Source organism: Gluconobacter sphaericus NBRC 12467 (genome assembly GCF_006539125.1).
Lineage (GTDB): Bacteria > Pseudomonadota > Alphaproteobacteria > Acetobacterales > Acetobacteraceae > Gluconobacter > Gluconobacter sphaericus.
On record NZ_BJMK01000001.1, the window covers coordinates 1 to 55,707 of the forward strand.

A 55,707-nucleotide genomic window follows, 5' to 3' on the forward strand; every position below is an offset into this window, starting at 1 on the left:
TTTTTTTAGCTTTGACGCCCGATAAAACGCTAATATCATTTCCAAAAAAATGGTGTCCCGTACGGGATTCGAACCCGTGTTGCCGCCGTGAAAGGGCGGTGTCCTAGGCCTCTAGACGAACGGGACTGGAGGCGTGAGCGGGTATATAGGGGGGGCTGCTGCGTCCGTCAAGCGGGGGTAGCGTCAGAAATGAAAAAAGATAGATTTTTTCTCTCCTGCCATGTCTCGGCCCGCAATGTGCCTGCGACATGCACCAGAGGCATGGAGCGGTCTTCCAGCAGGGCGGCAAAGGGTTTGTCCGCTGCACGGAAGATGAGGCCGCGCAGGCGTGTGCCTCCGTCTTCGCCTTGCAGGATGACGCGCAGGGTGTTGCCGTCCTTGCCGATACGCTCGCTTTTGACACAACGGACATTGCTGATGGCGAGGAGCGGTTCCTCATTGCCAGGGCCAAAGGGTTCCAGTCGGGCGAGCTGCTCCGCGATTGCGATGGAGGCGCCAGCCAGCGTCATGATGCCGTCGAGCTTCAGGGCGTCCTGCTTCGGAAGGGTGAGGGCGCTGGAGAGCTGTGTGTCGAGCCAGCTGTGGAACTCGTCAGCACGATCAGCCGTGAGGGAGAAACCGGCGGCCATGGCGTGTCCGCCGCCGCTGAGCAGCAAATTATTTTGGCGGGCGGCGATGATGGCGCTTCCAAGATCGAGTCCAGGGACGGAGCGGGCCGAGCCTTTGATGATGCCGTCCGCGAGCGCCGCGACGAGAGCAGGACGGTTGTAGCGCTCTTTCAGGCGGCCAGCGACAATGCCGACGACGCCCGGATGCCAGTTTTCGCCATGCAGGAAGATGACGGCGTGGCCTGCATCGAGCTGCTGCTGGGCCTGTTCCATGGCGGAGTCGAGGATTGTGGATTCGACGGTCTGGCGCTGGCGGTTGACGCGATCGAGTTGTTCCGCGAGGGCGCGGGCTTCGACGACGTCTTCGGAGAGTAGAAGTTTCAGGCCAAGATCGGCCTGTGCGATGCGGCCGCCGGCATTGATACGGGGGCCGAGGGCAAAGCCGCAGGCCATGGCGCTGGCTTCTTCCTTTACGCCTGCGACGGAAGACAACGTGGCCAGTCCAAGGCGCTCCCCGCGAGACATGACGCGCAGGCCCTGCATGACCAGAGCGCGGTTCAGGCCGGTCAGCGGCATGACGTCGCAGATGGTGGCAAGGGCTGTGAGGTCGAGGCGCTGGAGCAGGTCGGGGATGGCCTGCTCGCCGTCGAACCAGTTGGTGCGGCGCAGGAGGCGGATCGTGGCGACCATGGTGAGAAAGGCGACCGCGGTGGCGCAGATGTTGTTCAGACCCGATGAGCAGTCTAGCCGGTTCGGGTTGACCACGATCCCTTTGGGCAGGGCTGCGCCATCGGGCTTGTGGTGGTCAAGGACGATGATGTCGGCACGGTCTGTCATGTCGTTGAGGATGTCGACCGCTGCGGTACCGCAGTCGATGCAGACAAGCAGGGTGGCGCCTTCCGACAGCAGGTTTTCGAGAGCTGCGGTGTTGGGGCCGTAGCCTTCGGTCAGACGGTCGGGGATATGGGTGCTGACGGTGCAGCCGAGTTCGCGAAGCGTGTCGTAGACGAGGGCAGTGCCGCAGGCGCCGTCCACGTCGTAGTCGCCGAATAAGCCGACATGCTCGTGGTTGCGGACGGCCTGTGCGAGACGTTCGGCGGCCTGGTCCATGTCCTGCAAGCAGGAGGGGTCGGGCATGGCGTCGCGCAGGCGGGGATTGAGAAACGAAGAGGCGTCGTGGGGTGCGACGCCTCGTGCCGAGAGGATACGGGCCAGAAGCTCAGGAATGTTGGCCTGCTGGGCAAGAGCGAGGGCCAGGCGGTTGTCTGCTTCTGCCAGCCTGGGATCGCGCCAGATCCAGCGGCGGCTTCCTGCACTTCGGGTTACGCCGAGGACGGCGCCCGTATCGTCTGCGAGCATGGTTCTCCGTTCAGGACGCGGGTTCTGCCTGTGGTTTGAAGCTGTGATGGCTCTCTATATAGCGCACCGTGCGGGATTTTGAACGCATCACGATGGAATGCGTGCGCGCGCGCGTGGCGCTCGGACGTTCCACGCCCTTCAGGAGCGGGCCGGATGTGACGCCTGTTGCGGAGAACAGGACGTTGCCAGCTGCCATGTCATGCAGGTAGAGCTTGCGGGCTGGGTCGAGGCCGTTCGCCATTTCGCGCGCGCGCTGGCGCTGGGTGTCGTCTTCGAACAGGAGGCGGCCCTGCATCTGGCCTTCCATGCAGCGGATGGCTGCGGCAGCCAGAACACCTTCGGGCGCACCGCCGGAACCGGCGTACAGATCCACGCCGCCGCCATCCACGCAGGTGGCGATGGCAGCCGCCACGTCGCCGTCGCTGAGAAGCATCACACGGGCGCCGGCTTCGCGGGCGTAGGCGATCATCTCTTCATGTCTTTCGCGGTCAAGTGCGCAGAGAACCATGTCCGAGACATTGCGCTTCTTGGCCTTGGCCAGCGAACGGAGATTGTTGCCGATTGAGGCGTCCAGGTCTACCACACCTTCGGGAAGGTCCGGGCCGACGACAATCTTTTCCATGTAGATGTCAGGCGCGTGCAGGAACTTGCCGCGCTCGGCGAGAGCTACGACCGTCAGGGCGTTGGGAAGGCTCTTGGCGCAGAGATTCGTGCCTTCGAGCGGATCGACCGCGATATCCATGGCTGGGCCACCGGAGCCGACTTTCTCGCCGATATAGAGCATCGGGGCTTCGTCCATCTCGCCTTCGCCGATGGTGACGATGCCGTCGATGGCGACGGTGTCGAAGGCGGCGCGCATGGCCTGCACAGCGGCGCCATCGGCTTCGTTCTTCTGCCCGCGGCCGGTCCAGTGGGCGGAAGCGATTGCGGCCGCTTCCGTTACACGGACAAGCTCGAGAGCAAGATTACGGTCAGTGACGCGGTATGGGAGAACATTCTGAGGGTCGATCACGCAAAGGCATCCTCGATTTTGAGCACAAGCGGCTTTCCCGTTACGACAGGAAGGACGGCGAGTGCTGTTGCTGCTGCATGAATGGCTTTTTCTGGAACCTGATGGGTTATGATCGTCAGGTCGGCACATCCGGTTGCAGCATCATGCTGGGAAACAAAGTGAACGGAGACATCATGGTCCCGGAGAACCGATGTCAGCTCTGCCATTACGCCCGGACGGTCCTGAACGTTCAGACGTAAATAAAAAGCGCTGTTCAAATCAGCGAGACTGGCGCAGTCGGCAGCGGGCGAAACGGAGGTCGTGCCCCACACCGGAATGGCGGTTCCCCGCGCGAGATCGATCAGGTCGGCGACGACGGCGCTGGCGGTCGGGCCTTCGCCTGCGCCACGACCGGAGATGGTCATCGGACCGCTGAAGACTCCTTGGGTGGAGACGGCGTTGAACACGCCTTCAACTGCAGCAATGGGTGCTTTAGCGGGGACGAGGCAGGGGCGGACCCACGCTGCGACGTTACCGTTCTCAGCCTGGCGGGCCATGCCGAGGAGCTTGATGTGGTATCCAAGTTCGTCGGCGAATTTCAGGTCGGTCGCGGTGATGTCGCGGATGCCCTGAACGGAGAGAGTGTTAAACGCGATGGGGCGGAAGGCCAGACCGGCCAGAATGGCGAGCTTGTGGGCCGTGTCCCAGCCATCCACGTCCGTGGACGGTTCGGCTTCAGCATAGCCCTTGGCCTGTGCTTCGGTCAGGACGTCCGTAAAATCCCGGCCCGTAGCGCGCATTTCGGTCAGGATATAGTTGCAAGTCCCGTTCAGGATGCCGCCCACGCTGAGAAGACGGTCTGCGGCCAGTCCTTCGCGGACGAGCTTGATGGCGGGAATGCCGCCCGCAACGGCCGCTTCGAACAGGAGGGGGGCGTTCTTTTCCGAAGACAGGCGGCTGAGGCTGTCGCCATGCAGGGCCACGAGCGCTTTGTTGGCAGTCACGACCGGCAGGCCGCGTTCGAGTGCGGTAAGGACCATGTCATGCGCTGGACCTTCGGAGCCGCCGATGAGTTCGACGGCCACGTCGATTTCCGGGTCCTGAGCTACGGCGGTGGCACTGTCGTGCCATCGCATGGTGGACAGATCCACACCACGATCGCGGGTGCGGTCGCGGGCCGTGATGGCCACGACTTCGATCGGCCGACCGGCCCGGGCGGTAATCAGGTCAGCGTTCTCACGCAGGAGACGAATGACACCGATTCCGACAGTTCCGAGTCCAGCCAGTCCGATCCGCAGTGGTTTCACGATGATGCAGCTCCAAGAAGGTCAGCGGTTCCGGCTCCGGTGCAGTGCCGGGTCATGAAGCTCTTGATGGCCCGCGTCGCCTGACGCAGCCGCTGGGTGTTTTCGACAAGTCCGATCCGGACAAAGCCCTCGCCGTATTCCCCGAAACCAAGACCGGGTGCAACCGCAACTCCGGCTTCCTTGAGAAGTAGCTTGGAGAAGGCGACGCTGCCCATTTCGGCGAAGGCGGGGGGGATGGGGGCCCAGGCGAACATCGAGCCTGCCGGCGCGGGAACTTCCCATCCTGCGCTTTGAAGGCCGCGCAACAGCACGTCGCGGCGATCCTTATACATGGCGCGGATTTCGGAGACGTAATCCTGCGGGCCGTTCAGCGCGGCGACAGAGGCGACCTGAATGGGCGTGAAGGCGCCATAATCCAGATAGGATTTGATGCGTGTGAGGGCCTGTATCAGCTTCGGGTTGCCGACTGCGAAGCCCATGCGCCAGCCCGCCATGGAGTAGGTCTTAGACATGGACGTGAACTCGACGGCCACGTCCTTGGCGCCGGGAACTGCGAGAATGGACGGGGGCGGCTCGTTCTCGTTGAAATAGATTTCCGCGTAAGCCAGATCGGACAGGATCCAGATGTTTTCCCGGCGCGCGAAGGCCACAAGCTCCTTGTAGAAATCGAGGTTCGCGACAAAAGCCGTCGGGTTGGACGGGAAGTTGACGATCAGCGCCGTCGGTTTGGGTACGGAATGGCGAACTGCCCGCTCCAGTGCCCGAAGCATGTCTTCGTCCGGCGTGGCCGGGATCGAGCGGACGGAGGCACCGGCGATGATGAAGCCGAACTGGTGGATCGGGTAGGACGGGTTCGGAACCAGGATCGTGTCGCCGGGGCTCGTGATGGCAGCGGCCAGATTGGCCAGGCCTTCCTTGGAGCCAAGGGTGGCAATGACTTCGGTTTCCGGGTCTAGCAAGACGTTGAACCGGCGCTCGTAATAATTCGCCATGGCCTTGCGCAGGCCCGGAATGCCGCGGCTGACGGAATAGCCGTGCGCGCGCGGATTGCCGACCGTCTCGATCAGCTTCTGCACGACATGCGCGGGCGGTGCGCTGTCGGGATTGCCCATGCCCAGATCGATGATGTCGTCACCGGCGGCTCGCGCTGCGGCCTTGGCTTTGTTCACTTCAGCGAACACGTAGGGCGGCAGGCGGCGGATGCGGTGGAACTCTTCGGTCATGACCAGCTCTGGGGCAGAGGGTGAAAGGGAGCAACGACGATAGACAGGTTTTTCCATGAGTGGAACAGCCTGACTGTTCTCGATCTCACAATGTCGTCTTCCGGATGCCCGTTGCGTCAGTCGTTGATCGTAACCCGGACGCCGTCGCCAATGGCTTCGGCCTTCAGAATAATCGCGGATGCGGGCACGCCGCGCGCGATCAGGGCGCGGGCAACCACGCGAGCGCGTAGCAGGCCCAGCGCGATTTCCCGGTTCTGATCCGCAGGTGCGAGGGCCGCATCCGCGCTCATGAAGGCCCCGAAGCCAAGGATGGTCAGGTGCCTGTTCCCGCGCAAAGAAACGATGTGCTGGTAATCACCTTGTGGATCACCCGTGACGTGGTCTGTTGCGGGCTGGAAGCGGATCAGGATGCCTTCGGGCGTGGACGTGTCGATATCCGGGCGAACGGGATCACTGACGATTGCGTCACGCGGCAGGTCGAAGCCGGGGAATTGTGGTGGGGGCGGAGGTAGCTCTCCAATTTTCGGGAACTGGCCCGGTGGGGTCGGGGGAATGGATTTCGCGACGACGGGGGGGAGTTCGGCTTCCGCAGCCGGAGCAGAGGGAGGCGTCTTTTTTGCCGGTGCGGAAGCATGGGGGGTCGATGTCGCCGCCAGATCGGGCGCCGGATTGATGGCGGAAGGGCTTTCCGGTTCCGGCTGTCCGACTGTCGTCATGGTCATGCCGCTTTGTTCCGTATTGGTCGTCGTGGCGGTCGGGGCAGGTTTGGGCGGCGGAGGAATGACCGGCAGGGCGCCCTGGGCTGCGCTTTCGCGCTGGGCCAGGTTCCGCTGGGCTTCAAGCTGTGTGGTCAGTGACAGACGTGCCTCGGGCGTCGGAAGCTCGGGAGGCTGCGTGGGGGTGCGGCCGACGTGCGGATAGTGCAGGTTCTCGCCCGGTGGCGGTGCGCGCAGCTTGGCAATCTCGCCGCCTTCGAAGTTATGCCACCAGCCGGTTACGGTGTCCGTTGCGTCCTGATGCTGACAGGCCGCCAGCAGTGGCGCGCTTATCAGCAGGAGAAACGGGATTTTTCCCGCAGTCCTGCGTGTCGCCGCTGTCATGGGCTGCCTGCTGTTCCCTGGGACCACTGTGCCGTTCCTGCCGTCTGTAGAATGTCCAAATGAGGCGGAGACTAGCGGTTCGTGGCAGGTATGGCGAGAGTTCCTGTCGGTCCGGATCGGAAGCTCGATCCGAAGGAGGACTTGGCACCGACGCAAACGAAGCGCAGGATAGGGGGTATGAAGATGCATGCTGGATCTGGAAACGATATGGATATCACCAGAATGACCCCGACCCGCCTGGACGACGAGCCGGATGCTCCGGAGCCCGAAACCCGGGAAGACGACAACAAGACGCTGAACAGCCCGATCAGCGAGCTTGAGGGCCGTCTGTTCGATCAGCGGAAAGTCCTGATCTTCGGCGGTATCAACGATAAGATCGCCCGTGATGTCACCGGTCGCCTTCTGGCGCTGGCCGGGACGTCCGACAAACCGATCGATGTGTATGTGAACTCGCCGGGCGGCCATGTCGAGAGTGGCGACACCATCCATGACATGATCCGCTTTGTGGATTCGATTGCGCCGATCAACATGATCGGAACGGGCTGGGTTGCCTCCGCCGGTGCGCTGATCTACGCCGCCGGACGTCCAGAGCGCCGCGTCTGCCTGCCGAACACGCGTTTCCTGCTGCATCAGCCGATGGGTGGTGTGCGTGGTCCGGCAACGGATATCGACATTGAAGCTCGCGAGATCATCAAGATGCGCGAGCGTCTGAACCGGATTTTCGCGAAAGAAACTGGTCAGACCTACGAAAAGGTCGCCAAGGATACGGACCGTAACTACTGGATGTCGGCTAATGAAGCCATTGCCTATGGCCTCGTGAATCGAGTCATTCATTCGGCAACCGACCTCAAGTAAAACTGCAAGCTCCAAGGGGCACGGCGTGCCTTCAGGCACGCCGCGAAGACTGACATGAAAAGCCTGGCCGAAATCTATTCTCATCTTCCCGATGCACCGTCGGAGAAGACGCTCGAGCGTGTTGATTACGAAGCGCGCCACTGGAGCAGCCCGATTCAAGGGCCGCTGAAGCCCGGTACGGAAGAGCACAAACGGGCTGTCGCTGCGATGTTCCGCGATACGTTCAATCCGTACAAGCCGTCTGTAATCGACTGGCCGAAGCTGGATCCGGAGACGTTGCATCGTATCACGTCGCTGCCGATCTGGGATATTGCGGTCCAGACTGAAGGCAAGGCCCGCCTGCGCATGGCAGCCTATGCGGACATGATTACCGATCCGGACATGAAGGATGCGCTGTCGCGCAATGCCTGGGAAGAGAACCGGCACAAGGAAGTCCTGACCAAGCTGGTCGAGGCCTACAACATTCCGATGGCGCCCGAGCCTCCGTATGTGACGCCGAAGGATACGGAATGGGCGTATCTGGTCACGGGTTTTTCGGAATGTGTGGACAGCTTTTTTGCATTCGGTCTGTTCGCGCTGGCCGAGCGTGCCGGGCTGTTCCCGAAGGAACTGATCGAGACGTTCGAGCCGGTGATGCAGGAAGAATGCCGCCATATCCTGCTGTTCGCGAACTGGCTGGCCTGGCACCGGGCGACCATGCCTTTCTGGAAGCGTCCTTGGTTCGAACTGCGTGTGATCGGGGTCTGGTTGTTCCTGGCCTATGAGCGCATAGGCTTGGCCCGTTCGATCGACGAGAACGGGGAAGAGCACACCCAGGACAACAATTTCACAGTCACGGGTGCCAAGGACATAACGGCGATGGACATCAGTCTTCCTGACCTGATGCAGCTCTGTTTGGATGAGGATGACCGCCGCTTCTCTGGATATGATCCGCGTCTGCTGCGGCCGACGACGACGCCGGCAATTGCGCGTGCGATCATCAAGGGTGCAAAGCTCTGGAATTGTGTCCGGAGCAAGATTGCCGCCTGAGCGACCTTACTTCGCGGCAGTCATCCTGCATAAAAAAGGGCTCCGGAAGGAGCCCTTTTCCGTTTTAATCTTCCGGGTTGCCGTCTGCGTCGGGCTCCGGATCTGTCATCAGGGCGTCAGAGAGGACACCGGCCTCTGCGCGAATACGACGCTCGATCTCGGAGGCCATTTCCGGATGGTCGCGCAGGAACTGCTTGGCATTTTCGCGGCCCTGTCCAATGCGTTGGCTGTCGAAGGAGAACCATGCGCCGGATTTCTCAACGATGTTGCCCTTCACACCCAGATCAAGCAGTTCGCCCATCTTGCTGATGCCTTCGCCGTACATGATGTCGAACTCGACCTGACGGAACGGAGGCGCCATCTTGTTTTTCACGACCTTGACGCGCGTCTGGTTGCCCACGACCTCGTCCTTGTCCTTGATGGACCCGATACGGCGGATGTCGAGGCGAATGGACGAGTAGAACTTCAGCGCGTTACCGCCAGTCGTCGTTTCCGGATTGCCGAACATCACGCCGATCTTCATGCGGATCTGGTTCAGGAAGATGACGAGCGTGTTGGAGCGTGAGACCGTTCCCGTCAGCTTGCGCAAGGCCTGGCTCATGAGACGCGCGTGCAGACCAACATGGCTGTCGCCCATATCGCCTTCGAGTTCGGCGCGGGGAACAAGGGCTGCAACAGAGTCCACGATCAGCACGTCAACGGCTCCGGAACGGACCAGTGTGTCGGCAATTTCCAGTGCCTGTTCGCCGGCATCTGGCTGGCTCAGCAGAAGATCGTCGATGTTGACGCCAAGCTTGCGAGCATATCCCGGATCGAGCGCATGTTCTGCATCGATGAAGGCCACGGTCCCGCCCTTCTTCTGGGCTTCAGCCAGAACGTGAAGGGCGAGGGTGGTCTTGCCGGAGCTTTCCGGTCCGTAGATTTCGACGATCCGGCCGCGCGGCATGCCGCCGATCCCCAGAGCGATGTCCAGCCCGATGGACCCGGTGGAAATCACATTGGTTTCCACTTTCGGGCGCTGGCCCATGCGCATGATTGAGCCTTTTCCGAAGGCACGCTCAATCTGGCTAAGTGCGCCTTCCAGCGCCTTGGTCTTGTCCATTCAATCCTCGCAGTAGGTTTGGGCTGGCGTTTCCAGGATACGATAGACCGGGCGGCCACTCTCGCAAAGAGGCGTGATTTCCGCGATTGTCGGCTTCCTGTGTTCGCAAAATGTTCTCTTTCAGACATATCATGCCTGTCCCCCCTGTCGCCAAGGGGTATGGTCGTCTCCAGGAAAGATTTTTTCAGGAACGCGGCTGTGTCTATCGCAAGGGAGCAGAGCGGCTGGCAGGGCGTTTGAGTTTCCAGACATACGCAATAATGGCCGCGACGACCTTGAAATGTTCAGCTGGGATTTCGCTCTCGAGTGGAAGTGTGAAAAGCGCACGAGCCAAGGGCGGATTGGTCACAAGCGGGATGCGGTTGTCCTGTGCGATGTCCCTGATGCGGGCTGCGACATCGTCCATGCCTTTTGCGACGATCCTGGGCGCACCACCGCCACCTCTCTCGTAGACGAGTGCGACGGCGTAATGCGTCGGATTGGTGACGACCACGGTCGCTGTCTTTACGGCCGCCATCATGCGCTGTCTGGCTGCTTTTGCGCGCAGGGCTTTTTGGCGGCCTTTGACGTGCGGGTCGCCTTCCGTGTTCTTGTACTCGTCCTTGAGGTCTTCGCGGCTCATCTTCAGCTTGGAAATATGTCGGAAACGCATCCAAAAAATATCAAAGCCGGCGATGACCAGTTGTGCCAAGATCATGGCTGATGCGGCCTTGAAGCCGAGATCTGATATTATTTTCAGGAGGGGGGCGGGTTCCAGCCCGACCATCCGAGGCACGCTCGGGATGACATTTTTGGAGATATTCCAAAGGACCACGGCAAAAATCGTAAATTTTGCGAGTGCCTTAAACGTATCGGGAAGCGTTCCGCCACCGGCAATGCGTTTGAAACCCGCTAGGGGAGAAATCCGTTCGAATTTCGGCAGCAGGGATTCGGGATGGATAAGGAACCCTGTCTGTAGGAATCCGCCTCCAAGGCAGAGTGCAGCGACACTTGCTGCCATCGGCACAGCCAGCTTCAGTCCGGCTGCAATGGCGTGGTCTGTACTGTGGAGCAGGCCTCCCTGCGTCATGGGGAGCGTGCCGGCATTGGCCATGAGGACCTGCATGACGTGTATAAAGTCCGTCACCAGATAAGGCAGGACCATGAAAATTCCCGCAAATCCGCCAAGAAGAGCTACGAAATTCATGGCCTCGCGGGACATGACGATCTGCCCGTCCTCACGCGCTTTCTGAAGGCGTTGTGAGGACGGGGCTTCTGTCTTGTCGTCGGAATCAGACATGCTTCAAAGTCCTGGAAGGGCCCGGAAGACGTCGAAAGCCTGTCCCTGCCAGACCGTAATCATGGTGCTCAGTGTGAGGCCCAGAAGTGCGATCCCGCCAAGAAGCTGAAGAGGACTGGCGGCATTATAGATCTGCAGGGTAGGAAGCAGGCGTTTCATGATGCCAAGCATGCCCTGCCAGACAAGCGACAGGATCAAAAATGGCGCACTGAGCTCCAGTCCGAGCGCGAAGCTATGTTCCGTGAGCTGGACGATGCCTTGGGCGGAATCGCCCAGTAGGTTCCAGTGTGCGTGAGAAGCAGCGGCCAGCAGGGCTCCTCCGGGCGGAATGATGCTGTAACTGCCGAGGATGGCGCGGATGGGCAGGATATATGCGCCAGTCACGAGAAGCACGAGAGGGGCCAGCAGGTTCAGGAATCGCGCAGGAGCGGAACTGCCCGACCCCAGATCCGGGTCCGGTTGAAGAACGCTCGAAATCCCCATGCAGACCGCGATGATCTGTCCGGCAATCGGCAGGGCCATGCAGATCAGACGCGCCATCCAGCCGATCAGAATGCCGGCGAAGAGCTCGACTGCAATCATGCCGCAGAGCGCCAGCGGGGCCAGGGCCTCCAGATGGCTCTGCATTAGCAGGGGGGCAACGAGCGGAAGGAGCAGGATCGTAAGGGTGATGGCGCATCCTGCACGGATCATCATGGGCATGGACTGTTCGCCAAGGCCTGGCATGGTCATAACGACCGCCCCGGTGCGGGAAAGGACCAGAACAAAGGTGAGGGCCCAGACGCTTAAGGCTGGCCCGCTGAGATCCAGCCCCTGTAGCGCGCTTGCTCCGCTCGGGCCGGTAAGATCAGCATTCACAGCAGAGCGTCTTTTAGACCAGGAAATCCGGATACAGGCATATCAGTCAACTCCGGATCTGGAAGGCGGGGGCTCAGGTGGTACCGACGAGGATCAGCTGGTCGAAGAGATGTCGGGTAAAGCTGATGAGTGTTGCGGTCATGAAGGAGCCTGCCATGACCATGACGGCACCGATGGCCAGAACTTTCGGTACGAAGGACAGCGTGGCTTCATTGAGCTGGGTGACAGCCTGTATGAGCGAAACCAGAAGACCGACCCCGAGCGCAGTCAGGAGGGCGGGAGCACTCAGCTTGAGAGCGACGAGAAAGGTCTGCTCCAGAATGGCGCCGAGATCGATGGCCTGCATGGTCAGATCGTCATTTTCATCACGTCCTGATAAGCCTGAACCATGCGGTCGCGGATCACGGTCGTGGTCTGAAGGGCAAGCTGCGCGTTAGACACCGCGGTCACGATTTGCGTCATATCACCGCCGCCTGTCAGGCCCTGTGCAGCCTTGGTTTCGGCATCATGACCGCTGTCGATGACGTTGCTGACGGACTGGGAAAGAATGGATCCGAAATCCGTACCGGAACTGCTGCTGGCGGTCGTTGCGGATGACTGGATGCCGTCATCGACATTGTCCGTAATCCCCTGCAGGCGGCTCTGGAGACTTTGAACGGCGTAGGCATTATGGGCCTGGGTGAGGGATGTGAGCATCGGGATTACTTCAGCAGGTCGAGTGTTCGGGACAGCATGGTCCGGGTGCTCGACAGGGCGTTGAGGTTGGCTTCGTAGGAACGTTCGGCTTCGCGCATATCCATCATCTCTGTCATGGAATCCACATTGGAAACCTTGACGTAACCGCGTTCATCAGCAGCGGGATGGGATGGGTCGTAGCGGGTGTTGAAGTCCGACATGTCCTGTCCGACATTTTGGACATCCACAGTCGAGGCGCCCGTTTCGTCGTCTACATGTTCGGCGAAGGTGATGGTCTTGCGACGATAGGGATCCGCGCCGGGCTGGGAGCCGGTCGTGTCCTGATTGGCGAGGTTTTCCGCGACAATGCGCAGGCGCTGGGCCTGCGCGTCCATGCCGCTTGCGGAAATACCGATGGTGGTGGACAGGTTCATCCGTCAGGCTCCTTACTTACCGAGTGCCGTCTGGAACATGCTCAGGTATTTCGAATAGACGTTCACGGCGAGGTGCTGTTGGTCATTCACGTCTGCGACCTGCTCCATTTGCTGGTCCAGGGAGACCTGATTACCGTCCAGAGACTGTTCGGATGTGGTCTCGATGGTGTGGGTGCCTGAGGCGCTGTAACCGATATGACCGGGCTGGGTGACGGTGGGCGTGATGTCGAATTCGCCCATCGCTGCCTCGAACGGGGAGACGTCCCTGGCCTGGTAGTCTGGTGTGTCGGAATTGGCGATATTGCCGGCCAGCACCTGTTGGCGCGCCTGAAGCCAGTTCATGCGGTCACGGCCCAGAGAGAAAAGGTCGGTGCCGCCTGCGCTGGTTGGGTCGATGTTACGCATCGAGACGGTCTCCATCATGCAGGTGCCGGAAAAGTCCCGGCGAAGTGCATGATGGCGCGAAATCTTTAATAAATGGTTGCCTGAGCCGCGGATTCTGCTGCGGGAGAAGAATGTAAGGGGATTTCGTCAGGCTTCGTAATCGTTACCGGGCGTAGAGCGATCCATAGCCTCTTCTAAGGTCCTCCCGGTGCTGTCTTTCCACTTCGTCCAACCGTTGACTGAATGTCCCAGTAGGGCGGTGGCCGCAGGGCTTGGGGCTTTGAACAGTACATCGCGGGTGAAATAAATGCGGTCGCCTTCAATGCGGAGAAGGCCTTGCTCCAGCATGGTCTGTCGCTTCTGAGCATAATTAAAACTGCTAGAAACTTCAGTGCGGCCATAAGAGCCTGCCAGTACCACCAGGCCTTCTTGTGTATATTGGGCGCGTCCGTCTACGCCGGATGCATGGCAATAAAATTCGGTTGAGATGGGTTGTTTCTGTGAATCCAGAACAGATTCAGTTGTCTGAGTGACGGTAACAGGATTCCGGTTGCGAATGAGGGGTTCGAAAATCGGGTATCCCAGGGTTGTCAGCAGGATGTCTATTGTTTCGAAAATTTCACGACATTCTGCTTCCAGCGCGGGGAGGGTATGGGGTCTTGTTCCGCTTGTGCCATTGTCCATTTCAAAGCGCTGGGTCTGTGTGGCGCGGCTGAGGGCGAGCCATTCCAGATAGTGCGCGTGTGTGACGGTCAGGCTTTGGGTCAGAGAGTAGGCGACGATGGCACGGTTCCACCAGAGGCCCTTCTTCTCGTGGTGTTGCTTCAGGCGGTTTCCGAAATTTCCAGTCTGTCCGATATAGGCCTTCGGTCGTTCCGTTTCGTCGTTTTCACCGAACAGGATGTAGATGCCGACCGAACTGGCTTCGGGCCGTTCAAGAAACTCTTCCAGTCGCAGGCGAGGGATTTCGACAACCTGCACGATCCGGGTGGTGATGGAGGCGGTCCGGATTCCCTGTGGATCGCCGGAGGGAAGGAAAATCTGGATCGTCAGGGGGTGGGCGTTCACGGCGTCTGGTCCTGCGCAGAAACATTGAGAAAAATATCTGTGACAGGGACGGGACGCTCAGGACAGGGATTTTCTGCTGTTTGGGCAGCATTTTTGGTAAAACTGATGGGCAATTAAGCGGTCATTAACTGGTCTTGGGCATCATGTCGGGGAATGAGGATGACTGACCTATGACCCTGCATGAGTGCGTGAACGCGATTGCCGCTCTGATTTTCATTATCGTGCTGATTTTCTGTGCCCGGCCCCTGCTGCGTTTTCTGGAACAGAAAAAGAGCGGTGCGCGTGAGGGGCAGGCGGGGCTTTCGCTGGTGGGGCAGATGGCGCTGGACCGGACGCGGCGTCTTTCAGTCGTACGATATGGCGCGCGGGAAGTGCTGGTTCTGACGGGCGGCAATCAGGACATCCTGATGGATTGGACGGAGCGAGAGACGTTTGATTCGGCTCTGACTGCGTCAGCTGCGGAGGACGTGGCATGAAGAAGGCCGCCTGCGTTTTTCGGGTTTTGCTTCCGGTTCTGGTTCTGCTGGCATGTCTGGGAATGCCGCATCTGGCGCATGCTCAGGCTGTGAGTATCGATCTGGGGCAGAATGGTGCTTCTGGAGGGGCAGGGACGACCAGTCGGCTGGTGCAGCTGACGGCACTGATCACTGTTCTGTCGTTGGCGCCGAGCCTGCTGGTTATGATCACGGCATTTACGCGGATCGTGATTGTCCTGTCCCTGCTGCGCAGTGCGCTGGGCGCACAGGGGACGCCGCCCAATACGGTTCTGATCGGGTTGGCGCTTTTTCTGACGCTGTTCGTGATGCAGCCGACGCTTCAGAAATCCTGGGATGCGGGGATCGAACCGTTGATGGCCGGGCGTGTCGGCGAAATGGAAGGTCTGGCGGCTGCGGCCCAGCCGTTCCACGATTTTATGGCGGTGACGGCACGTCCTGCGGATGTTGCGACGTTCCTGAACATCGCGCATGAAAAACCACCTGCAAAGATCGGGGATACGCCGTGGCGTGTGCTGGTTCCAGCCTTCATGGTCGGGGAGCTGCGTCGCGGTTTTGAGATGGGATTTCTGCTCTATCTGCCGTTTCTGGTCATCGATCTGGTGGTGTCCAGCGTGTTGATGAGCCTTGGCATGATGATGCTGCCACCCAGTACCGTGTCTCTGCCGTTCAAGCTGATCTTTTTTGTTGTGGTGGACGGCTGGTCTCTGGTGGCGGGAAGTCTGGTGCGAAGTTTTACCGGGTAGGGGCCCCGGGGTCAGAAAACAGCCCCGCCGGTCAGGAGAACGGCGGGGCTGTTTTGTCAGTTACTGCTGTCGTTCGTTGTGCCGGCAGCGAGGCCAGCTGCACGCGGGTCCGTGGAGCCGCGGCACGAATCGTTGCCGTGGCAAAGGATGGCGTTGATGCGGCCAGCACCTTCGTGCGGGATCGGGGTTTCATGTGCGACGGCGCGGGCAGCGTCTCCGACTGCGTCTGCGGCTTCGTTCTGGCCCGAGGCCGCGATAACGGCGCGTAGGTTACGCTGATCACGCAGGACGGCTGCAGAGAGCAGCGGCTGGGGCGTGCGGGCGGGGGATGCGCCAAGGACGACGCCGGTGCTGCCCGCAATGCGACCGGTTCCGAACAGGTTGTTGTCACTCAGGACGCAGGCTACGGCCATGCCGGAATGGTCGGTCACGACAAAGGACGTGGAGGCCGGAAGGGCAGGAAGGGTGCCGCTGCCGGAACGGCCACTGTTGAGAGCCGCCTGGGCAGCGGCGAGCGATGTGTTGCCGGAGGCGCGCCATGCAGCGACGGTGCCTTGTGCGGAGGCGCCGGTCGTGTAGCGGATTGCTGCTCCAAGGCCACCATCTGCCGGCGGGGCCAGGAACGATGCGTCCACACCGCCCTGTCGGGTTGTCAGGGCTTCTGTCTGGAGGGGAAGCGTCTGGCGCATATCGTCATCGTTCAGGCCCCCCCCGGCTTTCTGGGCTGCGGTCACATAGACGTCAGCCAGAGCCCCGTTATAGAGGTCGCCGACGCCAGCAACCCGAATGCGCTCCAGGAAGCCTGCGAGGCGCGGTTGGGCCAGGCTGTCACCAGCCACGAGAGTGGAGGCATCGCCGCGACCGAAGATGGCACGGGCGCTGTCATCGGCCAGAAGGGCCGGGCGCACGGCTGCCAGATCGGCTGCCAGCGTGCGGCTGACAGTGATGCCCGTGCTGGCGAGATTGAGAGCCGGGGCGATCAGATCATTGAAATCGACCGTGCCGTAATGGAGTTGCATCAGATACAGCCCACGGAAGTCGGCCGGTGTGGCTGCCGGACGATCGGCGCCCTTGCTGGTGCCAGCGCGGGTCTGGAACGTAATGGACTGTGCCACTTCACCGGGGCGGCTGACGAGGCAGGCGCCACCGCCGCCGAAAGATGCACGGGACGGCAAGGTGACGCCGAGCGCCAGAGCCGTCGCGGTGGCGGCATCGGCCGCATTGCCGCCACGGGCCAGCACGTCATGGCCGACCAGGGCAGCCTGCGGTTCGTCAGCGACGACCGTGCCGATGCTGCCGCCTGCGGGAGCGGATGTTTCATTGATGCCGACGAGATGGACGCCTGGGATCCAGGAGCAGGCGCCCAGCAGAAGGCCCGAGGCGACCGACGCCATCAGTGAGGCGGGCAGGCGGGAAGAGACGCGACGGGCCTGTGTGGCGTCCGGGGTGGAAATCTGGTGCTGTCGATGCGCCACCTGGCGTTTCTCCAATGTCTGGTCACGACTGTCCGGCCTCGTGGCCTTCACGGATGGCGGGCGCGGGCAGACGGGTCTGCGCCGTGGGTCCTGGTCCGGTTGTTATTCCCTCATAACGGGAATCTGTCGTTTGTGGGAGGGGCGAGTTGGTGTCTTCTCTTTGCCACAGACCTTCTTTATGCCGTATGGACCTGATGTCCTGTCTTTCCTTCAGCTGATCCGGAGCTTTCCGTTGAGATACCCTCTGCTTGCCACAGCGTTTACCGTTGTTGCCGGAATGTCCTTTCTTTTGGGCGGTCAGGCTCTGGCGGCTCCGGCGGCATCCTTCACACCTGCCCAGCGGGCCGAGATTGTCGGCATCATGCGTGATGCGCTGCAGAACGATCCGAGCATTCTGACGGACGCCATCCGCGCGATCCGTGAAAAGGCCGAGGAACAAAAGCAGGATTCGACGCTTGCTGCCGTGAAGGCGCATCAGTCCGAGCTTCAGAGTGCGCCCGATTTTGCGATCCGGGGCAACCCGCATGGCAGGATCACGGTGGTGGAGTTTTATGATCCGCGCTGTTCGTACTGCCGCTCCATGATGGGCGAGGTGGACAGTTTCCTCAGCCGCCATCCGGATGTCCGGCTGGTCGAGAAGGTTGTGCCGGTTCTGGGTAGCAACAGTGTTCTCGACACGCGGGCGATTTTCGCCGCCAGCGCACAGGGTAAATATGAGGTTATGCGCCGGGCGTTGATGGCAGACACCACTAAGCCGACCATGGAGCGTATCGTTGAGCTGGCCCAGGCCAATGGTATCGACACGAAGAAGTTGACGGCTGATATGAGCTCACCCCAGATCATGGCGCTCATTAACACCAATCTGGATCAGGCGCGCGCCGTTGGTCTGGACGGAACGCCGACGTTCATTTTCGGTACGGCGGCCGTTGCTCCGGGCGCGCTTGAAGCGGACCAGATGGATGCGTTTCTGGAGCGTGCCCGAAAGGCGTGAGCCTCCAGACGTTTTAATCAGGGCATTTATTAAGGTGTTAGCGTTTCTCGCTGTCTGCGCCTGAGGCATCTGCGCCCCGTTGCCGTCAAGGATACCGGCGTGGGACGGAGCATCTGAAGCGGGCTGAACCGTGCGGGTGATCGATGCGACTTCGTTATCGGATGGGGCAGAGCTGAAAACACGGTCATGCTGCCGCAATTCTGGAAAGGCATCTTGAGGGTTTCCGTATGATAACGACGTGGATGCAGGAAAGTCGGATGAATCTGGTTGGAACCGGGTCGGTGGCAGTGATGGGGATCGTTAACGTCACGCCGGATTCCTTTTCTGATGGTGGCCGTTTCCTGCGCCCTGAGGCGGCTTTGGCTCATGGACGCACGTTGCTGGCGGACGGGGCAGATCTGCTGGACGTGGGAGCTGAATCCACGCGGCCGGGATTTGAGCCTGTTCCGGCAGAAGAGGAGTGGACGCGTCTTTCGCCTGTGGTGGGAACACTGGTGGCGGAAGGAGCCGTCGTTTCGGTCGATACGACCAAAGCGTTCGTCGCGAAACGGGCGCTGGAGGCTGGTGCTGCGGTTATCAATGATGTGTGGGGGCTACAGGCTGATCCGGAAATGGCATCCGTGTTGGCAGATTCGAATGCTGTGGCCGTGTTGATGCATAACCGGCATGAGGTGGATGCGGCGCTCGATCTGCGGGCGGACTGGCGACGTTTTTTTGATCGCTCGCTGGCACTGGCAGAACGGGCCGGAATGGCGCGGGAGCGGATCGTGCTTGATCCCGGCGTTGGGTTTGGCAAGACGCAGGCGCAGAATGTCGAAGCCGTAGCCCGTCTTGGGGAACTGAAATCCGAGTATGGGCTTCCGGTTCTTCTGGGTGTGTCGCGCAAGTCGATGTTTGGGTATTTTCTGGAGCGCGCGGCATCCGAGCGGTTGGCGGGAACGCTGGCGACCCATCTGTACGGGGCCGATCAGGGAGCCGCGATCCTACGGGTGCATGATGTGCGCGAGCATGTGGATGCGTTGAAAATGCGCCGGATTCTGAAGGATGTCCGATGATCGTACCTGCTCTGACTTCCGTTTTTGTGCGGGATCTGTGCCTGTTTGGCTATCATGGCGTGCTGCCGGAAGAGACGCGGATTGGGCAGCGTTTTGTGGTCGATATCGAGATCCGGGCCGATCTCTCAACCGCGATCGCGGGTGATGATTACGAGCAGGCTGTCTGTTACGGAACGCTGTGCGATATCGCTTCGGCCGTCGTGACGGGGCTGCCCCTTCAGCTTATCGAAACAGTGGCGGGACGCATTGCTGAAGCCGTACTGGCGCGGTTGGAGCGTGTGGAATGGGTGCGGGTTGAGGTACGCAAGCCCTCCGCTCCAGTACCGTATGCGGTGTCGGGGACTGCGGTGGCCGTTGAACAGGCCCGGGCGTACGAAGTTGCGTTCTCGCTAGGGAGCAATCTGGGGGAGCGCGAGGCTGTTCTGGCGGCGGCGGTGGATCGACTGTCGCTTGTGGACGGGCTTGAGATCGTGGATGTGTCATCGCTGTATGACAGTGCGCCCTGGGGCGGGGTGGAGCAGCCGGCATTCGTCAATATCTGCACCACAGGGCGGACTACACTGGAGCCCCACGCGCTGTTGCGGGTTTGCAAGGCGATCGAGGCCGATCTGGGGCGTGTACCCGGTGTGCGCTGGGGGGCGCGGGCTGTCGATATTGACATTCTTTATTATGGAGGGCGGGAGATCCGGGACCGGGTGCTGACCCTGCCGCATGCGTGCCTGTTCGAACGGGCTTTTGTGCTTGAGCCTCTTGCAGAAATTGATCCAGATCACGTCATTGGTGGACGTCGCGTGCGGGACGCGCTAGCAGTCCTGCCGCGGAGCCCGGGGGATGTGACCCGGCGCGCCCCTGACGGCACTGGCCGTTGGGGCATCAAGGAGCCTGAACCCGCATGACCAACCTGAACGCCACGATCATGACCGCCGCATCGGCACGTCTGTCGGACAGTCAGGATAGCCTTTCTTCCGAAGAACTGCGCCCCATGGGAGCGTTGCCGCTGCCTGCGGATGCGGAAGTGCGGATTGCGGGGGCTGTGCGGGAGATCCTTGAGGCGCTGGGTGAAAATCCGGAGCGTGAAGGTCTGCTCGATACGCCGCGCCGCGTGGCGAAGATGTATCTCGAAGTGTTCAGCGGTTTGCATCAGGACCCGCGGGATCATCTGAAAACACAGTTTTCGGCGGATCAGCATCATGGTGCGGTGATCGTCAAGGACATTCGCTTCCATTCGATGTGCGAGCATCATCTGCTGCCGGTTTATGGCAAGGCGCATGTTGCCTATTTGCCCGCAGGCGGGCGTCTGACGGGGTTGAGCAAGATTGCACGGCTGGTTGAGGGTTTTGCCCGTCGTCCGCAGTTGCAGGAGCGTCTGACGGACCAGATTGCCCAAGGCATGGAAGATGTGCTCGCTCCTGAAGCTGTGCTCGTCGTGATCGAAGCGGAGCACATGTGCATGAGCATGCGCGGCGTCCGCTCGCCTGGCTCCACGACTGTGACCTCCATTGCGCGTGGCACCTGGCTGCGGGATAGCGCAGCCAGAATGGAAATTATGTCGCTTCTGCGGGGCTGAGACAGCTCTGCCGACTCCGGGTCGGAGTGGCAGAATTGATTTCGTAAGGTTTGTGGACGGGGGCTGGACGTTTGCAGAGACCGTCCGTCACCTTCTGACTCCAGATTGCGCTTAGCTGCTCGCGCCGCCGGGAGATGATTTCTTTCGGCTCCATGTTTCGAAAACAGGGTCCGGATCGTCCTGCTCGTGCGGAAACGGCATGGATCTGTGTGGCGATTTCCACGCCTGCGATGAGGATGGTTTTCATGCTGTTCTTTTAGGCCCTGCGGAGGTTACCCTTATTCTAATGCGCCGGTCAGTTCCGTTTCTTTCTCCCCGGCACGAATAGCCGCATCTCCGGCATCAGAATGAAGGAGTGATGCCTGTGTCATTTGGAAAGAACGTGTTCCAGGCCCTGACGCGCTATGCGCTGGCGGCGCAGATTGACGAATGGGGCTGGGACATTGGTCCGCATACTTATGGCGCGCCCACTGTTCTGGAAGTTGAGGAAGCGGGACTTCGCATAGGCGATTACTGTTCGATCGGGCCCGGTGTCACGATCATCCTGGGCAATCATCGTGCCGATCTTGTCAGCACCTATCCTTTCAGAACCCTCTCGCATTTCTGGCCCTCTGCTGCAGAGGGAGAGCGCGATCACTCTTCAAAAGGGGACGTCATTATTGGCAATGACGTATGGATCGGGGCGCATGCCACGATCATGTCCGGGGTGACGATTGGGGATGGCGCTGTTATTGCCGCACAGGCTCTCGTCACGAAATCGGTGCCGCCTTATGCGATTGTCGGGGGTAATCCGGCAAAAGTGATCCGCTACCGTTTTTCCGAAACGGTCATTGCGCGGCTGTTGGCGCTGGCATGGTGGAAATGGCCGGAAACGTTGGTGGAAGAACGCTCCGGCCGTCTGATGAGTGACGATATCGAAGCGTTCCTGGACCTTTATGAAAATGCTTCGTACGGGTCCGGGGACGGTTCATCCTGATTTGGTGAGTGGCATTGCGCCTTCATGAGGTGGCAGGCTTGCAGTACGTTTTCTTGAAACCCTCCTGCCGGAACTCCCCCGGGTGTCCGTGCGATTGGGCTGTGTCGGAAAGCGTGCCGCGACAGGGGGTGATCCGTGGGGTCCTTCGGGAGTGGTGACGGTTTTCTCTGTATCGAAGGGGATCTTGATGAGTACCGCGGAAACGATGATGTCTCAGATGACGCAAAAAGGCGGATTTATTGCTGCTCTGGATCAGAGCGGCGGATCTACGCCTGGTGCGTTGAAACAGTACGGCATCCCTGAAAGCGATTACTCGGGCGAGAGCGAGATGTTTGCGCGCATGCATGAGATGCGGGTGCGGATCATCACGGCGCCGTCTTTTACGGGGGAGAAGGTGATCGGGGCCATCCTGTTTGAGCGAACGATGGATGGAGACGTGAAAGGCGAACCGGTCCCGGCCTATCTCTGGCGCGAGCGGGGGGTCGTTCCGTTCGTGAAGATCGACAAGGGTCTGGAAGCGGAAGCGGACGGCGTCCAGCTCATGAAGCCGATGCCGGGGCTGGATGAGCTGCTGGAGCGGGCAGTGAAGCTGGGTGTTTATGGAACGAAGGAGCGCTCCACGATCCGCCTGCCGTCAGAGAGCGGGATTCGGGCTATCGTGCAGCAGCAGTTCGCAGTTGCGGAGCAGGTTCGCAAGCATGGGCTGGTGCCCATTCTGGAGCCGGAAGTGCTCATCAAGAGCCCGGACAAAAAGGCCTGCGAGCAGCTTTTGCATGATTATGTTCTGGAGGAGCTTCAGAAGCTGCCCGAAGACGCGCGGATCATGCTGAAGGTGACGATCCCGGAAGTACCTGATCTGTATGACGATATTGCGCGTGATCCGCGGATGGTCCGTGTCGTTGCCCTGTCAGGGGGCTATCCGCTGGATCAGGCCTGCGAAAAGCTGCGCCATAATCATCGGATGCTCGCGAGTTTTTCCCGGGCCCTGATCGGGGATCTGCGCCATCAGATGGATGACGCGCAGTTCGATGCGACGTTGGGCAGGACGATCGACGAGGTTTACGACGCTTCGGTCCACAAGGTCTGAAAACTCAGGTTCCGGGCCGGATGTCAGGCGATGCTGGCGTCCGGCCTGTTCCACCAGCACTGTTCCGGTTGTCGCGAAATGGTGGGCAGATAATGCTGCGGGTTACCGCCAAGACGGACGGTGTTGGTGGGTGTTTCTTCCAGTTCGATCTCATGGACACGCAGGATATCGCCCTGATCCGCGAGGATGGCGGTCAGTTTGGCAAGCATGAGAGCGGCCATAAGCTCGGTCGTCGGATCGCCGGGGGTAACGACGATGCGTTGGGCGCGCTCGGGCTCGTTCTCGCGGAACCATGCAAGTAGCGGATCGGTTTCTGAGAGCTGGAGCGCGTGGTCGAGGCTGTTGTCCACGAAATGGTGCCAGCGCGTCTTGGCCTCGGCGAAGGGCAGGATCATGTTCGCATGGCCGTCCAGTCTGGCCTGTTTGGCCGGACGCAGCGTGACACGAACATATTCGTTATGGCCGTGCGGGATGGCGCAGCGTTCGCTCGCTCCGGTGATGAGCCGGTGTCCCATGCAGAAACGACGGGTAAAGACGAGTTCAGCAGTCATGTGGCGCCTCCGTGCGAATGGCGGCTCTGCTGGTAGCGCCGCCAGCCATCGGCACGCAGGTTACAGGCGGGGCAACTGCCACAGCCATACCCCCACTCATGCTGATGGGTTCGATCGCCCATGTAGCACGAATGGCTTTCACGATTGATGAGGTTTACGAGTTTCTGCCCGCCGAGCTGCTCCGTCAGATCCCATGTCTGGGCCTTGTCGATCCACATCAGGGGGGTGTGCAGGACAAAGCGCTGGTCCATGCCAAGGTTCAGGGCGACCTGAAGCGCCTTGATCGTGTCATCGCGGCAGTCTGGATAGCCGGAATAGTCGGTTTCACAGACGCCCGTGACGATATGGCGCGCATTGCGGCGGACGGCGAGGGCTGCTGCAAAGGTCAGGAAGATGATGTTGCGGCCAGGCACGAAGGTGTTGGGCAGGCCGCTTTCGTTCAGTCCGATCTCGGCTTCGCGGGTCAGAGCCGTTTCGGACAGGGCGCCGAGGGAGGCGAGGTCGATCGTGTGATCTTCGCCGAGGCGTGATTTCCAGTCTGACGAGAAGGCAGCCATCTGCTCGCGCAGGGTCTCGCGGCATTCGAGTTCGATGGCGTGACGCTGCCCGTAGGCGTATCCGACCGTTTCGACACGATCGAAGCGGGAGAGGGCCCAGGCGAGACAGGTTGCGGAATCCTGACCGCCAGAGAACAGGACAAGAGCAGTGTTGCTGCTGATGGTCATGATCAGGGAATTCCGATCAGCTTGTGGGTCTGGAGCGACAGGCGCCAGCGCGGATGGCGCAGGCAGTAGGCCACGGCGGCCTGTGTGTTGGCAATGCGGTCGGGACCGTCCATCGGCTGGAGCCAGAAATAGCGGAACGCGAGCTGCTCGAAGAGTTCGGGCGGGAGTTCCGGCTGGGGATAGACCAGCTTGAGCTCCGCACCTTCGTCCTGCACGATCGCACCGCCCGGCTTGGGGCTGACGCAAACCCAGTCGATTCCTGCAGGGGCTGCAATGGTACCGTTGGTTTCCACCGCAATTTCGAATCCGCGAGCTTTTACGGCGGTAATCAGGGCGTCATCGAGCTGGAGCAGGGGTTCGCCGCCCGTGAAGACGACATAGCGCCGCCCGCTGTCATCAGCCGTACCGGTCCAGCAGAACTCAATGGTGGAGGCTAAAGCCTCAGCCGTCTCGAAACGGCCGCCGCCTTCACCATCTGTGCCGATGAAATCGGTATCACAGAACGTGCAGGACGCAGTGGCGCGATCCTGCTCGCGGCCCGACCACAGGTTGCAGCCGGCGAAGCGGCAGAACACCGACGCGCGGCCTGTCTGTGCACCCTCGCCCTGGAGGGTCACGAACATTTCCTTCACAGCATATGACATGACCGCAGCATGTCGGCGAGGTTGGCGCAGGATGCAAGGGAAATCATCATACCAGCCTGATGCAAGGGCAGCCGAGGGTGGTTTCGGCCTTCAGGGGGATGGGCAGGACACGCTTTCATGGTAGGGAGAGCGCATGGAAGACATGAATGCCCGTTCTCCTGTCCTGGTTCTTGAACCCCAGCGTGGATGGGGGCTTGTCCGTTCTGCCGCAGCTGATCTGAGGGCAGGTCTGCGGTTGTTTCCGCTCGCCGCTGCACTCGGCTGGCTGGATATCAAGATGCGGTATCGTGGTTCCATCCTCGGGCCGCTGTGGCTGACGCTCTCCACCGCCGTGATGATCGGCGCAACGGGTGCGGTGTATGGCTATCTCTTTCACATGGACCTGAGGACCTATCTCCCCTTCCTGTCGCTTTCTATTGTGCTGTGGGGATATATTGGCACGGTCGTCAATGATGCAGGAACGGTCTTTACGCAGAACACCCCCCTGTTCCATTCGATGCGGATTCCGGCCAGCCTGCCCGTCATACAGGTGATCGTCCGGAACCTGCTGATCCTGCTGCATAATATGGTGGTGGTTGCAGTTGTGTTTGCCGTCTTCCGGATTTGGCCACACCAGATCTGGAGTTTGCTACTCAGCCTTCCTGTCTGGATCGTGGACAGCTTCTGCGTCATCCTGCTGATTGGGATGCTGGGTGCGCGTTTTCGCGATATCGCACCGATCGTGGCATCCCTGATGCAGATTTTCTTCTTTGTGACGCCGGTCATCTGGAAGCCCGAACTGATTACGACCGGACGCCAGTATCTGCTGCTTGATCCGTTCTATTCGCTGCTTGAAATCGTGCGCGCGCCTCTTCTGGGGCGGACGGTGGATGCGGTTGTCTGGGAAGCGGCCATCGGGCACAGCGTGTTCCTGTGGCTTCTGGCGTCCATCCTGTTCTGCCGGATGCGGTCGCGCATTCCCTACTGGATCTGATCTGATGCCCGGTATCGTTGTTGACCGTCTCTGTATCGATTTTCCGCTGTATCATGGTCAGAGCCGTTCTCTGAAACGGCAGGTCGGCAAGACCCTGACCCGCTTTGCACCGTCCTCGCCATCGGCGCATCTGATGCATGACCAGCGCGAACGTACAATTGTCAGCGTGCTGCGAGAAATAAGTTTCACGCTGCGTTCCGGCGAGCGGCTGGGGCTGATTGGCAGTAACGGTGCGGGCAAGACCACGCTCCTGCGGGCGCTTGCCGGCATCTATGAGCCTGTCGCCGGGCGGGTCCGGCTTAAGGGGACGATGCGGACCCTGCTGGACAGTAGTCTGGGTATGAATCCCGATCTTACCGGTCGTGAGAACATCCGTCTCAAAGGCCGGTATGAAGGGTTGTCACGCCAGCAGATAGACCGGATCGAACAGGATGTGCAGGACTTCGCGGAACTCGGGCCTTACATGGATATGCCGGTGAAGGCCTACAGTGCAGGTATGAGTGTCCGTCTGGCGTTCGGTCTGGCGACGGCGTCTGCTCCAGAGATCCTGCTGATGGATGAATGGTTTTTGGCGGGCGACGGCATTTTTATGAACAAGGCCCGCACCCGGCTTGAGGAACTCGTCCAGAAGGCGGAGATCTTGGTGCTCTCGACCCATCAGCCCGAAATCATGCGTCAGTGGTGCACGCGAGTCTTGTGGCTGGAGAATGGACATGTCCGGATGGATGCTACACCCAACGAGGTTCTGGATGTCTATCTGGCACACACGAACTGAGGCCTCAGCCCCCTGAACCAAACCGTGCAAGCGCCCAGGTTGTCCCGAGATACAGCGCGATCGTAAGGGCACACCCTGCCATCAGGGCCAGCCAGAACGGCACTCCCACCCTCAGCAGCCGCGGAATGAGCAGAAACATCGGTAGGGACGGAAGCACGTACCAGAACGTCGCTTCCGCATGGCGGCCCATGACAATGCGGTCAGGTTTTTCTATCCAGAGCCAGATCATGCCCAGAACCGACACTAGTGGCAGGGACGCAATCAGGGCACCCGCTCCAGGATAGCGTCGCGCAACACCCGAGGCCGCAGCGATCAGAACACCTGAGAGTAGACATTTCAGAATAAAGAAAAGCATACCCTTACCTATGGGTAAGCGGTCGTTTTCGAAACTTATTTTTTCTGGGAATGTGGCCAACTCCAGGAAAGGAGTGGCGCGAGTGACGGGGCTCGAACCCGCGACCTCCGGCGTGACAGGCCGGCGCTCTAACCAACTGAGCTACACCCGCAAAACTGCTTATCAGCAGCTTGGGACCTTCCGTTCGGGAAGCTGTTTGGCTTCCTCTCGGTCGGTGGCGGTGATTTATCAGCCTACCCGGGGGGTGGCAATAGGGTTTTCTGAAAAAAAGCTTACCTGACCAAAAAAAACTGCCTTGCCCGGTCCGGATGGGACGTGTCCTTTGTAACGGATCGAGGCAGATGCGGGGATGTCATGACGCTTGGCCGACTGGGTGTGCTTCTGCTGATGGGGGCTGTTCTTGCCGGGTGTGAGAGTGGTCCGCGTCAGTGCACACTGATCATAAGCGGTGACATGCCGGTTCTGAATGACTGGGGAAGCCCCATTGTTCGTGCCGCGATCAATGGGCATCCGGTTGCGCTGATTGTTGATACGGGGGCTTTCTCCACCACGATCGGGAAGAGTTTCGTGGAGCCGCTCGGTCTGGACGATACAGGTGGAACCGTGTTCGTCCGTGGCGTCGGAGGAGACGAGTACGCGCGTGTCGTGACAATCCGCACGCTGGATATGGGAAGTTCCAAGGCCCTGAACATCGCTGTGGCCGGGGTCGGGAAATTTACCGGAAAGATCGCCGGCCTTCCGATTGTGGGATTGTTCGGGCGTGATTTCCTTGGACGCTACGATACGGTTGTGGACATGCCGTCTCATCGGGTGCGTCTGGTTGAAACCGAAGACTGTGCAACGCCGACGCCGGGATGGACGGGGCGTATTCATACAGTTCCCATCAGCCATCCGTATAACGGTGGCCAAAAAACCACGCTGGACATCCGCCTGAATGGCCACGTGACTGATGCTGTTCTTGATACCGGAGCAGGCAGCAGCCTGATCAGCATGGATGGCGCAAGAGCTGCGGGTGTGACGCGTGCCATGCTGGAAAAGGATCCGGTTACGACCGGTTATGGACTCACGCGGGATCCGGTGAAGAATTATCGTCATGATTTCGATACTCTTCAGATGGGCGATATCGTTTTTCGGAATGTCGTCCTGAGGGTCGGGGGTGATCTTCCTGATACGGATGCACTGCTGGGAGCGGATGTTCTCAGGCATTACCGGATCTGGATCCCCCGCTGGGGCAACAGGATGTTTGTCCAGCATGACGTCGATATTCCAGCATCAGCCAACTGAAGAAGTCTGGGAGGCATTAACGGAGTTTCAATACACTGTTCTCTAGGAAGGGAAGCATCTGGTCGGCTGTATGAGGCCGGCGGGGTGTGATCTGTGTTTCTGGAGGCGGTCTGGCATGTCCGACATGCGCTTTGTTCCCATGCAGTTGCGCAGGCGCCTGCTTCTGGCGTTTGCCATCCCTGTCGTTGTTTCTGTCTGTCTGGTGGGATGGCACCTGAAGACTGAGGGGGGACATGCTGCAGGTATCTGGCAGTTCGTGCCCCCTGAACTGGCTCTTTTGGGTCTCTTTTGTGTTGCTGGAATCGTAGCCTTCTTTCAGGTCGCGGCCTATGGGGACGATCTGGCCGGCGCTGTGAGGCAACTTGCGTCGGAAGGAACGTTGCCACGGAATGTCCGTGAAGCCAGCTTGATCCGTTTGCAGGTTCTGCTCGGTGAAGCTCGGACGCATGCAGAGCGCAGCGATGCCATGACCGCCCAGGCGCAGGCCTCTCTTGCCGCTGTGCGGATTGAGGCCGAAGACGCTCGCCAATCGGCAAGAGAAGAAGCGACCGAACATGAGTGCGTCATTGCGGTTCTCGGGAATGCAATGGCCAGTCTGCGCGATGGCGAACTGGACTTTCGTCTCGAAGAGACCCTGCCGGACCGGTACGACCGACTGCGACAGGATTTCAATGATACCGCATCGTCGCTTCAGAAGATGATGGTGTCGCTGAATGACAGTATTTCAACGATTTCGTCCGGATCGGCGGAAATTGCCTCGGCTGCCGACGATCTGGCCCGTCGTACGGAACTTCAGGTTGCCCGGCTTGAAGAAACTACAGTCTCGGTGGGGAACGTCACGGAGACTGTCCGCAAAACGGCGGCAGCGTCCGTTCATGCCAGTGAAGTTGCAAGCCAGACCCGAGACCGTGCCGAGAGGTCAGGTGAAGTGATGGCGGCTGCCACCGCGGCCATGCAGGACATTCAGCAGTCTTCCATCCATATTGCGCAGATCCTGAGTCTGATTGATGACATCGCCTTTCAGACCAATCTCCTGGCGTTGAATGCCGGCGTTGAAGCCGCTCGGGCGGGAGATGCAGGCAAGGGGTTTGCCGTCGTCGCTGCTGAAGTCCGCGCTTTGGCCCAGCGATCGGCTGATGCCGCCAAGGAAATCAAGGGCCTCATCACTTCAAGTACGCAGCAGGTCAGTCGGGGCAGTTCCTTGGTCGAAGAGACAGGGAACGCGATGAAATCCATCGTGGAAAATGTCAGTGAAATCAGCGTCCTGATCGGTGAAATCGCGACGGCTGCGCGCAGTCAGGCCAATGACCTTTCGGAAATTAGCGTTGCGGTCAGCCAGATGGATCAGAATACCCAGCAGAATGCTGCGATGGTCGAAGAGGCGACGGCCGCCAGTCATAATCTGAGCGCGGAGGCTAGGGAGCTAGTCGGAAGCCTTCAGCGGTTTCGTCTGAAAAGCTTGCATGACGCCGAAAAACCGCTTTTTGGAAGCGAAGCGCCAGCTTCTGATCTTCCATCATCGCAGTGGGGAAATGAACCCTTTCAGACATCGGATGAAGGATGGGAGGAGTTCCGTTGATGAGCGTTTTGATGCTGCCTGAACTACTGGACACCAAATACGCTGTTCCTTTTTCGAAACTCCTCAAACAGGAAGAGGGGGAGCTTGTTCTAGATGGACGTCAGGTTGGCCGGCTCGGTGGCCTCTGTTTCCAGTTGCTTGTCTCCGCGTACCGAACGGCACGGGTACAGGGTAGCGATTTCGAAATCAGGAATATTTCTGATGCGATGAGAGAAAATCTTCAGCTGATGGGAGGAGATTTTCTTCTGGAGGCGCGGGGCGACGCATGAATATTCTGGTCGTTGATGATTCCCGAACCATGCGGGACCTTGTCAGTCGAGAGCTGCGCAAAGACGGTTATGAGGTTGAAACATCGGAAGACGGCGTTGAAGCGCTGGAAAGAATTTCTGATTTTCTGCCGGCAGTTATCATAACGGATCTGAACATGCCGCGTATGGATGGGCTGCAACTGACCAGAGCCCTGCGAGCACGGTCAGATACAAAATACGTCCCCATCATTTTTCTGACGACGGAAACCGGTGACGATCTTCGTCGTGCCGCACGCGAAGCAGGTGCGACCGGGTGGATCGTCAAACCGTTCGACGGTCCCAAGCTACTTGCAGCGGTGAGGCGTGTCAGCGCATGAGCACTGAAGATTTCACCGATGATATGGACGCAATCCGACTGATTTTTTTTGATGAATGCGACGAGCAGCTCACGCTTCTGGAAGAAGAGCTGACGGCGCTTGAGGAAGAGCCGGAAAATGGAGAGAAGATCAATACGATCTTCCGGTGTGTTCACTCCATCAAGGGCGGAGCGGCCGCTTTTGGAATGGAAGATCTGGTAAGATTCTCCCATCTTTTCGAGAGCGTGCTTGACCGTTTCCGGTCAGGAGAACTGTCCGTAAATGCTGAGAGCATCAGGGTTTTTCTTAAGTGCAAGGATGCGCTGTCGGATATCGTTTCAGGTTTTAAAAATGGAGCCAGCATTTATGAGGTTGCTCCGGAGATAACCGCCGAACTGGAGCACTATCTCGGGTCTGATGCTTCGGAACCGGAGCCTGCCTCTGAAGAGGCCGGAACGGAAGATATCTTTGGCATGTCTTTTGCGCCGGTGAAAATTGAAATTGATGAACCCAGTGAGCAGCAGTTTTCAATTGTTCTGACCGTATCCGCGGAGTTTTATGAGCGCGGAGATGACATCCGGAATATCCTGATGGCATTGGAAGATCTGGGGAAGATTAAGGTACAGGTTGATAGTGATGCTGTTCCACTTCTTGCCGATATTTCACCTGGCCAGAGTTATCTGACGTGGCAAATTCTGCTGACAACAGAAAAATCACGAGAGAGCATTGATGAGATTTTTGATTGGTGTGGCGATGATCTGCACGCCGTCATTAAATCCGTGCCGGAAGAACCTGAACAAACCATAATACCATCTGCTCCGGTTGCAGAAGAGAAAACGGATCCACCGGCCCGAAAAGGAACCGAGCGCAAGGATTCTGCGACCGTCCGGGTTGATATCCAGCGGATCGACAAACTGGTCGATCTGATTGGAGAACTGGTGATTAACCAGGGGGCTATTCAATCTCAGATGCGTCGCAACAAGGTGCCGGGAGATTCATTTCTGGGCAGCGTGGTCACAGCGCAGGAGCAGCTCATCCATGAACTGCAGGAAAACGTCATTACGATGCGCGCTTATCCGATCAAGACGGTCTTCCAGAAGCTGGGCCGTGTTGTGCGGGAGACGGCCAGACTGACAGACAAGCAGGTTCGGCTTGTTCTGGAAGGAGAGGATACGGAGGTTGATCGGTCCATTCTTGAAAAGCTCTCCGATCCTCTGACCCACATGGTGCGTAATGCCATTGATCACGGGATTGAAAGTCCAGAGGTCAGAGCGCAGGCGGGAAAGGACCCAGAGGGTTTGCTCCGACTTCGCGCATTTCAACGCTCTGGTCGGATCATCGTGGAAATTCAGGATGACGGGGCGGGTCTGGACCCTGACAGGATTTACGAAAAAGCTATTGAAAAGAAGATTATTGAAAAGGGTCAAAGGCTAGATCGGGAAGAAATCTACGCCTTGATTTTCGAGCCGGGATTTTCGACCGTTGCGGAAGTGACCGATGTCTCCGGCCGGGGCGTGGGAATGGATGTTGTCAAGCAGAGTCTTCAGCAGATCAACGGACGGATATTCATTAGTTCATCAAAAGGAAAAGGAACAATATTTTCCATTTCTCTGCCTTTTACCCTCTCCGTTATTGAAGGCATTATCTTTAAATCAGAAGGGCAGGATTTTGTTGTTCCGATCAATAATGTTTCAGAGACAATAATATTTGATAACAGTAAAGCCTTCCATATCGGGGAGGGAAAGTGTGGATATCCTTATCGAGACGGTTATCTGTCTGTAATTTATGCAGCCGATCTGTTGGGTGTTCCTTTTGATAAGAAAAATCAAAAAATATGCTTCGTTATCGAAAACGAAAACGAAGAAAAAATGGCATTTATTGTTGATAAAATTATCGATCAATCAAGATTTGTGGTGAAAAATCTCGAAGATAATTATCGAAAAATTGCCTGCTTCTCTACTGCGACCATTCTAGGGGATGGAAACGTGGCATTTATTCTGGATGTAGAGTTTCTATTTGGTGAACTTTTGAAGAAAAGAGAAAGTTCATTGGAGGAAAGAGTATGATTGGGGAAAAAACGCTGGTCTTTTCCTTGGGTAATCAAGAATTTTCCATCCCGATCTCCGCGGTCAAGGAAATCAAGACTTGGTCAAAAGCAACGCCTTTCCCGGCGGCTCCGGCGTTTGTGGAAGGAGTAGTGAATGTTCGGGGATCCGTAATTCCACTCGTGGATATGGCCCGGATGATGGGCGTTTCCGGGAACAGCAATGAGAAGAAAGCTATCATTTTTCTGAAAAATAAAGACAAGGTTATTGGGTTCTCGGTTTCCAATGTAACAGATATTTCGGATTGGGATGAGGAGGAATTTAAGCCTCTTCCCGAATTGTCTAGCGATGATCTCAAATATTTTCTGAATGGAATTCAGTCTGTATCAGGTCGTTTGATATTTTCTGTAAATGTAGATGCGCTGTTCGAAGGAAGTCTGCAGTGACATCGCCCCCTGTGTTCGAGGCAGACGAAATTTCTGATGAAAATTTCCGGATTATCGCTGGGATTGCCAAGAATTATGCCGGAATTTCTCTGTCGGAAAAGAAAAAGAGCCTAGTCTATTCCAGAATTTCCCGCCGTGTCCGGCAGGAAGGGTTTGGCTGTTTCGATGAGTACTGTGTTTTCCTGATGAGTGAAGCGGGTTCTGGCGAACGCCAGCGCCTTGTTTCGGCGCTGACAACCAATGTCACCAGTTTTTATCGGGAAAAACACCATTTTTCATATCTGGAATCCCTGCTTCGTCAGCAATTATATACCCGCCTTGAACACGGAGAAGAACTTAGGATCTGGTCTGCGGCCTGTTCGAGTGGTGAGGAAGCATATTCGATCGCCATGACGGTCATAAAGTGTCTGTCCACCATTCCGAATCTGAAAGCGAAAATGCTGGCGACAGATATAGATTCCGATGTTCTTCAGCAGGCTCGCCTGGGAAGCTATGCTGTTGTAGAAGCCGAGGCTCTTTTTGAAGATGGAGTGCTGACGTCCTGCCGGCTGGAAGACGATCGGGTCGTCATGTCCGAAAAAATTCGGGGAATGATTCGTTTTCGACGTCTCAATTTGGTTGATCCCTGGCCATTTTCATCCTGTTTTCATGCCATCTTCTGTCGGAATGTCGCGATTTATTTTGATCGTGAAACGCAGGATCAGCTATGGGGCAATCTCTCGCGCCGTATTTTCCCGGGGGGAGAGCTTTATTTGGGGCATTCGGAGCGGATCGCTCATCCTGAGCGGTTTGGCATGGAAAGCTTTGGACATAACGCCTATCGCAAGATTCCGTCTGGCAGGAGGGGGGCTTGAGCGAAGTAAAACCCCTGACTGTCGTGGTCGTCGATGATTCCCTGACGACCCGCGCCCTGATTGCGGCCGCACTCCGGCGGGATCCCAGAGTAAAGATCGTGGGGACTGCCGGAACACCCTTTGAAGCACGTGATCTTATCGTGCGCCTGAATCCGGATGTGCTGACGCTTGATTTCGAGATGCCGTCCATGAACGGTCTGCAGTTTCTTGAAAAAATCATGAGGTTGCGGCCAATGCCTGTCGTGATGGTGTCGGGTCATCTTTCCAGTCATCGGGGACTAATTGAGCAGTCGCTCCGGATGGGAGCAGCGGAATGGTACTCGAAAACGACCACGGTTAACGGGGAGGATCCGTTTACGGGGTTAGGAGATGCGATTGTCCGGGCAGTGGCTGTGAAGAGGCAGGATCCTGTGTCGCTTTCTACAGCGTCTGCAAATCGGACTGTTCCGAAGATAGGAACTGTCGTCGGGATTGGTGCGTCAACGGGAGGGGTGGAAGCACTAACCGATGTTTTGGGGCATTTCCCCGTGGCCTGTCCGCCAACGGTTATCGTGCAGCACATGCCTAGGCAGTTTTCAGAAAGCTTCGCACGCCGTCTGGACCAGATCGTGAAGCCGGAGGTCAGGCTTGCGGAAGAGGGCGATATGCTGAAACCCGGCACGGTGTATGTCGCGTCTGGTGGAGAGCGCCATTTGCGCGTTCGCTGTGGCGCACGGTCTGGAGAATATGTCTGTCAGATGGTTGCGGCGCCACCCGTCAACGGACATCGCCCCTCGGTGGATGAACTGTTTTATTCCCTCGCCACCACAGGCGGAAAAAATGCTGTGGGGGTCATTTTGACGGGGATGGAATGTGACGGGGCGCAGGGTCTGCTGGCCATGCGCCATGCCGGTGCTTCCACAATCGGTCAGGATCGGGCGAGCTCCGTCATTTATGGCATGCCCCGGGCCGCATACGAACTGGGCGCTGTCGAGACGCAGCTTCCGCTTTCTGCCATTGGTCCAGCCATTCTCAATCTTTGTGAACGTCGCTCTTTGGAGACATATCCATGATTTCAGCCTCCTCTATGTCCGTCCTTCTTGTCGACGATCAGACATCCATCCGTTCTATCTTGCGTAATACGCTGAGCCAGATCGGATTCGTACAGATCGCCGGTGCCCGGAATGGACTGGAAGCGCTCGAACATCTCAAAAGCAATCCGGTGCACCTGATTATTTCAGATTTTAACATGCCGGATATGGACGGGCTTGAGCTTCTGAAAGCGGTCAGAAGTAATGTACGGACTGCAAAAACGGGCTTCATCATGTTGACCGGACAGGCCAGCAAGGATCTGGTTCAGCAGGCCATTGCGGAAGGGGTGAACAATTTTCTGGCCAAGCCTTTTACGGCCAGTTCGCTCAAATCTCGTATCGAAGCCGTTTTTGGGCCGATCAGCAGTGTCTGAGGCATCAGGGAAGCTGGCATTGTCGGCAGTTCTGGAAGGCGTGGGTGCACAGCTGTCTTCAAGTATGCAGAACCTGCGTCAATTGGAGGAGGTCTGTCTGAAGGCGTGTGTGGGCGAAACTGCCACGCAGCTGCAGGATTTCGACAGGATCACGCAGGTTTTGGGCCAACTGGCGCAGTGTTGTGAGCAGTTAAGTCATGAGAGCGGTGTGAGAGAGGTACAGGTTCAGTGTTCCATAGTGGATCGGCTGACTCTCTCGGAGGTCCGGCAGCGCCTGCAGAGAGGTGCTATTCAGGTCTCCCCCAAAGCGGGGGAGATGGAATTTTTCTAAAATCCCGCTAAGGATTTTGTCAGCTCGGCTTGCTGGCATCATCGGGGTTGGAGCGGATCATGGTCCGTTGTTTTTGCAGGCCGCGAATGATCTGCTCGACGTCCTGCGGGCCGAAAACGATCCCCACCGGACCATAAGCCGGGTGTTGGAAGGCCAGCATGGAACCTTCGGTCAGAGCATCGATCTGCAAGGCCCAGTTTGTTGTATAGACCGGTGTAAAGCGCGCACCGGCAATAGGGGCCGGCGGCTGTTTTTCAATGAGGCTCGCATGTGCCAGTCCGAGACTGGTGATCAACTGGGAGAGCTGTTTCTCGTCCAGAGCAATGCTACCTGAAACACCGCTGCCTTCCAGGAAAGACAGGGTGATCGTCTTGCTGTCCTCTGAACGTGTGACTTGCATGCGCGGTGCTGTCATGACGTTCGTCGCCTTTCTGTCTGGTTGCGTTGTGATCAGGTGGAAGTTCCAGTGTGGTGGAAGCCGCCCGCCCATGTCCACCAACCCAGACGTGCGCTCTGCGCATTCAGGATTCGAGCTGCGGCAACAGCGCTTTCGGGGCTGGCGAAAATGCCGAAACAGGTGGCGCCTGAACCGCTCATGCGGCTGAGCAGACAGTCTGGCAGGCTTGCGATTGAGGCCAGGACCGTGCCGATGACAGGGCATTGTGAGAGGGCCGGGGCCTGAAGATCGTTCGTGGTGGCGTTCAGATCTGCCACCATGTCCTGTGCCGTGTTCCAGCGGTCTGGCAGAAACGGCTCGGGACGCTCAACAATACCGCCGCCTGCCGCGAAGGCCCGGAAAACGTTCGGTGTTGAAACACCAATGCCCGGATTGACCAGCAGGAGGCCCGCATCTGGCAGGGCCGGAGCGGGGGCAAGAATTTCCCCGATGCCCTGCATCCGGGCTGGGCGTTGGGCAACGCAGACGGGAACATCCGCCCCCAGTGTCTCGGCGATCGGAAAAAGGGCTTCCTGATCGACATTCCATTCCCGTGCCAGCAGACGCAGCGTTGCGGCAGCGTCAGCCGACCCACCACCGATACCGGATGAGACGGGCAGGTTCTTTTGCAGTTCCAGATGAAAGGATTCAGTCAGGCCGCCAATCGTGCTGCCCGCCTGGGCCTGAAGGGCGCGGGCGGCGCGGAGCACGAGATTCTGGTCGTCCGCTTCAAGGCCCTGTCCGAACGGTCCGTCGATCGTCAGGGACATGGTGTCGCTTGGAGCCGTGAGGGCAACGCGGTCTGAAGCACCTGCGAATACGGCAAGACTATCGAGCAGGTGATAGCCATCATCGCGGCGGCCGGTGATGTGCAGAAACAGGTTGATCTTGGCATGCGCACTAGTCTGCGGAGCGGCGGAAGAAGTTGTGTCTGGAAAGGTCATTGTTTCTGTTCGAAGGCTGCGAGATGGGGGCCACCGTTTTGGAGCGCCTGCATTAGAAGGGCGCGATCCTGCGGCTGGGGATTGTCGTCCAGGGACTGGTTCCATTGATCCTGGGCTTCGGTATGCCGTCCGAGATACCAGTAAGCAACGCCCAGATGGTAGCCGATTTCAGCATCGCTGGGCGCATGTTCCGCAGCCTGCACCAGGATGGGGAACGCAGTTTTGATATCCGCGCGATATTTGAGCAGAGCCCAGGCATAGCTGTCCTGAATGGAGGCGTCCGTTGGCTGAAGATCGACGGCCTTTTTCAGCATGGCAAGAGCCTGTGCCTGATCCGAGTCATGTTCGATATTGGCATAGCCCACGAAATTGAGCACTTCGGGCTGGTCTGGCGCGAGTTCCAGCGCATGCCTCATGTCATCCTGGACCATCGGCCAGTTGCTGCTCTCTTCCGCAGCCATCGCGCGGCCGAGCAGGATGGGCCACAGGATCTCCTTGCGGGGCGGGGAAGCCTTGAGGGCGCGGGTATAGAGATCAATGGCCTGAGTATGGTGGCCGCGCTGGTCTTCGACTTCCGCCAGCTGAATCAGGAATTCGGGATTGTCGGGACGCAGGGTCAGGGCGCGATGCAGGGCATCGGCTTCCTGCTCCAGGTCGCCCGAGCGCAGGGCCAGATTAATGCGTTCTTGTGCAGCCAAAGCGGCGAGGGGGTCGGAGGACGGGATGCCATCCAGCGCAGCCAGCCCGCTGGAGATCTGGTTGGCTTCCCGAAAGGTGTCCGCGAGAAAGATGCGCGCGATTGTCAGGCCGGGATCAAGAAAAATAGCCTGTTGCAGGGCAATGATGGCCGGGTCCCGCGGAATGCCGTCCTGTTGGATGACATCCGTGATCATGAGGGCGATCTGCAGGTTGAGAACCGCGCCGCCAAGGGCCGGGCTCGGGCTTTTCAGATGCGGAAGGCTCTGCTGGATCGGGCCGATGACGAGAGAGGTCAGAGGAGAGGTTACATCAAGGGCGGCGATGGCGTTACTGGCCTCCTTGTGACGGCCATGGCGTTCGAGCCAGCTCCCATAAAGCTGTGCATAGAGGATCTGGAGTGTCAGCGGGTCGCCGGAGGCATTTCCTGTTCGGTGATACAGCTGTTCCGCCAACTGCGGGCTGGGAAGGGATTCCGCGATCATGGCCGCATGCAGAAGATACAGTCTGCGGGTCGTGGGTTGGGCTGCCGCTTCTCCCAGCAGATTCAGGGCTTTGTCGGCATGCCCCTCGGCCGCAAGGCTCCAGGCCATGAGAGTGGGGGCTGCAATGGCGACGAGTGGGCCGTGATGGGGGCTGCGGGTCAGGATACGGCGCATTTCGGCCCAGTCCTGACGGGCAAAGGCATCCTGCGCGAGAATGAGGGTCCCGATATCGCTGCCGATGTCATGATCGGGCAGTGCGTTGGCGAGTCTGACAGCCTCGGCTTGTTTCCCAGCCATCGCGGCGTAACGCAGAGCATCGTGCTGCAACCGGAGATTGTGTGGGGCGAGAGGCAGGGCATGCGAAAGCGCCAGATTGGCGGCGGAAATATCTCCGCGTTCCATCATGACGGTCGCAGCCATCATCCAGCCGGTCAGGGATTTTTCAGGATTGATGGCGGGTAGCATGGCGGGAGGAACGGCTGCTGCGGCGCCCTCCGTGAGGCAGCTACCCAGCATAAGAGCGGGAAGCGCCAGACGGAGCGGACGGGAAAAATCCTCGAATGATCTGGGCCAGCCGCGTGTGATCTGCATAATGGACGAAACTTTAGCCCTCTTGAGGTCTGACGCCAACTGCTCCCCCTTCCGGGAACGGTGGCTTACAGGTCGGGAGGTAACCAGAACGGATAGATCATGACGCCCCAGCCGGTTGTGAGCCGGGCCGAACTTCTGGCCGCGCTCCAGCTTCAGTATGAATGGGGAGCCGACGAGGCTCTGTGCGAACTGCCCGTGGACCGTCTTTCCGAGGCGGCTCCCCGGCTGCCTGTATCCATGCCGCAACGTGGGGAGGAGGGGCAGCGGACGATTGCGCGGCCTTCGCCGGAAATGTGGGATGGCGCGCGTCCGGCCGGCGCAAAGGTTATCGAAACGGCAACGGGTAGCCTCTCCATGCAGGCGCTTGAGAAGGCGCATGATTTGCCGACCTTGATGCGGCTGACCGAGGCTCCGGACGATTTGTTTCTTGCCCGGACCGCCACGCACCGGCTGGAACCGGTTTTCGTGGAAAACGCCCCCTTCATGCTGATCGGCGAGGCACCCGATGCAGACGAGGACCGGTCCGGCACGCTCTTCGCGGGAGAGGCAGGCTCGCTTCTGGAGAAGATGCTGCGGTCAGCCGGGTTGGAGCGGGGGCAGATTTCCATGGCGCCCGCCCTGCCGTGGCGACCGCCGGGCGGGCGGACACCGAGTGATACGGAGATGCAGGCCTGTCACCCGCTCCTTCTGCGGACGATTGTCCTGTGTCGGCCCCGATTTCTGGTGACGATGGGCGTGACTCCCCTGAAGATGTTGCTAGGGGCTGATGCGGCGGTTGGGCGCTTACGTGGGAAGTGGATGGAGGTTTCGCTTCCCGGGCTTGCGACTCCGGTTCCGCTCCTGCCGATGCGGCACCCTCTGCAACTGCGGGCTAGTGCGGCTGCGCGGCGTAATGCATGGCAGGATCTGCTGATTCTGATGGAGAAATTGGCTCCGGAGGGATGAGGACCGAACTGGTACAAATGAGGTCATCAAAAAACTTCGAGAAAACGTAAAAAAACGCGCCAAGACAGGTGTTTGCCACTGGATTGTTTTGGGGTTGGTATGTACAATTGCCCAGTCCATGGTTGCATCAAAATCCGCAAGATCTTGCCAACGGCATGCAAAGCGGGTAGCAACCCGCTGCTATGCGAAGGACAACCCCTTTCATTTCTGGCAGTAACGCACGGGCTCTGCTCGTTAGCGTGCTGATTCTGGCCGGTGGCTCACTGTCCCCGGTGCGTGCGGCAAGCACACGAGATCTTCCCCCTCAGCCGGAGCGGGTGGGGGATGAGACCGCTTTTGCCGAGGTCCGTCCGTCTCTGGGCGGGGATGGCATTGTTTCGCTTCCCCATCCGCTCACCGCTGCAATGGCCAGCCGCTACCGGCTGATCTTCCGGGCTCAGCGGGAAGGCAACGCTCGGATTGTTCAGGACCAGCTCCGTCTGGTGACGGATCATGTTCTCCTGCCGGATGTGCTGGCAGAGCGTTATCTGACGCCGGGCGCTCATCCGGCCGTCGAGCAGCTTCGGGAATGGTTGCATGACTATGCCTCCCAGCCCGATGCCGCCAGTATTCAGGCTCTACTCCTGAAAATCGCGCTTCCGGGAACGGTGCAGCCCCAGTCCTTCGTCCGTCCGCTTGCCGCTGATGCGCGGCCTGAAGACGTGAAGGGCGCATGTGCTCCGGTTGATCCCCTGCTTCATGCCTTTGTGCGCAATCCGCTTCTGGACCGGACGGTTCAGGAGCGGGTGTTCTCGGGTGTGCGGGGGGCAGAAAGTGCGCTGCATCTTGTGGATATCACGCCGGGCATGACGGCGCCGTATGCCGCCCAGCTTTATGGCGAGGTTGCGCTTGGGCTGCTATCCCAGGGGGAAACCCTACTGGCCCTGCGGCATGGCAGCGTGGGATTTGGCCGCGGCAACAATCAGGTGGGCTTGCCTGCCTATGTTGCGGGCCTGGCGGCCTGGCGTGAAGGCCATATCGAGGCGGCCTATGACCTGTTCCAGTCTGCGGCAAACGCGCCCGTGACGACCGTGGAGATCCGCGCGGCCGCTGCCTTCTGGGCCGCACGTGCCGAAGGGCGGCGTCATGACATGGTCGGCTATGTAAAATGGCTCCATCGTGCCGCTATTCACCATGAGACGTTCTACGGTATTCTGGCGTCTCAGACGCTTGATCTCGGACGGCATGGCCATGCGCGCCTGCCGGATGGCGGCGTGGAGATCACGCTACACGATCCGGTGCCTGTTCTTGCGGAAATCGATGTCGAGGCAGTCGGGGCTCTTCCGCAGGGGCGTCAGCTCTTCGCTCTGCTGCAGGTCGGCGAGCGGGTGCGGGCTGAGAAACTGATCCGACGGATGTGGGTCGATGTTGCAGATGATAGCGCACGCTCCCGCTCGCTTCAGCTCGTAGCGCAGGCGGCGGGCTACGAGGATCTGTCTGAACAGCTCGCCTCTCTCATTATGCATCAGGAAGCGCAGATAACGAAGCCGACGCCGCTTCCCCTGCCGTCCCTGAAGCCCAGGCATGGATTTCGCATGAATCCGGCGCTGGTCTATGCTCTGACACGGGTTGAATCCAATTTCGACCCCTCAGCGACGTCGGGTGCCGGAGCGCATGGTCTCATGCAGATCCGTCCTGTAACGGCCAGCTTCGTCACCGCATCGCACATGACGTATGACTCGCATGGTGTGGCGGTGATCCCGGTTGCGCCGGACATGGTCAGTCGCTTGCACAACCCATCCTCCAATCTGGAGATCGGGCAGCTCTACGTGTTGTATTTGGCGAACCAGTCCAGCCGGATCGCGACGGTTAGCCCTCCGGAAGGCGGCGATCTGGTCCGGGTTCTGGCATCCTACAATGCCGGCCCGGGGGCCATTGCCCGCTGGGAAGGTGCGCAGAAGGCGGAGGTGCACGATCCGTTATTCTTTATGGAAACGCTCCCCAATGGGGAAACGCGGGACTATGTCCATCGCGCCCTGACCTATACCTGGCTTTATGCGCACCGTATGGGTCTGCCGTCTCCCTCGCTAAAGGCGCTGTCGCGGTCTGAATGGCCGTCCTTCGGGGAAGAGCAGGCGATGGCGCATGAGCGAATGGTTCTGAACTAAAGGATACGGAACAAAAAAACCCCGGTCTGAACCGGGGCTTTTTTTGTTCTTCTGCTGCTGTGGGGCCGTATCAAAGACCGTAAATCTGCTCATGGTCATCAATGGAACCGTGAGCAGATTGTGTAATGATTTTCCTATCCCCTCAGGCTCGTTGAGCTGTCTGTTCCTCGGGGAAAGCGGTCTCTGTAAAATAGGTGTTAGTCGCCAGGACAGTGATGGAAAGAACGCCGAAATGCAGGGGTGCGCGCTCGCCAAGCGGGATGAGACCACTTCCGGTCGTCCAGCGGCAGCGTGCGTTTTCCGGTCCTGCCCATCCTTCAAGGGGCTGATGCTCCAGGTGAGCCTCAAGGTCGGTGGTGCTTCCTGAATCGAAAAACACGATATCGCCCACAAGAACACCAAGGGTGCGGCGGTCATCGACGAAAGGACCGATGGTGTCACAGGGACGCGATGCGCGGGACGTGAGCCTGACTGAGCTGATCCCTGGCGGGATCATGAAGAGAACCCGGTTTTTCGTCTGTCGCATCGGATAGATGATCTGGCCGTCTGATGCGAGGAGATGTAGATCGGGATCTTCTGTGATGTGCGGGGTCTGGTCCGTGCTCGCCATTGATTTGTCCAACCGGCAGTGAGTAAGCGCGCGGGCTTCGATCTGGCGATAGAGGGGCTCGACGAAGGCACGGCTGACTTCCAGCGGCGCCGCTGCATCTTCCCAGCTTTTGTGTTGGCCGCCGATGGCGAGGATTTTTCCGTCCTGCCGGAAGGTGTGCCGGTTACCCGTATCAAGGTAGCTTTCGGTCAGCATTCCGTCGGCCATGATGACGGAATGCTCCTGGGTCTCGACATGGTAGTATTCGTAAGAGGTCAGGGAGCGGTCGTAGAAGATGGAACTGCCGTTGACCAGCATTCGTGCGGGGACAAAACGGCCGTCCATGAACAGGCAGTGTTCTGCCGTGATCAGCATGTCCTTATGAGGGACATTATCTGCGATGGCGTTGGCGAGGACGCGGATGGGATAGCCGGCCTGATCATCGGGAAGGGACGGGTTGGTGGTGGCCTGTCGCCGACCGGTCCAGATGACCCTGCGGACAGCATGCGTGTCTCCATGCCATGCTAGGATCTCGTCACCCGTACGAAGGTCCTGGATCGGGGTTTCGCCGGATGGTGTACGGATCATGGAGTCAGCGAGGAAGCAGACACCAATATAGGTATTGCCCTTTGAATAGGTGATGCTGAGCGGGTTATTGTCTGCGCTCAGGGCATTGTAAGTGCCGGTTGCAAGTGTGGCGTTGCTGGCCAGCGTGACGGTGTAGGTGGCGATTTCTGTATTGCCATTTCCGCCATAAAGCGTGATCGTGCGTGAAGAACCGCTCCCGGCTATTGTATATCCTGTAATTTCAGTAACCGTATTCTGTAGTTCGATCGTGTCTTTGGTCGGGTTGTAGTTGGTGATCGATGTACCGCTCAGGTCAATGAGCGTTCCGCCTCCATTGAGGATCAGCGTTCCACCGCCGGTACCAAAATTAATTGTGGATCCGGTCAGGATGCTGGCGAGATTTGACCCGGAAACATAGGAACCGCCCTCACTGATGTTGATGGTGGAGCCCTGAAGTGCGCTGGCAAGGAGGCCGCTGGAGAAAGTGAGTTCTCCGCCAACGACATTCAGCGTTAGTCCTGATACAGCGCTGACGCCTATAGTGACAGTCGTGTCGCCACCAATATAGAAGTTTACGGCGCTGAGTGCATTAAGAAGAATATCAATGCCGCCGGTTGATCCGGGAACACTGACATAGGTTCCACTCAGAAGGCTGGCCAGAACGACAACAGAACTGGTTCCAGTGACGATATTACCTGTTGGAACACTAGATAGTGTGGTGATGGTAGTGCCAGAACTGTCTTTAATGGTGACATTCTGAAATAAGCCCACAAGGTCAGATTGAGTAACGGTATAGGTGGTGGTGGTTCCGGGATATGAAGTCATGATAATTCCTTTTTGTTAGTATTTGGCTAACATTTATTTGAATTTCATTCTGCGCTTTGTTTACGATATAAAAACAAGGCTTAGATAATCTTCACAATTTTTCGATTCTGCTCAACATAAAATAACTCAAGTGTAAGTTACTTCGTCGCTACTTTGGTTTAGACAAAAATTGATTGTCTTTTACAAACAAAATATTTCTTCTGTGGTTTATGGGGTGTATTATCAATGCGGATTGTAGAAAATTCGCATCGTTCTTTGTGAAAAAATTGCGGAGTTCCGCTATTTGTTTGAGATCATGAAAGAAATATTTTGATTGAAAAAAAACTAACTTATATCTGTGTTAATATCGTGAATTGCAATATTTTCAGTGGTTGTGCGGCCCTGTTCAGGGAGTGGAGTGGGCCAATATTCCTCTTTGATAAATTATTTTTTAAAAAAACTCGATCAGCATGACACCAGTTGCGATCAGGATCAGGGCTGCGAAGAGGACGAGGGCCAGACGCTTTTCAATGAAGTCGCGGATGGGTTCGCCGAACGTGCGGAGCAGAGCGGCTTCAAGGAAGAAGCGGGCGCCGCGGGTGACGATACTGGCGGCGATGAAGGGTAGCAGGGAAAAATGGGCTGCACCGGCCGCTAGCGTGACGAATTTGTAGGGGAGTGGGGTCAGGCCCTTGGCGAGGATGATCCAGACACCGTAATGGCGGAACATGGCCTCAAGATTCAGGATGCGCTGATCGGCATGATAGAAATGCGCGATCGGCATGCCGACATGCTCCATGAGGAACGCCCCGAGGATCCAGCCGACCAGCCCGCCCGCAACGCTGGCCAGGGTACAGACCAGAGCCAGAAACCAGGCCCGTTCACGATTGGCGAGCAGCATGGGCACGAGCATCAGGTCCACCGGCAGTGGAAAGATCGAGGCCTCTGCCGTCGCGACAATGACCAGCCACCATACGGCGCGCGGAGACGCGGCGAGTTCGGTAATGCGCGTATACAGCAGTGTCAGCATGGCAGTCGGGTATTCCTGTGAGAGCGTGCAGGCTGTCGTAGCCGTCCTGCTTCCGCTTGAAAATCCGTAACCCAGCGCAACGTGTGTTCCGGTGTGGGAACGGGTTATAGACAGCGGAACTGTTCTTCTGGAGTGCTGCCGTTTCATGGAAAAAATCCTTCCGCCGTTTCAGCGTTATTCCCTTGTGGCCAAGATGTTTCACTGGAGTATGGCGGCGATCATCATTCCTCTGTGGTTGCTCGGGTTTTATGTGGGGCGGATCATGCCGCATGCGGCTACGCCTCAGAAGGCGCTCCTGCTGCTGATCCACAAGGAGATCGGACCGTTCATCATCGTCCTCACGCTCCTGCGGCTTGTCTGGCGCGCGACGCACCGGCCCCCCGCCATGTCAGCGGAGATCCCGGAAGAGGAGCGTCTGGCGGTTCAGGTCGGGCATTTCGGGTTGTATGCGATGATGCTGATTGTGCCGCTGACAGGATGGGTGCGGAGTTCGGTCCACGGCCTGCCGATCCCCATGATGTGGATCGTGAACCTGCCGCCTCTGGCGCACAAGGCGCCGGTTTTCGTACCGCTGGTGAATGTGTTGCACCAGTTCTCGTCATGGGTGCTGGGAATTCTGATCGCCGGGCATGTGATCGCGGCACTGCTGCATCGTTATGGTCGCAAGGACAGCATCATGGACCGGATGCTCTGAATCCTGATCCGCAGCGTGTGCCGTTATTTAACCACGTTCTATTGGATTATAAAAATAAGAAGAGAAACTATGTAAAAAGCATAAAATATGATCGTAAACAGAATGATTATGATGAATAATAGGGTTATGTTTCCTGATGCTTTATAAATGAAAATATTTTTATGATTGAATATAACGTATACAAATAGAAGAACTGAAACCGCAGCCAAAATCGCTAACGAAAACTCCATCATCGGGTCCGACCTAATTCCATTGATCCATCAATAGATCTGATCACTGCTCTGATAGCCGGCATGTCTTTGTATCCTGATGAATCAGCAGTCTGCCGACCCATCAGGACTTTTCACGATTAACGAGGCGCAGCGGGCTGCTGCGCCGGGAAGGCCTCGGGCTTGAGAGCTGGGCGCGGATGATCCGCCATGTCTTTGCGGAGCCAGGCGATGGCGGCGTCAAGCTGCTGGTCCTGCCCGTTGAAGGTGGCGACCGGCATGTTCTCGACCTGGATGTCCGGGGAGACTCCCTTGTTTTCGACCAGCCAGTGCCCGTTCAAGTCGAAATATGGGTTCTCGGCTGTGCGGGCATTGCCGTTGTCGATCAGACGATCGCCGTCAGACAGCCAGACACCTGCGCCTGCAGTGCGTTCGCCAAGTAATGGGGCGATGTGCAGGGATTTAATGCCCTGCGAGAAAGTCTCGCCATCCGAATAGGTCATCTCATCGGACAGGACGATCAGCCGTCCCTGAAAGGACTGTTGCATGTTCACCGAAGGCGCATTGCCATAGCGGCCCCAGAACATCCATGGGCGACGCATGAGTTGGGTGAGAACCCAGCTGTCGATATTGCCGCCCGTATTGCCACGGACGTCCACGATCAGACCGTCCTTGTCGATATTGGCATAGAACTCGCGGGCGAAGGCTTCCATGTCGTCGCCGACCATGGATTGCAGATGCAGATAGCCGATGCGTCCGTGACTAGCACGATCGACAACATTTGCGCGACCGACTTCCCAGTCTCGTGCCCGCAGGCCACGCTCCTTCATATAAGGAACGGGGGTTACGATGACCTTGTGTTCCTTTCCGGCGCGGGCGAGCGTCAGGAGGACCTGCTTTCCGGCCTGATCGGCAAGGAGTGAACCCAGATCGGGCTGTCCAGCCGTGGGCTGTCCGTTGATGGCGACGACAAGATCTCCGTCACGGGCATCCACACCTGGAGCCGCCAGCGGGGACTGCTGGTCCGGGAGGTCGCGGTCGCCTTGATAGATGTGATCGATCCGGAAGCCCTTGTCCTCATGCGTCAGATGCGAGCCGAGGCCCGCAATGAGGCTGGATGCGGGCTGATCGACGGTCGTGGGCGCGTGGAGCTGTGAGTGCATGGCGCCGATTTCCGCCACCATCTGACCGAGCAGGTCGTCGAGATCCGCACGGTTCCCGAGACGGTCCACGAAGGGGGCGAAATGGGCGCGCACGGCTTTCCAGTCTACGCCTTGCAGGTCACGGTCATAGTAATGGTCGCGGTGCAGGCGCCAGGCATCTATGAATTCGTCCAACCATTCCTGTCCGGGGTCGATCCGCAGGCGCAGATGGTCGAGTTCGATCTTCTTTCCGGCCAGTTCCTTGGGCTGCTTCTCGCCTGCAGGCGTCAGGAGCAGTTCAGGCGCGTTCTTGCCGCGACGGCTGAGTGTCAGCAGGGTTTTGCCATCGGGAGTGATGTCGAAATCTGAGATCGTGGCGGCGTAGGTTTCGATCTTGTGTTCGTTATTGTCGATATGGATCGACTTCAGATCGCCCGGCCTATCGCCATCGCCTGAGCTGTCGATGGTGAACAGATACTCGTCGGAAACGCCGAGACCACTATAGTCCCCAGCTGGGACCGGAGCCTGATACAGGCGCGTGGCAAGACCAGACCATTCGATGGCGGGGAGAGACTTTTTTTTGTCGCCGTCCTTCGTCTTGTCATCTTTCTTGTCGGCATCCGGCTTGTTGTCCGCCGCTTCCAGTTCGGTGGCGGGCTGGAACGGGAAGCGTGCTCCGGCCTGAAGAGCCAAGGCGTAAATGCCAGTCCGCTTCGGGAAGGCCGGGCCGATATTGCGGTCACCCCAGGGTGAATCACTGGACAGTGAAAAAGTGCGGTCCGAAAGGAACCATAGCCATTTTCCGTCCGGCGAGAATGACGGAGTATAGGATTCGTAGCGTCCGTCGGTGACCCAGTTCGTCTGACCGGTGGCGGGAACATAAAGCGCGATCTGACGGCGCAGGTTCGCACCACGGGTCCGTACGAAGGCCAGAACATGCCCGTCCGAGGACCATGACAGGGAGTCGAAGACGTTGGTGCCATCCTGCGTGGCGTTATCAACGAGCTTATCGGCCTTCGTGGAGAGGTCCGTCAGCCACAGCCGGCCTAGAAGGTCGGTATGGGCGGCGTATTTTCCGTCCGGAGAAAGCGACAGGATCACGGGCTCGGTCGGGGAGGGCTGGGTGATGGCCTCGCCTTTGCCGCTGCCGTCTGCTGCAAAGCGCCACAGGGCGGAATCGCCGCCTGCATCGCTGAAAGCAATGATGGATTTGCCGTCCGGCGTGATCTGGGCGAGACGCAGACGCACATTGTCAGGAGTGGCGAGGACGACGACGCGACGCGGTGACGCGCCTGCGACAACGACATGTCCGCGCATGGTGAAGGCCGCAGTTTCTCCCTTTGGAGAAATGGTCGAGGACGTCAGGAAGCGCGTTGGCTTTTCCAGCCAGTAGGGGCTGCGGGGAAGATTGTCGGAGGTTAGGTCGATCTTGATGGGAGTGGTCTCACCACTCGCCAGATTGAAGTCGAACAGGTCAGCGCCCTTGCGAATCACGATATGGTCGCCGGAAATGGAAGCTTCGAGGACGCTGTAATCCGTGAAACGGGTGAGTTGCTTTGCGGCCGAACCATCCGTGGCGAGGCTCCACAGATTGTAGCGGCCGTTCTGGTCGGAAATAACGATCAGCCGGTCGCGCCAGGGCATCGGGCGGATGAGGTTGGCGTCATGCGTGCCAATGCGCTCGGCTTCTTTGCCGTTCTGAAGATCGAAACGCCAGAGCTGGGACAGAGCGCCGCCACGATAGGCGCGCATGTGATCGCCGGTCGTGGCGAGTCCGAAGCGGACGGCGTAGAGCCAGCGTCCGTCCGGGCTGAGAGCGGCATCGTTGACGCCGGAGAGCGGAAAGACGTGCTTTGCGCTGGTCTTCGGGTCAATGGCGGTGACGGTCTGGGTGTAATACGGTCCAGTGGCTGCGGGCGTCGCGTAGAGGATGCCGGCATGGGCGTCCCATCCGATGATTTTCAGGCGGGCGACGTTTTCGAAGGTCAGGCGCTGGGGCGTGCCGCCACTGCGGGGCATGATATAAATTTCGGTCGGGCCATCGAAATTGGCGGCAAATGCGATCTGGGTGCCATCCGGGGAAATGACGGGGTGCGGATCAATGGCATTAGCGCCCTGCGGTACGCTCGTCAGGCGCTGGGCCTGACCGCCGGCGAGGGGCACGCTCCAGACGGATTGCTCGGCATTGAACAGGACTGTCTGGCCGGAAAGCGAGGGTTCACGCAGATAGCCCGGCTCGGCCTGAGCGCCGCCGAGGCTCAGCCCCATCAGGGCGGCGCAGGACAAAAGGGAGCTTCTGAGTGAATGGCGTTTGGGCATGACAATGATCTCGATATGAAACGAATATGGTCCAGTCGTTTCACAATGGATTCAGGTCGTCAAAGGCCTGCGGATGACATCCTGTTAAGGTATACTATGTCGTTCAGCCCACGGCAGCCTTCAGGCCCTGGCCGGCGGCAAGGGGGCACAGGGGCAGGCATGCAAACAGGCATGCTCCCAGCAGATCCAGACTTGCGGCAGGCGATGTTGCAAGCTGTCCGGCATAGGAGGAGGCCGCGCCGAAGATCAGCACAGGCGTTGCGAGCGGCAGAACCAGGAGCGGCAGCAGCACGCCGCCGCGCCGCGCGCCAAGCACGATTGACGCAGCCATGCCGCCCAGAAGCGACAGGGACATCGTGCCCATCGCAAGACCAAGCAGCAGGAGTGGAAGTTCCGAGCCTTTGACGCCGAGCATGATGCCGAGCGGGATGCTGGCGATCAGAAGCGGCAGGCCGGTTGTCAGCCAGTGGGCCGCCATCTTGGCAAAAGCCACAGCGGCCGGAGCCGGGCCTGTCAGCATCAGCAGGTCGAGGGAGCCGTCTTCGAGTTCCGCTCCGAACAGGCGGTCCAGCGGCAGCAGGCAGGCGAGCAGGGCGCAGACCCAGATGATGCCCGGTCCCATGTGTCGCAGCAGGTCTGGCGAGGGACCGAGTGCCAGCGGGAACAGGCTGCCACATAAGATAAAGAACAGCAGCGAGGCTAGTGTGTCGGCACCGAAGCGGAAAGCCAGACGCAGGTCACGGTCGATCAGGGCAAGGAAAGCGGTCATGATAGCCAGAAGGACTCTACATGCGCGAGCGATGGCAGCTCGTGCGAACGGGTGTTGTCGAGGGGAAGCGGGACATGCGTTGTGACGATCATGGCACCGCCATTGGCGCGATGGGCGGCCATGACGGCACCGAGGCGTTCGATGCTGGCGACATCCAGCCCGACGGTCGGCTCGTCGAGCAGCCAGAGTGGTGCACCCGAGAGCATGACACGGGCGAAAGCAGCACGGCGCTTCTGCCCCGAGGACAGCAGACGGGCCGGAAGGTCGGTCAGATGGGTGAGGTCCAGGGCCTCAAGTGCGTCCGGCAGACTGTTCGTGCCGAGCTTTTCAGCCAACGCAAGGTTCTGCGCGAGCGTTAGTCCGGGCTTGAGCGCGTCCTGATGGCCAAGCCAGGCAAGGTCTCCATAGCGGATGACCTCGCCTGAATCGGGGCGGCGCAGGCCGGAAATTGTCCGTAGAAGCGTGGATTTCCCAGCGCCGTTCGGACCTGTCAGGATCATGGCATCCCCGGCATCCAGCGTCAGGGAGACCCCGTCGAGGACCAGCCGGTCTCCGCGGAACACCGTGACGCCCTTAACGTCGAGCAGGCGCTCGGGAACAGGGGGTGTGGGGAAGTCAGACGGGCTGGTCATCGAAGGGTCTCATGCGCGGGTTCGGCTCTGTCCCGGTGTGTGTCTTTCTGTTTTAGAGACCCTGCGGGCGTGCTTCGCAAGAGCCGGGCTCCGGTTGGGTGGAATATGATGATCGTATGAATTGTGACGTGGGCTGTATTAAGGTCTCGATACACTGGCGCAGGTTCGTTATGAGGGCTTCGCGGTCATGTGATCGTGCATCTCTTTTTTCGAGGGTTTCCGGAACTGGCTGATCTGGTGCTGCAGGCGAGTGGTATCGCCAAGTCCTTTGGTGGGAACGAGGTTCTGAAGGGCCTGTCGCTCGATGTGGAGCGTGGCGAACTGATTTCAATGATCGGGCCTTCGGGATGTGGTAAATCCACGTTCCTGCGCTGCCTCAATTTCCTGGAACATCCGGATGCGGGCTCTGTCCGGATCGAGGATGTGACGGTCGCGTGCACGGGCAAGCACTGGAGCCGCGCCAACGAGGCCGAGGCCCATAAGCTGCGGTCGCATGTTGGCATGGTATTTCAGGCCTTCAACCTGTTTCCCCATCGTACGGTGCTGGACAACGTCATGATGGCGCCGCTCCAGGTCAAGAAGATGTCGCGCGATGAAGCCCAGTCCATTGCCTGCGAACTTCTGGCAAAGGTCGGGTTGGCGGCCGTCAAGGATCGGTATCCGGACAGTCTCTCAGGCGGTCAGAAGCAGCGCGCGGCCATTGCGCGCGCTCTGGCGATGAAGCCGTCTGTGATGCTTTATGACGAGCCGACTTCAGCGCTGGACCCCGAGCTTTCCGAGGAAGTCCTGTCCGTCATGCGGGCACTGGATGACGAGGGTATGACGCAGTTGGTTGTGACGCATGACATGCGCTTTGCGCGCGCGGCCTCGGATCGTGTTTTGTTTGTCGAAGGTGGGGAAATCGTCGAGAGCGGTGATCCGGACCTGATGTTCGCCAATCCTCGGGAGGGACGGACACGCCGGTTCCTGCGGACGCTGCTATGATGAAAAAACTTTTTGCACTTCTGCTGGCGCTTGCCATCAGCCCTGTTTCCATCGCGCTGGCAGACGCGCCCGCTGCATCACAGGAACTGCTCTGGGCATCGGATGGTGAGGCGAATGTGCCTTACGTCTTCCACGATCCGGCCCATGAATCCCAAATGACCGGCTTCGAGTACGAACTGGTTAACGAGATCGCGGCACGGATGCACCGGAAGGCGAAGTTCATCCAGAATGACTGGGATGGTCTGATCCCCGGCCTGTCACGCGGACTGTATGGGATGGTTCTGGACGGCATCGAGATGACGCCGGAACACAAGGCAGCCGTCCTGTTCTCGCGTCCTTATTATGTGACGAGCGAGCGCATCATCGTCCGGAACGACCAAAATGGGCTGGATACGATGGACGCCCTCAAGGGGCATACCGTCGGGACGATCAAGGACACGACGGCGGAGCGGATGCTGCGTCGGCAGGGCGGCTCGAACGTCCGGTCCTATGAAGAAGAGACGAATGCGTTCTCTGATCTGCGGAACGGGCGGCTGGATGCAATCCTGCTCGATGCGCCGATCGCGCTGTATTATGGCAGCATTTCGCCGGATATGAAGCTCGTGGGCGAGCCGATCGGCAGCATGGAATACGGGATCGCTTTCTCGCCGGAGAACCGCGCGTTGCGTGATCAGGTGGACGCGGCTCTGGGCGAGATCATTCAGGACGGGACGCTGCATCGCATTCTGGCGCGCTGGAATTTGTGGACGCCGCTGATGGCGAACTATACTGGCGATAGCAGCCAGCCGGACATCGCACCGACGGAATGGGATCATTACCGGCAGGCCATGGCGAACACGACCGGCAGCGGCTGGCATGTTCTGGTCCGGCGTTATGTGAGTTTCCTGCCGCTGATCGGGCAGGCGGCACTCATGACGCTGGCGGTGTCGGCACTGGCCATGGTTCTGGCCGTCGCACTTGGGCTGCTGCTGGCGCTGTCGCGACATTACGGTGCAACGCCGCTTCGCTTCGTAGCGGGCGTGTATGTTGAGGTGGTGCGTGGCACGCCGCTGCTGATTCAGGTGCTGTTTATCTTCTATGGACTGCCAGCTTTTGGCATCCGTCTGTCGCCGTTCATGGCGGGTGTGCTGTCGCTTGGTCTGAATTACGCGGCCTATGAGGCGGAGAACTACCGCGCCGGCCTCCTCTCCGTACCGCGCGGGCAGATGGAAGCGGCGATTGCGCTGAACATGACACACTGGCAGGCGCTGCGCCTCGTGATTGTGCCGCAGGCGTTCCGGACGGTCGTACCGGTCATGACCAACGATTTTATTTCGCTGCTGAAGGACAGTTCGCTCGTTTCCGTCATTACGTTGACGGAGCTGAGCCAGACCTATGTGCGGCTGTCCTCCACCTATTACGATTATTTCGGAACGGGGATCATGGTCGGTCTGGCCTATCTGCTGCTCGGACTGCCGTTTGTGCGGCTGGCACGGATGGCAGAGCGACGGCTGGGCCGTGGGTTCTCAGGAACCGGGCACCACTGAATAGGGTGCCCGGTTTGTCCTGTGCGATCCTGTTCAGGCCGGTCGTGGCGCGGACGGATCGTTGATGAGCGGCGGTACGAGCGTTCCGGTATCCAGCGTTCCGTCAAATCCCTGGCGCAGAACGCGGGACCAGCCGATCATCCAGCGATCCAGAGCATCAATGAACTGGGCGGCATCCGGGTTTTTGTGAACCGATGCTTTGTTCCAGTACTGCGGTGGCGCCAGAAGCTGGCGTGATCCATGTTCGATCGGAGCGACGAGCGTCTCCACCGTTTCGATATGAGCGGTGCCTTTGCCTGCCGCTGCGGCATAATACCAACCGACATTGATCATCAGACTCGGGACTGGAAAGCCGAGTGTGTGCATACGGTTAAACGCAGCCGTGATGAATGGATCACTGCTGACGCTCTGGTTTTCGAGCACGGCATTGCTAGTGTAGCTGCATTCCTGCGACACACCAGCCCTGTCGGAAATATGGGACGCATAGTCGCGGTCATCATGGCATGGCGTTTCGAGCTGTTCTGCCAGATCGGCCGGGACGGGCTGTTGCGTGGCACGGACCACGATGACGCCGGAGACAACACCGCGATCAGTGCGGGCCAGAACCTGCTGGGACAGTTCCCCATGCGTCCCACTCCGGGCTGTCAGGATCGGATGCCAGTCACCGGCGGGAAGTGGGAGGATACGCCCGGCAATTGTCAGGCTCCCGTGCTCGGTGATGCCCGGATCGGGCACGCCGATCTGGTCTCCCAGCCCCGGAGCACCGCCAGGCTGGCCGCCCTGTTGTCCATTCGGCTGTGGTGCTCCGGATCCCGCATTATACGGTGTCGCCCCGGGCAGGTGGCCTGGAAGCCACGGCATGGCCTTTTTGAGCGCCGGAGTGGGATAGAAGGCGGCCATGCCGAGTGCGCCTACCGTTACGATCACGCTTGTGCGCCAGAGTGGCGCGCGTCGCCAGAGCCGTCCGAATGCCGTCATGGATCAGTGGCTCACCCGGCCAAGTTGGGTTTCTGTGTCGCTGGCGATCTCGGTGATGACCGTCCCGTCTTCCTGCGTGACGAGACGGACGCGCTTGGCGCCCTGCTGACGGGCGACGATAAGGCTTTCGCTGACCATATCCTCGATGGAACGGACAAGATCGCGCGCGCTCGCGCCGGTACCGAGGTTCTTCTGCTTGACCATGACCTGGAACAGCACCCCGGCATCGATGCCGCCGGTTTCCACATGCAGACCATAGCCTTCGATCATGGCTTCGATTTCGAGTGCCGCGACGCGGGCCAGATCCAGTCCGCGCAGGGCACGGAAAATGAAAATACGGTCCAGACGGTTTAGTACCTCGGGGGCGAAGCCGGACTTGCGCAGAGCCTCCACCGATTCGGCGCGCATCTTTTCAGGTTCGTTGACGAGGCGATCGGCGATTTCGGTGAGAGCCTCGGTTGCAACGTTGGATGTCAGCATGAAGATTGCGCGGGTGGTCGAAACCTGTTCACCCGTGGAGGCTTCCGTAACATGGCCGTCGTTCCAGGCCGTGAGGAACTTCTTGAAGACGTCCGGATGGGCTTTCTCGATCTCGTCGAGCAGCACCACGGCATCCGGATGATCCTTGAGGCCGCCTGTCAGCTTGCCGAAGGTGTCCGAACCCACATAGCCCTTGGGTGAGCCGAAAAGCTGGGTTGCAGCATGGGCGCTCGACATCTGCGTCATGTCGAAATGCAGCAGGGGGCGTTCCATCTGCTTGGCCATCTGCTTGGCCAGATATGTTTTTCCGGTGCCTGGAGGGCCAGCGAGCAGGAAGATGCCGACGGGTTTGCCCCGGACCTGAAGGGCCAGGCGGCGGCGCATCTGCTGGGCGATGTCCTCGCAGACCTGATCCTGTCCGATGACGCGGGCGCGCAGCGAGGCGGCCAGTTCGTCGGCGTCGATGACGGTTTCGCGCTGTTCGCGGGCCATGAGCTCTTCAAGGGCTCCGCGGTTTGTCAGACGGCTGAGAACATCCATGATGAGACCTTTCCTGCGGCGCAGTCCGCGACGCGCCAGTTTTTCGGCTGACGTTTCATACGCCAGTCCCGTGACAGCCAGCAGGGCACTGATGCCTGCCAGCGGAAGATAGAAACGCCTTCCCCATTCGATGGCGGCCCACAGCCCGTTCAGCGACAGGTGTAGCATGACCGCGACCTGAATCACTGCCAGAATGAGGAAGGCCGCCATCATCAGCGGCATGGCCCGGTTGAGCATGGGAACGAGGGACTTGAACACCGGGGCGGTTCCTTACTGGACGATCACGTTGAGCAGGACGCGCTGGTCGAGCGTCATCAGGGCGGGCAGGGCTTCGGGGCCGAGGGCTGTCAGCGCTCCGATGATCAGGGCGGGGGCATGTGGCATGCTGACAGGTGCGATGAGGATCTGCCCGGCTTCGACAATGGGAATGACCAGATGCTGGAATTTGCCCGTCAGGACGACGCGCTGTGTCAGGCCCGAGACCGTGACGTCAATAGTCTGGCCCACTGCTCCTGACGCATCCAGAACCGGCATTTCCACAAGCCGCATCTTGCCGTCCTTCACTGCTGCGAGAATGCGGGCGCGGTCGGCAGGGCTGAAGCCGCTTTTTGCGAGCGCGGCCGTGGCCTTTGCGGGAGGAAGCATGGAAAGCTGGACCGCGGCTGTCTGGGCGGCCGGTACGGCTGGCGTGCTCTGGGACTGCGGTGCGACTGCAGGGGCTGGCGGAGTTGCTGTATTATGTGTGTAGAAAAAGGCCCCGGCCCCGACCGTCAGGGCAGCGATCAGCCCGCCTCCGCCCCACAGCGCCCGGCTGCGGGATGCCGGTTCGGAGGGCAGCGGCTGGGCGCGTGGTTCTGGACGGGGCTCGTACTGGGAAGTCATTTCAGCACCATACTCACTCCCGACGGCGTTCGAAGACAAGGGCTT

At 59.0% G+C, this 55,707-nt stretch carries 55 protein-coding genes and 2 tRNA genes; 26 read left to right on the forward strand and 31 right to left on the reverse strand.

What is annotated here, in order from left to right; all coding sequences use genetic code 11:
• Window positions 1–50: 50 nt before the first annotated feature.
• The 6 genes from GSP01_RS00005 to GSP01_RS00030 form a co-directional block, all read right to left on the reverse strand.
• A tRNA-Glu gene (locus GSP01_RS00005) sits at window positions 51–126 on the reverse strand.
• A gap of 41 nt (window positions 127–167) precedes the next feature.
• Window positions 168–1,967 (reverse strand): single-stranded-DNA-specific exonuclease RecJ, encoded by a 1,800-nt coding sequence (recJ, locus tag GSP01_RS00010; protein WP_141349397.1) that lies wholly within the window; start codon window positions 1,965–1,967, stop codon window positions 168–170.
• Window positions 1,968–1,977: 10 nt separating this feature from the next.
• On the reverse strand, window positions 1,978–2,979 hold the full coding sequence (gene glpX, locus GSP01_RS00015) for a class II fructose-bisphosphatase (RefSeq protein ID WP_141349399.1): 1,002 nt from the start codon (window positions 2,977–2,979) through the stop codon (window positions 1,978–1,980).
• On the reverse strand, window positions 2,976–4,265 hold the full coding sequence (locus tag GSP01_RS00020) for a homoserine dehydrogenase (RefSeq protein WP_141349401.1): 1,290 nt from the start codon (window positions 4,263–4,265) through the stop codon (window positions 2,976–2,978). Before GSP01_RS00020 ends, glpX begins: the two co-directional genes overlap by 4 nt.
• Window positions 4,262–5,488, reverse strand: a complete 1,227-nt coding sequence (locus GSP01_RS00025; protein WP_141349403.1) for an LL-diaminopimelate aminotransferase — start codon at window positions 5,486–5,488, stop codon at window positions 4,262–4,264. The genes GSP01_RS00020 and GSP01_RS00025 overlap by 4 nt, the downstream gene beginning before the upstream one ends.
• A 116-nt stretch (window positions 5,489–5,604) precedes the next feature.
• Window positions 5,605–6,588 (reverse strand): hypothetical protein, encoded by a 984-nt coding sequence (locus GSP01_RS00030; RefSeq protein WP_141349405.1) that lies wholly within the window; start codon window positions 6,586–6,588, stop codon window positions 5,605–5,607.
• Window positions 6,589–6,765: 177 nt separating this feature from the next.
• On the opposite strand from GSP01_RS00030, the gene GSP01_RS00035 reads away from it, so the two are divergent.
• Together GSP01_RS00035 and GSP01_RS00040 are read left to right on the forward strand one after the other, a co-directional pair.
• Window positions 6,766–7,443 (forward strand): ATP-dependent Clp protease proteolytic subunit, encoded by a 678-nt coding sequence (locus GSP01_RS00035; protein WP_141349407.1) that lies wholly within the window; start codon window positions 6,766–6,768, stop codon window positions 7,441–7,443.
• 54 nt (window positions 7,444–7,497) lie between these two features.
• A complete protein-coding gene (locus GSP01_RS00040; RefSeq protein ID WP_141349409.1) occupies window positions 7,498–8,472 on the forward strand; it encodes a ferritin family protein in 975 nt (324 codons plus the stop codon).
• Between the two features lie 64 nt (window positions 8,473–8,536).
• Here the strand turns inward: GSP01_RS00040 and recA are convergent, their stop codons facing one another.
• From recA to GSP01_RS00080, 8 genes are all read right to left on the reverse strand, one after another.
• Window positions 8,537–9,574 carry a recombinase RecA gene (gene recA, locus GSP01_RS00045; RefSeq protein WP_141349411.1) on the reverse strand — a complete coding sequence of 346 codons (1,038 nt, stop codon included), beginning with the start codon at window positions 9,572–9,574 and terminating at the stop codon, window positions 8,537–8,539.
• A gap of 202 nt (window positions 9,575–9,776) precedes the next feature.
• Window positions 9,777–10,853 (reverse strand): EscU/YscU/HrcU family type III secretion system export apparatus switch protein, encoded by a 1,077-nt coding sequence (locus GSP01_RS00050; protein ID WP_141349413.1) that lies wholly within the window; start codon window positions 10,851–10,853, stop codon window positions 9,777–9,779.
• A gap of 3 nt (window positions 10,854–10,856) precedes the next feature.
• Window positions 10,857–11,711, reverse strand: coding sequence for a flagellar biosynthetic protein FliR (locus GSP01_RS00055; RefSeq protein ID WP_141349415.1), 855 nt, complete (start codon window positions 11,709–11,711; stop codon window positions 10,857–10,859).
• Window positions 11,712–11,784: 73 nt separating this feature from the next.
• Window positions 11,785–12,057 carry a flagellar biosynthetic protein FliQ gene (locus tag GSP01_RS00060; RefSeq protein WP_141349417.1) on the reverse strand — a complete coding sequence of 91 codons (273 nt, stop codon included), beginning with the start codon at window positions 12,055–12,057 and terminating at the stop codon, window positions 11,785–11,787.
• Window positions 12,058–12,059: 2 nt separating this feature from the next.
• Entirely contained in the window at window positions 12,060–12,407 is a 348-nt protein-coding gene (gene fliE / locus GSP01_RS00065; RefSeq protein WP_141349419.1) for a flagellar hook-basal body complex protein FliE, read from the reverse strand.
• A gap of 5 nt (window positions 12,408–12,412) precedes the next feature.
• Window positions 12,413–12,820, reverse strand: coding sequence for a flagellar basal body rod protein FlgC (flgC, locus tag GSP01_RS00070; protein ID WP_141349422.1), 408 nt, complete (start codon window positions 12,818–12,820; stop codon window positions 12,413–12,415).
• A 12-nt stretch (window positions 12,821–12,832) separates the two neighbouring features.
• A complete protein-coding gene (locus GSP01_RS00075) occupies window positions 12,833–13,225 on the reverse strand; it encodes a flagellar basal body rod protein FlgB (protein WP_141349424.1) in 393 nt (130 codons plus the stop codon).
• A gap of 126 nt (window positions 13,226–13,351) precedes the next feature.
• A complete protein-coding gene (locus GSP01_RS00080) occupies window positions 13,352–14,272 on the reverse strand; it encodes a GIY-YIG nuclease family protein (protein WP_141349427.1) in 921 nt (306 codons plus the stop codon).
• A gap of 170 nt (window positions 14,273–14,442) precedes the next feature.
• Between GSP01_RS00080 and GSP01_RS00085 the strand changes: the two genes are divergently transcribed.
• Together GSP01_RS00085 and fliP are read left to right on the forward strand one after the other, a co-directional pair.
• On the forward strand, window positions 14,443–14,748 hold the full coding sequence (locus tag GSP01_RS00085) for a flagellar biosynthetic protein FliO (protein ID WP_141349429.1): 306 nt from the start codon (window positions 14,443–14,445) through the stop codon (window positions 14,746–14,748).
• A complete protein-coding gene (gene fliP, locus GSP01_RS00090) occupies window positions 14,745–15,512 on the forward strand; it encodes a flagellar type III secretion system pore protein FliP (RefSeq protein ID WP_141349432.1) in 768 nt (255 codons plus the stop codon). The genes GSP01_RS00085 and fliP overlap by 4 nt, the downstream gene beginning before the upstream one ends.
• Window positions 15,513–15,568: 56 nt before the next feature.
• Here the strand turns inward: fliP and GSP01_RS00095 are convergent, their stop codons facing one another.
• Window positions 15,569–16,987, reverse strand: a complete 1,419-nt coding sequence (locus GSP01_RS00095; protein ID WP_174787496.1) for a gamma-glutamyltransferase — start codon at window positions 16,985–16,987, stop codon at window positions 15,569–15,571.
• 232 nt (window positions 16,988–17,219) lie between these two features.
• On the opposite strand from GSP01_RS00095, the gene GSP01_RS00100 reads away from it, so the two are divergent.
• The 6 genes from GSP01_RS00100 to GSP01_RS00130 all read left to right on the forward strand — a co-directional run bounded on the left by GSP01_RS00100 (window position 17,220) and on the right by GSP01_RS00130 (window position 22,663).
• Window positions 17,220–17,978 (forward strand): DsbA family protein, encoded by a 759-nt coding sequence (locus tag GSP01_RS00100; protein WP_228123672.1) that lies wholly within the window; start codon window positions 17,220–17,222, stop codon window positions 17,976–17,978.
• A 257-nt stretch (window positions 17,979–18,235) separates the two neighbouring features.
• A complete protein-coding gene (folP, locus tag GSP01_RS00105; protein WP_228123671.1) occupies window positions 18,236–19,033 on the forward strand; it encodes a dihydropteroate synthase in 798 nt (265 codons plus the stop codon).
• Window positions 19,030–19,929, forward strand: coding sequence for a 2-amino-4-hydroxy-6-hydroxymethyldihydropteridine diphosphokinase (folK, locus tag GSP01_RS00110; protein ID WP_141349442.1), 900 nt, complete (start codon window positions 19,030–19,032; stop codon window positions 19,927–19,929). Before folP ends, folK begins: the two co-directional genes overlap by 4 nt.
• The gene (folE, locus tag GSP01_RS00115; RefSeq protein ID WP_141349444.1) at window positions 19,926–20,600 is read left to right on the forward strand and encodes a GTP cyclohydrolase I FolE; all 675 of its coding nucleotides are present in this window, start codon (window positions 19,926–19,928) and stop codon (window positions 20,598–20,600) included. The genes folK and folE overlap by 4 nt, the downstream gene beginning before the upstream one ends.
• Window positions 20,601–20,964: 364 nt before the next feature.
• The gene (locus tag GSP01_RS00125) at window positions 20,965–21,576 is read left to right on the forward strand and encodes a CatB-related O-acetyltransferase (RefSeq protein ID WP_141350101.1); all 612 of its coding nucleotides are present in this window, start codon (window positions 20,965–20,967) and stop codon (window positions 21,574–21,576) included.
• A 187-nt stretch (window positions 21,577–21,763) separates the two neighbouring features.
• Window positions 21,764–22,663, forward strand: a complete 900-nt coding sequence (locus GSP01_RS00130) for a fructose bisphosphate aldolase (RefSeq protein WP_141349446.1) — start codon at window positions 21,764–21,766, stop codon at window positions 22,661–22,663.
• A gap of 23 nt (window positions 22,664–22,686) precedes the next feature.
• On the opposite strand, the gene GSP01_RS00135 is transcribed toward GSP01_RS00130, so the two are convergent.
• Genes GSP01_RS00135 through queE form a run of 3 tightly spaced genes read right to left on the reverse strand, consistent with a single transcriptional unit; the run spans window position 22,687 to window position 24,583 of the window.
• Complete coding sequence (locus GSP01_RS00135) at window positions 22,687–23,214, reverse strand: 6-carboxytetrahydropterin synthase (RefSeq protein ID WP_141349448.1); 528 nt, start codon at window positions 23,212–23,214, stop codon at window positions 22,687–22,689.
• Entirely contained in the window at window positions 23,211–23,939 is a 729-nt protein-coding gene (gene queC, locus GSP01_RS00140) for a 7-cyano-7-deazaguanine synthase QueC (RefSeq protein WP_141349450.1), read from the reverse strand. Before queC ends, GSP01_RS00135 begins: the two co-directional genes overlap by 4 nt.
• 2 nt (window positions 23,940–23,941) lie before the next feature.
• A complete protein-coding gene (gene queE / locus GSP01_RS00145; protein WP_141349453.1) occupies window positions 23,942–24,583 on the reverse strand; it encodes a 7-carboxy-7-deazaguanine synthase in 642 nt (213 codons plus the stop codon).
• A 142-nt stretch (window positions 24,584–24,725) separates the two neighbouring features.
• Here queE and GSP01_RS00150 point away from each other — a divergent pair, with 142 nt between their 5' ends.
• The gene (locus GSP01_RS00150) at window positions 24,726–25,556 is read left to right on the forward strand and encodes an ABC transporter permease (protein WP_228123669.1); all 831 of its coding nucleotides are present in this window, start codon (window positions 24,726–24,728) and stop codon (window positions 25,554–25,556) included.
• A gap of 4 nt (window positions 25,557–25,560) precedes the next feature.
• Complete coding sequence (locus tag GSP01_RS00155) at window positions 25,561–26,331, forward strand: ABC transporter ATP-binding protein (RefSeq protein ID WP_141349457.1); 771 nt, start codon at window positions 25,561–25,563, stop codon at window positions 26,329–26,331.
• Window positions 26,332–26,335: 4 nt separating this feature from the next.
• Here the strand turns inward: GSP01_RS00155 and GSP01_RS00160 are convergent, their stop codons facing one another.
• Together GSP01_RS00160 and GSP01_RS00165 are read right to left on the reverse strand one after the other, a co-directional pair.
• Complete coding sequence (locus GSP01_RS00160) at window positions 26,336–26,686, reverse strand: DUF3147 family protein (protein WP_141349459.1); 351 nt, start codon at window positions 26,684–26,686, stop codon at window positions 26,336–26,338.
• Window positions 26,687–26,760: 74 nt separating this feature from the next.
• Window positions 26,761–26,837: transfer RNA gene (locus GSP01_RS00165), tRNA-Asp, on the reverse strand.
• Between the two features lie 203 nt (window positions 26,838–27,040).
• Here GSP01_RS00165 and GSP01_RS00170 point away from each other — a divergent pair.
• The 9 genes from GSP01_RS00170 to GSP01_RS00210 all read left to right on the forward strand — a co-directional run bounded on the left by GSP01_RS00170 (window position 27,041) and on the right by GSP01_RS00210 (window position 34,942).
• Window positions 27,041–27,970 (forward strand): retroviral-like aspartic protease family protein, encoded by a 930-nt coding sequence (locus GSP01_RS00170; protein WP_141349461.1) that lies wholly within the window; start codon window positions 27,041–27,043, stop codon window positions 27,968–27,970.
• 115 nt (window positions 27,971–28,085) lie between these two features.
• Complete coding sequence (locus GSP01_RS00175; RefSeq protein ID WP_141349463.1) at window positions 28,086–29,549, forward strand: methyl-accepting chemotaxis protein; 1,464 nt, start codon at window positions 28,086–28,088, stop codon at window positions 29,547–29,549.
• Window positions 29,549–29,818, forward strand: coding sequence for an STAS domain-containing protein (locus tag GSP01_RS00180; RefSeq protein ID WP_249193381.1), 270 nt, complete (start codon window positions 29,549–29,551; stop codon window positions 29,816–29,818). Before GSP01_RS00175 ends, GSP01_RS00180 begins: the two co-directional genes overlap by 1 nt.
• Entirely contained in the window at window positions 29,815–30,174 is a 360-nt protein-coding gene (locus GSP01_RS00185) for a response regulator (RefSeq protein WP_141349467.1), read from the forward strand. Before GSP01_RS00180 ends, GSP01_RS00185 begins: the two co-directional genes overlap by 4 nt.
• Window positions 30,171–32,219, forward strand: a complete 2,049-nt coding sequence (locus GSP01_RS00190; RefSeq protein ID WP_141349469.1) for a chemotaxis protein CheA — start codon at window positions 30,171–30,173, stop codon at window positions 32,217–32,219. The genes GSP01_RS00185 and GSP01_RS00190 overlap by 4 nt, the downstream gene beginning before the upstream one ends.
• Window positions 32,216–32,644, forward strand: coding sequence for a chemotaxis protein CheW (locus GSP01_RS00195; protein ID WP_141349471.1), 429 nt, complete (start codon window positions 32,216–32,218; stop codon window positions 32,642–32,644). The genes GSP01_RS00190 and GSP01_RS00195 overlap by 4 nt, the downstream gene beginning before the upstream one ends.
• Window positions 32,641–33,498: a CheR family methyltransferase gene (locus GSP01_RS00200; RefSeq protein WP_141349473.1), complete on the forward strand. Its 858-nt coding sequence runs from the start codon at window positions 32,641–32,643 to the stop codon at window positions 33,496–33,498. Before GSP01_RS00195 ends, GSP01_RS00200 begins: the two co-directional genes overlap by 4 nt.
• Window positions 33,495–34,550, forward strand: a complete 1,056-nt coding sequence (gene cheB, locus GSP01_RS00205; RefSeq protein WP_141349475.1) for a chemotaxis-specific protein-glutamate methyltransferase CheB — start codon at window positions 33,495–33,497, stop codon at window positions 34,548–34,550. The genes GSP01_RS00200 and cheB overlap by 4 nt, the downstream gene beginning before the upstream one ends.
• Entirely contained in the window at window positions 34,547–34,942 is a 396-nt protein-coding gene (locus GSP01_RS00210) for a response regulator (protein WP_141349477.1), read from the forward strand. The genes cheB and GSP01_RS00210 overlap by 4 nt, the downstream gene beginning before the upstream one ends.
• A gap of 350 nt (window positions 34,943–35,292) precedes the next feature.
• Here GSP01_RS00210 and GSP01_RS00215 read toward each other — a convergent pair whose 3' ends face one another.
• From GSP01_RS00215 to GSP01_RS00225, 3 genes are read right to left on the reverse strand one after another with little or no spacing between them, the layout of a single operon-like run.
• On the reverse strand, window positions 35,293–35,688 hold the full coding sequence (locus GSP01_RS00215; protein WP_228123668.1) for a hypothetical protein: 396 nt from the start codon (window positions 35,686–35,688) through the stop codon (window positions 35,293–35,295).
• Between the two features lie 35 nt (window positions 35,689–35,723).
• A complete protein-coding gene (locus GSP01_RS00220) occupies window positions 35,724–36,653 on the reverse strand; it encodes a 4-(cytidine 5'-diphospho)-2-C-methyl-D-erythritol kinase (RefSeq protein ID WP_141349479.1) in 930 nt (309 codons plus the stop codon).
• Complete coding sequence (locus GSP01_RS00225; RefSeq protein WP_141349481.1) at window positions 36,650–38,425, reverse strand: tetratricopeptide repeat protein; 1,776 nt, start codon at window positions 38,423–38,425, stop codon at window positions 36,650–36,652. Before GSP01_RS00225 ends, GSP01_RS00220 begins: the two co-directional genes overlap by 4 nt.
• 99 nt (window positions 38,426–38,524) lie before the next feature.
• On the opposite strand from GSP01_RS00225, the gene GSP01_RS00230 reads away from it, so the two are divergent.
• Window positions 38,525–39,370 (forward strand): uracil-DNA glycosylase, encoded by an 846-nt coding sequence (locus GSP01_RS00230; protein WP_141349484.1) that lies wholly within the window; start codon window positions 38,525–38,527, stop codon window positions 39,368–39,370.
• A 182-nt stretch (window positions 39,371–39,552) separates the two neighbouring features.
• Complete coding sequence (locus GSP01_RS00235) at window positions 39,553–41,517, forward strand: transglycosylase SLT domain-containing protein (protein WP_174787497.1); 1,965 nt, start codon at window positions 39,553–39,555, stop codon at window positions 41,515–41,517.
• 142 nt (window positions 41,518–41,659) lie between these two features.
• Here the strand turns inward: GSP01_RS00235 and GSP01_RS00240 are convergent, their stop codons facing one another.
• Window positions 41,660–43,498 carry a Hint domain-containing protein gene (locus GSP01_RS00240; protein ID WP_228123667.1) on the reverse strand — a complete coding sequence of 613 codons (1,839 nt, stop codon included), beginning with the start codon at window positions 43,496–43,498 and terminating at the stop codon, window positions 41,660–41,662.
• A 430-nt stretch (window positions 43,499–43,928) separates the two neighbouring features.
• Window positions 43,929–44,507: a YqaA family protein gene (locus GSP01_RS00245; protein ID WP_141349486.1), complete on the reverse strand. Its 579-nt coding sequence runs from the start codon at window positions 44,505–44,507 to the stop codon at window positions 43,929–43,931.
• A gap of 145 nt (window positions 44,508–44,652) precedes the next feature.
• Between GSP01_RS00245 and GSP01_RS00250 the strand changes: the two genes are divergently transcribed.
• Entirely contained in the window at window positions 44,653–45,201 is a 549-nt protein-coding gene (locus GSP01_RS00250; protein ID WP_141349488.1) for a cytochrome b, read from the forward strand.
• A 349-nt stretch (window positions 45,202–45,550) separates the two neighbouring features.
• Here GSP01_RS00250 and GSP01_RS00255 read toward each other — a convergent pair whose 3' ends face one another.
• From GSP01_RS00255 to ccmA, 3 genes are all read right to left on the reverse strand, one after another.
• Window positions 45,551–48,871: a S41 family peptidase gene (locus GSP01_RS00255; RefSeq protein WP_141349490.1), complete on the reverse strand. Its 3,321-nt coding sequence runs from the start codon at window positions 48,869–48,871 to the stop codon at window positions 45,551–45,553.
• 103 nt (window positions 48,872–48,974) lie between these two features.
• Window positions 48,975–49,640, reverse strand: coding sequence for a heme exporter protein CcmB (ccmB, locus tag GSP01_RS00260; RefSeq protein WP_011253095.1), 666 nt, complete (start codon window positions 49,638–49,640; stop codon window positions 48,975–48,977).
• On the reverse strand, window positions 49,637–50,272 hold the full coding sequence (gene ccmA / locus GSP01_RS00265; protein ID WP_141349492.1) for a heme ABC exporter ATP-binding protein CcmA: 636 nt from the start codon (window positions 50,270–50,272) through the stop codon (window positions 49,637–49,639). The genes ccmB and ccmA overlap by 4 nt, the downstream gene beginning before the upstream one ends.
• Before the next feature lie 189 nt (window positions 50,273–50,461).
• Between ccmA and GSP01_RS00270 the strand changes: the two genes are divergently transcribed.
• Both GSP01_RS00270 and GSP01_RS00275 read left to right on the forward strand, forming a co-directional pair.
• A complete protein-coding gene (locus GSP01_RS00270; RefSeq protein ID WP_373320097.1) occupies window positions 50,462–51,256 on the forward strand; it encodes an amino acid ABC transporter ATP-binding protein in 795 nt (264 codons plus the stop codon).
• Window positions 51,256–52,782 (forward strand): ABC transporter substrate-binding protein/permease, encoded by a 1,527-nt coding sequence (locus GSP01_RS00275; RefSeq protein WP_141350114.1) that lies wholly within the window; start codon window positions 51,256–51,258, stop codon window positions 52,780–52,782. Before GSP01_RS00270 ends, GSP01_RS00275 begins: the two co-directional genes overlap by 1 nt.
• A gap of 33 nt (window positions 52,783–52,815) precedes the next feature.
• Here the strand turns inward: GSP01_RS00275 and GSP01_RS00280 are convergent, their stop codons facing one another.
• From GSP01_RS00280 to GSP01_RS00290, 3 genes are read right to left on the reverse strand one after another with little or no spacing between them, the layout of a single operon-like run.
• Window positions 52,816–53,760, reverse strand: a complete 945-nt coding sequence (locus GSP01_RS00280) for a hypothetical protein (RefSeq protein ID WP_141349494.1) — start codon at window positions 53,758–53,760, stop codon at window positions 52,816–52,818.
• Between the two features lie 3 nt (window positions 53,761–53,763).
• Window positions 53,764–55,017 (reverse strand): AAA family ATPase, encoded by a 1,254-nt coding sequence (locus GSP01_RS00285; protein ID WP_141350116.1) that lies wholly within the window; start codon window positions 55,015–55,017, stop codon window positions 53,764–53,766.
• A 33-nt stretch (window positions 55,018–55,050) separates the two neighbouring features.
• On the reverse strand, window positions 55,051–55,662 hold the full coding sequence (locus GSP01_RS00290; RefSeq protein WP_141349496.1) for a hypothetical protein: 612 nt from the start codon (window positions 55,660–55,662) through the stop codon (window positions 55,051–55,053).
• Window positions 55,663–55,707: the final 45 nt, after the last annotated feature.

Bases quoted from the DNA above. Each gene is read 5' to 3' on its own strand.
- recJ (WP_141349397.1), bottom strand. From the start codon at position 1,967: ATGCTCGCAGACGATACGGGCGCCGTCCTCGGCGTAACCCGAAGTGCA.
- GSP01_RS00025 (WP_141349403.1), bottom strand. From the start codon at position 5,488: ATGACCGAAGAGTTCCACCGCATCCGCCGCCTGCCGCCCTACGTGTTC.
- GSP01_RS00030 (WP_141349405.1), bottom strand. From the start codon at position 6,588: ATGACAGCGGCGACACGCAGGACTGCGGGAAAAATCCCGTTTCTCCTG.
- GSP01_RS00035 (WP_141349407.1), top strand. From the start codon at position 6,766: ATGAAGATGCATGCTGGATCTGGAAACGATATGGATATCACCAGAATG.
- GSP01_RS00040 (WP_141349409.1), top strand. From the start codon at position 7,498: ATGAAAAGCCTGGCCGAAATCTATTCTCATCTTCCCGATGCACCGTCG.
- recA (WP_141349411.1), bottom strand. From the start codon at position 9,574: ATGGACAAGACCAAGGCGCTGGAAGGCGCACTTAGCCAGATTGAGCGT.
- GSP01_RS00050 (WP_141349413.1), bottom strand. From the start codon at position 10,853: ATGTCTGATTCCGACGACAAGACAGAAGCCCCGTCCTCACAACGCCTT.
- GSP01_RS00060 (WP_141349417.1), bottom strand. From the start codon at position 12,057: ATGCAGGCCATCGATCTCGGCGCCATTCTGGAGCAGACCTTTCTCGTC.
- fliE (WP_141349419.1), bottom strand. From the start codon at position 12,407: ATGCTCACATCCCTCACCCAGGCCCATAATGCCTACGCCGTTCAAAGT.
- flgC (WP_141349422.1), bottom strand. From the start codon at position 12,820: ATGAACCTGTCCACCACCATCGGTATTTCCGCAAGCGGCATGGACGCG.
- GSP01_RS00075 (WP_141349424.1), bottom strand. From the start codon at position 13,225: ATGCGTAACATCGACCCAACCAGCGCAGGCGGCACCGACCTTTTCTCT.
- GSP01_RS00085 (WP_141349429.1), top strand. From the start codon at position 14,443: ATGACCCTGCATGAGTGCGTGAACGCGATTGCCGCTCTGATTTTCATT.
- fliP (WP_141349432.1), top strand. From the start codon at position 14,745: ATGAAGAAGGCCGCCTGCGTTTTTCGGGTTTTGCTTCCGGTTCTGGTT.
- folP (WP_228123671.1), top strand. From the start codon at position 18,236: ATGAATCTGGTTGGAACCGGGTCGGTGGCAGTGATGGGGATCGTTAAC.
- folK (WP_141349442.1), top strand. From the start codon at position 19,030: ATGATCGTACCTGCTCTGACTTCCGTTTTTGTGCGGGATCTGTGCCTG.
- folE (WP_141349444.1), top strand. From the start codon at position 19,926: ATGACCAACCTGAACGCCACGATCATGACCGCCGCATCGGCACGTCTG.
- GSP01_RS00130 (WP_141349446.1), top strand. From the start codon at position 21,764: ATGAGTACCGCGGAAACGATGATGTCTCAGATGACGCAAAAAGGCGGA.
- GSP01_RS00135 (WP_141349448.1), bottom strand. From the start codon at position 23,214: ATGACTGCTGAACTCGTCTTTACCCGTCGTTTCTGCATGGGACACCGG.
- queC (WP_141349450.1), bottom strand. From the start codon at position 23,939: ATGACCATCAGCAGCAACACTGCTCTTGTCCTGTTCTCTGGCGGTCAG.
- queE (WP_141349453.1), bottom strand. From the start codon at position 24,583: ATGTCATATGCTGTGAAGGAAATGTTCGTGACCCTCCAGGGCGAGGGT.
- GSP01_RS00150 (WP_228123669.1), top strand. From the start codon at position 24,726: ATGAATGCCCGTTCTCCTGTCCTGGTTCTTGAACCCCAGCGTGGATGG.
- GSP01_RS00155 (WP_141349457.1), top strand. From the start codon at position 25,561: ATGCCCGGTATCGTTGTTGACCGTCTCTGTATCGATTTTCCGCTGTAT.
- GSP01_RS00160 (WP_141349459.1), bottom strand. From the start codon at position 26,686: ATGCTTTTCTTTATTCTGAAATGTCTACTCTCAGGTGTTCTGATCGCT.
- GSP01_RS00170 (WP_141349461.1), top strand. From the start codon at position 27,041: ATGACGCTTGGCCGACTGGGTGTGCTTCTGCTGATGGGGGCTGTTCTT.
- GSP01_RS00175 (WP_141349463.1), top strand. From the start codon at position 28,086: ATGTCCGACATGCGCTTTGTTCCCATGCAGTTGCGCAGGCGCCTGCTT.
- GSP01_RS00180 (WP_249193381.1), top strand. From the start codon at position 29,549: ATGAGCGTTTTGATGCTGCCTGAACTACTGGACACCAAATACGCTGTT.
- GSP01_RS00185 (WP_141349467.1), top strand. From the start codon at position 29,815: ATGAATATTCTGGTCGTTGATGATTCCCGAACCATGCGGGACCTTGTC.
- GSP01_RS00190 (WP_141349469.1), top strand. From the start codon at position 30,171: ATGAGCACTGAAGATTTCACCGATGATATGGACGCAATCCGACTGATT.
- GSP01_RS00195 (WP_141349471.1), top strand. From the start codon at position 32,216: ATGATTGGGGAAAAAACGCTGGTCTTTTCCTTGGGTAATCAAGAATTT.
- GSP01_RS00210 (WP_141349477.1), top strand. From the start codon at position 34,547: ATGATTTCAGCCTCCTCTATGTCCGTCCTTCTTGTCGACGATCAGACA.
- GSP01_RS00215 (WP_228123668.1), bottom strand. From the start codon at position 35,688: ATGACAGCACCGCGCATGCAAGTCACACGTTCAGAGGACAGCAAGACG.
- GSP01_RS00220 (WP_141349479.1), bottom strand. From the start codon at position 36,653: ATGACCTTTCCAGACACAACTTCTTCCGCCGCTCCGCAGACTAGTGCG.
- GSP01_RS00225 (WP_141349481.1), bottom strand. From the start codon at position 38,425: ATGCAGATCACACGCGGCTGGCCCAGATCATTCGAGGATTTTTCCCGT.
- GSP01_RS00230 (WP_141349484.1), top strand. From the start codon at position 38,525: ATGACGCCCCAGCCGGTTGTGAGCCGGGCCGAACTTCTGGCCGCGCTC.
- GSP01_RS00235 (WP_174787497.1), top strand. From the start codon at position 39,553: ATGCGAAGGACAACCCCTTTCATTTCTGGCAGTAACGCACGGGCTCTG.
- GSP01_RS00240 (WP_228123667.1), bottom strand. From the start codon at position 43,498: ATGACTTCATATCCCGGAACCACCACCACCTATACCGTTACTCAATCT.
- GSP01_RS00245 (WP_141349486.1), bottom strand. From the start codon at position 44,507: ATGCTGACACTGCTGTATACGCGCATTACCGAACTCGCCGCGTCTCCG.
- GSP01_RS00250 (WP_141349488.1), top strand. From the start codon at position 44,653: ATGGAAAAAATCCTTCCGCCGTTTCAGCGTTATTCCCTTGTGGCCAAG.
- GSP01_RS00255 (WP_141349490.1), bottom strand. From the start codon at position 48,871: ATGCCCAAACGCCATTCACTCAGAAGCTCCCTTTTGTCCTGCGCCGCC.
- ccmB (WP_011253095.1), bottom strand. From the start codon at position 49,640: ATGACCGCTTTCCTTGCCCTGATCGACCGTGACCTGCGTCTGGCTTTC.
- ccmA (WP_141349492.1), bottom strand. From the start codon at position 50,272: ATGACCAGCCCGTCTGACTTCCCCACACCCCCTGTTCCCGAGCGCCTG.
- GSP01_RS00275 (WP_141350114.1), top strand. From the start codon at position 51,256: ATGAAAAAACTTTTTGCACTTCTGCTGGCGCTTGCCATCAGCCCTGTT.
- GSP01_RS00280 (WP_141349494.1), bottom strand. From the start codon at position 53,760: ATGACGGCATTCGGACGGCTCTGGCGACGCGCGCCACTCTGGCGCACA.
- GSP01_RS00285 (WP_141350116.1), bottom strand. From the start codon at position 55,017: ATGCTCAACCGGGCCATGCCGCTGATGATGGCGGCCTTCCTCATTCTG.
- GSP01_RS00290 (WP_141349496.1), bottom strand. From the start codon at position 55,662: ATGACTTCCCAGTACGAGCCCCGTCCAGAACCACGCGCCCAGCCGCTG.